Genomic DNA, 57,671 nt, shown 5'->3' with positions numbered 1-57,671 from the left:
GCCTATCGCCGCGCATCCGGCACCTATCAGAACGCCCGCGATTTATCCGCTCAGTGCCCTCCCCCGCCGACCTACGACGAAAGTTTCGCAGGCGGCAAATTGACACACCGCCCCGAAGCCTTTTAACCTAGCCGACAGCGGCTGTAAATTGGTATTACCAATTAACCAAGCTAACTAAACAACAACAATCAGGGGCCACCCCACATGCAAACCTGGCAACAGCTCTACAGCCCGCTCGGCAGCCTCGGTCTGTCCGCACTGGCCGCCGTCATCCCGATCGTATTCTTCTTCCTGGCCCTGGCCGTGTTTCGCCTCAAAGGCCACGTTGCCGGGAGCATCACCCTTGCGCTTTCGATTCTGGTCGCGATCTTCGCCTTCCAGATGCCGGTAGACATGGCGCTGGCCGCTGCGGGTTATGGCTTTGCCTATGGCCTGTGGCCCATCGCCTGGATCATCGTCGCGGCAGTCTTCCTCTACAAGCTGACGGTCAAAAGCGGCCAGTTCGAGATCATCCGCAGCTCGGTCCTGTCGATTACCGACGACCAGCGCCTGCAAGTCCTGCTGATCGGCTTTTGCTTCGGCGCCTTCCTGGAAGGTGCGGCCGGTTTCGGCGCCCCCGTGGCGATTACCGCCGCGCTGCTGGTAGGCCTGGGTTTCAACCCGCTGTACGCCGCCGGCCTGTGCCTGATTGCCAACACCGCACCCGTAGCCTTCGGCGCACTGGGCATCCCGATCATCGTTGCCGGCCAGGTAACCGGCATTGACGCGTTCAAGATCGGCGCCATGACCGGCCGTCAGTTGCCCCTGCTGTCGCTGTTCGTGCCGTTCTGGCTGGTGTTCATGATGGACGGCCTGCGCGGCGTGCGCGAAACCTGGCCGGCCGCACTGGTCGCTGGCTTGAGCTTTGCCATCACCCAATACTTCACCTCAAACTTCATCGGCCCGGAACTGCCGGACATCACTTCCGCCCTGGCCAGCCTGATCGCCCTGACCCTGTTCCTCAAAGTCTGGCAACCCAAGCGCACCGCCGGCGCGCAGATTGCCGGCGCCACCTCCAGCGCTGCGGTCACTGCCAGTGTCGGCGGCTTTGGTCAGCCGCGCAGCACCGTAGCGTCGCCTTATAGCCTGGGGCAGATTTTCAAAGCCTGGTCGCCGTTTCTGATCCTCACCGTGCTGGTCACTATTTGGACCCTCAAACCGTTCAAGGCCATGTTTGCCGCCGGCGGTTCGATGTACAGCTGGGTGTTCAACTTCGCGATCCCGCACCTGGATCAACTGGTGATCAAGGTGGCACCGATCGTCACCAACCCCACCGCGATCCCCGCCGTGTTCAAGCTGGACCCGATTTCGGCGACCGGCACCGCGATTTTCTTCTCGGCGCTGGTTTCGATGCTGGTGCTGAAGATCAACGTCAAAACTGGTCTTACCACTTTAAAAGAGACCTTCTACGAACTGCGCTGGCCGATCCTGTCCATCGGCATGGTGCTGGCGTTCGCGTTTGTCACCAACTACTCCGGGATGTCATCGACCATGGCGCTGGTGCTGGCTGGCACCGGTGCTGCCTTCCCGTTCTTCTCGCCATTCCTCGGCTGGCTGGGGGTATTTCTGACCGGCTCCGATACTTCGTCCAACGCCCTGTTCAGCTCATTGCAAGCCACCACCGCCCACCAGATCGGCGTCAACGACACCTTGCTGGTCGCGGCGAACACCAGCGGCGGCGTAACTGGCAAGATGATCTCACCGCAATCGATCGCCGTAGCGTGCGCGGCCACTGGCCTGGTGGGCAAGGAGTCCGACCTGTTCCGCTTCACCCTCAAGCACAGCCTGTTCTTTGCCACGATCGTCGGGCTGATCACCCTGGCCCAAGCCTATTGGTTCACCGGTATGCTGGTGCACTGAGACCTGCATGCACGCCGGACAACCATGCCGGCGTCAGCTATTTCTGGAGGACCGATGAGCCTGCCTGCTGCTTTTCTAAGCAACGTCGCACAACTGATCCCGAAAGATCGTCGCTTCGACGATCCACTTTCCACCCTTGCCTTCGGCACCGACGCCAGCTTTTACCGACTGATCCCACAGCTGGTGGTCCGCGTGGAATCGGAGGACGAAGTGGTGACGCTGCTGCAACTGGCCCAGCGCGACCACGTGCCGGTGACCTTCCGCGCAGCCGGCACAAGCTTGTCCGGGCAAGCCATCAGCGATTCGGTGCTGATCGTGCTGGGCGACAACTGGAACGGCCGCGAGATTCGCGGGCAAGGCACGCAGATCCGCCTGCAACCGGGCGTGATCGGCGCACAAGCCAATGCGTGGCTGGCGCCGTTCGGGCGCAAGATCGGGCCGGACCCGGCGTCGATCAATGCCTGCAAGATCGGCGGCATCGTCGCCAACAACGCCAGCGGTATGTGCTGCGGCACAGCGCAGAACACCTACCACACTCTGGCCGGCATTCGCCTAGTGCTGGCCGACGGTAGCCGCTTGGACACCGAGGACGCTGCCAGCGTCGCGACGTTTCGTAACCAGCACGGCGCACTACTTGAGCGCCTGGCGACATTGGGCCGCGAGACGCGGGCAAATGCCGAACTGGCGGCAAAAATCCGCCACAAATACCGTCTGAAAAATACCACCGGCCTGTCACTCAATGCCCTGGTGGATTTTGATGAGCCGCTGGATATCCTCAGCCACCTGCTGGTGGGCTCCGAAGGCACTCTGGGCTTTATCAGCGCCGTGACCTACGACACCGTGGTCGACCACCCGAACAAAGCCTCGGCACTGATTGTGTTCCCGGATGTGGAAACCTGCTGCAACGCGGTGACCGTACTAAAAACCCAACCAGTCTCGGCCGTTGAGCTGCTGGACCGCCGTAGCATGCGCTCGGTGCAGGACAAACCCGGCATGCCCGCCTTCGTACAGCACTTGTCGGAAAATGCCTGCGCGCTACTGATCGAATCCCGCGCCGCGTCGCCATCATTACTGCATGAGCAACTGGCGCTGATCATGGCGTCCCTGGCCGCTTTCCCGGTGGAGAAACAAGTCGATTTCACCGAGGACCCGCTGGAAAACGCCCGCCTGTGGGCGATTCGCAAAGACACCTTCCCTGCCGTCGGCGCCGTACGCAAAACCGGCACCACGGTCATCATCGAAGACGTGACCTTCCCGGTCGAGCAACTGGCCATCGGCGTGAACCGTTTGATCGAGCTATTCGACAAACATCACTACGACGAAGCCATCCTTTTCGGACACGCCCTGGAAGGCAATCTGCACTTTGTGTTCACCCAAGGCTTCAACAGTGCGCAAGAAGTCGCACGCTACCAAGCGTTCATGGATGACGTTGCGCAACTGGTGGCCGTGGAATTTGGCGGCTCGCTGAAAGCCGAACACGGCACTGGCCGCAACATGGCGCCTTTTGTCGAGCTGGAATGGGGCAGCGATGCCTATCAGTTGATGTGGCAGCTCAAGCGCCTGCTGGACCCCAACGGTATTCTCAACCCCGACGTGGTGCTCAGTGACGACCCGCAAATCCACCTCAAGCACCTCAAACCGCTGCCTGCCGCCGACGAGCTTGTGGATAAGTGCATCGAGTGCGGGTTTTGCGAGCCAGTGTGCCCTTCAAAAGGTCTGACCCTGAGCCCGCGCCAACGCATCGTGATCTGGCGCGATATCCAGGCGAAAAAGCGTGCTGGCGTCGACACCACCGAACTGGAAGCCGCCTTCCACTATCAAGGTATCGAAACCTGCGCCGCCACTGGCCTGTGCGCTCAGCGCTGCCCTGTGGGAATCAATACCGGCGACCTGGTGAAAAAACTGCGCAGCCGCGACGCCGACCGTACGAAAACCGCTGAATGGCTCGCCAGCCATTTCGCCACCGCTCTGCAAGGTGCACGTTTCACCCTGCATGTCGCCAACGGTGCGCGCATGCTGTTAGGCGCGCCACGCCTGTCCAAGCTCTCGGCCGCGCTGACCAAATTGTCCAAAGGGCAAATTCCGCAGTGGACCAGCGCCATGCCGCAACCGGAAAAAGCCATTCGCTTCAGCCCGGCGGTGACCGACCAGCGACCCCGCGTGGTCTATCTGGCGGCCTGCGTCTCACGCGCCATGGGCCCGGCGGCGGGTGATAAAGAGCAGATGTCGCTGTACGACAAAACCCGGGGCCTGCTGGAAAAAGCCGGTTACCAAGTGGTGTTCCCCGACAACCAGGACAGCCTGTGCTGCGGCCAGCCGTTCGCCTCCAAAGGCTATGCCGAACAGGCTGAGCACAAGCGCCAGGAACTGATCGGGGCGCTGCTCCACGCCAGCCGTGGCGGGCTCGACCCGATCTACTGCGACACCAGCCCCTGCACCCTGCGCTTGGTGCAAGACTTGGGCGAAACACGTCTGGACCTCTACGACCCGGTGCGCTTCATCCGCACACACCTGATGGACCGCCTCGACTTCACGCCGCAGGAAGCGCCGATCGCGGTGCACGTCACCTGCAGCACCCAACACCTGGGGGAAAGCCAGGCATTGATCGACCTGGCTCGACGCTGCTCCAACACTGTGGTGATCCCGGAAGGCATCCACTGCTGTGGGTTCGCCGGCGACAAAGGCTTCACCACGCCGGAACTCAACGCCCACTCACTGCGATCGCTCAAGGACGCCGTGCAGTATTGCAGCGAAGGCATCTCCACCAGCCGCACCTGCGAGATCGGCCTGAGCCAGCATGGCGGCATTGATTATCACGGGCTGGTGTACCTCGTGGACCGCGTCACCCAGGCCCGCGTGCATTAAGCCTGCAAAAAAAACCGAACCCCCGCGCGCCGGCGTAGTCATCTGCATAGGCCTCGGCGAACGAGGCTCGCAGTGATGTCGCGGGCAGCCCTTGCGCTGCTCACTACGTCGAGCCCATTTTCGCGAGGAGATACCCTATGAAGCGTTCCGCTCTTGCTGGTTTGTTCATTACCGCTGCGATGCTGGCCTCCCCTATTTTTGCCGCTGGAGAGCCAGACCTGTGCAAAATCAACCTGGACAAAATCAACAACGGCAAAGCCCTGCTCGCCACCGACACCAGTGGCAAAAGCGGCGAGATAGACACCGCGGTTTCCCAGGCCAAGGCCGCTCACGCCGCCGGTGATGACAAGAAGTGCATCGAGATCACCTCCAAGGCCATCCAGGATCTGCAAAACAGCGAGAAAGGCGGCCAATAAGCGCCTCTCTCGGTCGCGGCCAACCTTCGGGTTGGCCTTCTCTGACCGTTTGGCGTACACTGCACAGGCTTGTCACTCACTAAGAAACAACGAGTTACAAGCACGGGGCCGTTTAGGATTCGACGCCGGTCGCGAAACTTTAGGTGCATGCCGAGTTGGTAACAGAACTCGTAAATCCACTGTTGCAACTTCTTATAGTTGCCAATGACGAAAACTACGGCCAGGAATTCGCTCTCGCTGCGTAAGCAGCCTTAGCCCTGAGCTTCTGGTACCTTCGGGTCCAGCAATCACCAGGGGATGTCTGTAAACCCAAAGTGATTGTCATATAGAACAGAATCGCCGTGCAGTACGTTGTGGACGAAGCGGCTAAAACTTACACAACTCGCCCAAAGCACCCTGCCCTTCGGGTCGCTGAGGGTTAACTTAATAGAAACGGCTACGCATGTAGTACCGACAGCGGAGTACTGGCGGACGGGGGTTCAAATCCCCCCGGCTCCACCACTTCATCATCTAAAGACGTCCACGGACGTCTTTTTTTGTGCCTTAAATCCAGTAAACACGCGGCTTCCAGCGCTTTTGCGGTCTTTTGAGATTTTTTGAGTTCCAGCCATTCGGGTATTCCAAACGGTATTCCAGGCCATCCGGTGCTAATCTTTGGAATACCAAATCAGAGCCTGAGGAAAATCTCATGCCTGCTCAAACCCTCCGCCTCTCCGATCGGCAGCTCAAGGGAGTCAAACCCGCGTCCAAGGATTATGTCCTCACCGACGGTGACGGTTTACAGCTCCGTGTACGCAGCAATGGCTCTCTGCTGTGGAATTTCAATTACCGTGAACCGGTGACCAAGAACCGTATCAACATGGGCTTGGGCACCTACCCCGAACTGTCACTGGCGAACGCCCGAAAGATGGCGGTCGAAGCACGCGAGCTGCTCGCCCAAGGCATCGATCCGAAGGTGCAGCGCGATACGCTGAGTGAGGCCAAGCGCGCAGAAACGGAACACACCTTCGAGAACGTGGCCACCGCCTGGTTCGAGCTTAAGAAAGACTCGGTCACGCCGGCCTACGCCGAGGACATTTGGCGGTCGCTCACGCTGCATTTATTTCCAGACCTGAAAACAACTCCGCTTTCAAAAATCAGCGCACCAATGGTCATCGAACTGCTTCGCCCAATCGAGGCCAAAGGCAGCCTCGAGACAGTGAAGCGATTGAGCCAACGACTCAACGAAATCATGACCTATGGGGTCAATTCAGGACTGATCTTTGCGAACCCCCTCAGTGGCATTCGCGCAGTATTCAAGAAACCCAAGAAACAGAACATGGCCGCGCTACGACCCGATGAGCTTTCCGAACTCATGATTGAAATCGCAAACGCCAGCATCAAGCGGATCACCCGCTGCCTGATCGAATGGCAACTGCACACCATGACTCGCCCTGCCGAAGCGGCTACCACTCGATGGGCAGACATCGACTTCGACAAACGCATCTGGACCATCCCGTCGGAGCGCATGAAAAAGCGTCGTCCGCACACCATCCCGCTGACCGAACAGGCACTCGCGTTACTGGAGACGCTAATGCCCCACAGCGGCCATAGGGAATACGTGTTCCCGGCAGATAGAAACCCTCGCACCCACGCCAACAGCCAGACCGCCAACATGGCGTTGAAACGCATGGGCTTCCAGGACCGCTTGGTCAGCCACGGCATGCGCTCCATGGCCAGCACCATCCTGAACGAGCATGGGTGGGATCCGGAGCTGATCGAAGTCGCGCTGGCGCATGTCGACAAGGACGAAGTCCGAAGTGCCTACAACCGAGCGGACTACATAGAACGCCGGCGTCCGATGATGGCTTGGTGGAGCGAGCACATCCAGAAAGCGGCCACTGGCAACCTGTCGGCATCTGCGATCAATCAAACTAGGGACCACAACGTCGTGCCGATACGGTGAGCGCTCACCGGACGCCGCCAGTAACCGAGAATGACTCCCCAGATGGAGTGATGGTTGATTTGGCGACACCGGCGACAACCCGCGCAATACCTGACCTGCAGCATGGCGACAAAAGTGGCGACTGTCGCCGTTGCAAGCCTCACTCTTGGGCTTCTCGGCCAAGCCCACGCGAGCGGGAAGGCTCCGCATTCCCACTCGCATGGGCTCTGCGTAATTGCATCTCACTTGACCACCTAATTGCATTGCCACTGACCAGTTATTTGGATTCGCGCTGACCAGCCGTTTGCAGTTGATGGGTGTCAGCGGGTGCCACTCAGTGCGAGTGCGTCAGCCAAGTACTGAAGGGCTCAATCGGCCAGAAGCAGACGTTCAGAAGGTGAAAACGATCCGACTTAAGCTCTCTAACCGAACTCAAAAACATACGGTTACTGGCTTGGGATTTTGGCTCCCGTTTTGAGTATCTACTACCGGCCTCTATACCTCTTTGTAATCATTCAGCCATCGAACTAATACGTCATAATCCGCCAAAGTCACATCCCATTTGCTTGACGTTTCATGTTCGACAAATTTTTTGGCTCCAGATGTAAATGTAGAAGTTGTAACTAAAATTGTTTTATTCGGTCCATCTTTTGTATTTTTCACTCCTTGCAGCGCTCTTACCAATGCTACGCCAATTTTATTATCCTCTGCATAGCGCTTGCACTCAATGAAGTATTTATTTCGAATGCCAAGTGAGTCCGTATGTATTGCAATTATATCTTTACCTCCATCGGCGGCTCTCTGAGTTAAATCGACCTCAAATCCCTTTGCTCTGAAAATTTCAGTTACGACCTCTTCGAACTCTCTCGCTGTGATTTCTCGCACCAGAACCGGACTCATTTGTAATGCGATTACTAGTTCTTGTATTGACTCGTAAAATAGTAGCAGATCCTCCGCGCTGTATATTTCCCTAAGATGCTCGATGCAAGGCTCACCAAGTGTTTCTACACCTTTTGAGTTATTGATGACGAAATTTAATAGACCTTCAGGATATTCTGAAACTTCAAAACTCAGGAAGATCGCATCTTCGCATTTTATGCAATCGAACTCATAAGAAACCTCATAAATATTTTCTTGACCCATGCCTCTTTCTGATCCGCCGACACATTCAATATCAAAGTCCTCAATTGATATCGAATCACTGTAACTACAGCAATCGCAGGTATATTGAATATTTCCAGAAAACTTCCACATTATCCCAATATTCCTTTTGTTTAAATATTCGCCCATAGTGAGCGGTCCGGATGAGCTACCGAAGGGCGTCGAATCCCTATTCTAATGCGGTGGCAATGGACCAAAATCAGACGATTGCAGATGTAGGCACTAGCGTACACCGGCTTCAAAAATAACGCATTCTTATAGAAGGGCTCTCGGACTGCTTGAAAACCTCACTCGGCCTGATATATATGAATATTTTGCAACATCTTAACAAGTGTAGAGGCTGATTCTTGAACTGGTGTTGGGTTGATATACCACGGACTATCATTTTCATCAGGATTACTAAAATTGAAAAGCAAATATCCGGTCAAAAATTCGTCAAAGCCACCCTCGCCTTCCTCTCCATAAGTTTCCTCGTGATAGTAGCCCTCATCTCGAAATAGTATGTCATTCAAATCGAGGGCAGCAAGATATGCTCTTCGCAAATACTGAAGAGCGAATATTCTCGCAGAGTATAAAGAAAGAGTGTTTAGCTGACTCAAACCTTCTTCGTAAGTTATAGGATCTTCGGACTCTAGCTTCTTAAGTGTGCCGTGATAGGTTTGCGCGATTTTATGGGCTTCTTCGTAAAGCTTGATAAAACCTGAAACTCCATTAAGCGTAAATAAGCTGACTCTTGATGAACGGCCAAGTTGGGAGATTTCATTATGGTTTAGCTGGCTGGTTAAGCTTTCACAACCTGAAATGGCTATGGAGCAGGAGAGGCTTTCGCTAGCTTGGTAAATATTTTCGACTGCGACTTTAAGTCGGTTTATATCTAGACCATGAAGGTAAGGGTATTTATTGGTGAGGCTTTGTAAAGCCCCCCACTTAAGTGAAAGCAGGGTGCTTTCTAGAAGGTAGTTTCTGATCTCGGTCCAGCCAATTATGTGAAACCAAGGAAGACGGACAGCCGGCTCGACCGGGAACCGTTTATCTTCGTTTGCCTTCTCTTCTGTTTCACTGTTTTTTTCATCTACCCAAACTTGAAGTGAGGATTTCACTCTGTCATTCGAAATAAGAAAAAAATAATGAGATACAACTCCTTGATATTTTTTGAGCTTAGTAAGTTCTTGTTCTAAGTCGCTGGGGTATAAGCTCTCAACAAGTTTGCATTGAGCTACGGCTAGGCTTGCCTTGCATTTGATGTCAAACCCATATTGTCTGTCTCCTTTCGTGCCTTTATAAGTTACATAGCTAGGGCTTATTTTGTTATGTATCTTTACGTTATGATCTTTCAGTATGAATTTGAAAAGATCTAGACAGATATCCTCAAACTCAGGGTCGCTCTCCGGTGGTTTTACACTGTGAATGCTACTTTGAATTGAGCGCCTTAATGGTTTCATAACTGAATATTCCATTTCAAAATCTTTTGAAAAGCTGTACACGGATTTGAGGTGAAGAGTCGAAACGGGCCAGGTATTCTCCAAACCAATATATCAGGATGATCTCATTGAGCCTTCGATTTTCGGATACCTCCGGGGAATCTGCTCATAGGGGCTACTGCAACCGCCAGCCAGCCAATAAGGCGAGGGGGCAATATAACCAATATTCCGGTCCAATTTCGACCCAAGCCGCTAACTGCGTAGCGTAGAGGTCGCACTGTATGGGTCGGAAACGGTCGTTCCTGAGCGTCCGCTATTGGCGAAGCTGCCGTTCGAGACCGGCTCCTTTTGGCCGTCAGAGTCCCTCAGCTCACCGCCCAGTGAGCCTCCAAGCTAGTCTCTCGCCGCGATGAAGCAATGCTCGCCCATGAACTTCAGCAAGAGCTCAGGGAGCGGTGCCAGTCCGGTTGGGCCACTGCACTGCCAGGCGCCAGCACCGTAGCTGACTCTCAACTCCTGAGAGCCTTGAAGCACAAGTGCGGGTTGGGTGTCGTCATAGGTCTCAGAGTAGTAGTAAGTCATTCCCGGCAATGCACCTTTCGAACGTTTCAGCGCAAGGAACAGAGCGTAACTACTTAGCTCCGCGTGGTACCCGGAAAGGCGCTTGCGTGACAACAAATAGATGTCACCTGATTCTTCACGGTGTATGAGACGTTCCCCGCAATAGTCAATAAGCTGCGGCTCCGCGACGACATACCTCCGCCAATCCGTGCAGACTGCAGTCTCGATGATTTGCTGCAGCGCAGCATTCGCATTGCCTTCGATGCGGTCGAGCAGATTCTGGAACTCGCGCCGACCGATCACCCTCAACCAATTCTCCGACCTGTCACGATAGGTACCAGCATCGGGTTGGCAGAAGGAGAACTTGGAGGATCCACGCCCAATCAGGTAGTCGTCCATGGACAACAAAGCACGCTCAAGAAGGTGGTCTGTGGAGGCGCGCACGCCCTCATCGAGGACGGCTCTAGCTCGCTCCGAGTAGCGGGTAAATGCGTCAAGGTCAAGTGGCCCGTCGGATGGAGTGCTGAAGTCAAGCAGAAACCCAATTTTTCCTTGCAAGTATGGATGTGCCTCCGCTTCAATAAACGAGGCTTCCCGTGTCGGATCTTCAACAATCAGTCCCACCTTGCGCACTTCTTCCTTTGCCTGCTCGCCACTGAAGCCGGCGGGAGGCTCGATCGCTTTGGATAGCGATTCGTACAGATTTCCGACGTGAGAAGCCAGGGCCTGCACCCCTTTGACAGCAAGGATGGCTATGTAGACATCGTCGACACGATGGTTAGCGAGAAGGTTTGAGGTGATGCGATCCCATCTAGACCGCTCTCTCTCCAGTTCAGGCGAGCCTGACTTCGCCGCGGGACTGTCCACCCAAGCAACCACGCAGAACAGCCTTATTAGATCGAGGTAATCGCTGTTAGGTGCCAGTGCTTTCTCCAGCGTTTTCAGATCTGACGCCGAGGCAGTGTCGCAGAAGTGGTCCAATACCACCGAGACGACTTGCGCACTCGAGGGATTGAATGCCCCTTGGGCCTCGAGTTCCCGCAGCGGGATGTAGCCGCGCGCATGGCGCAACTTCGTGATCCATTCTATTGTCGATCTTGATGCGCCATAAGCACGCTCGATTCGATTACAGGAGTCGAAGAATGCCATCACGTACATGAAGCGAAGGTAAAGCTCGTCAACCGCTTGCCCAATGGCTAAGCCCTTTTTCTGGGAGGCAAGGCGCCAGAAAAGGTCCATCCACTTCTGGTCCATTGCTAGATCGAATCTGCTGGCCCAAGGCTCTGACGCCACACTCCTGACAAGCCATGCCTTAAAATGCTCGAAGGGCGTGAGCGGTTTGCCCCGGGCATTCATTTTAATGTACAGATCGTCGGTCAGGCCGAAGCGCTCCAAGTCGAGAAAGTGGAAAGTAATCTTGGGCTGCTGCTCATCCACGAGTCGCGCATACATGCCTTTAGTGACACCAAACTTCTGGGCAATGGAGTTGAGTGTGGTCAGACAAGCCGCGACAGTAGGATCGCTGCGCCACGACAGGAAGAACCAATTGCTGTCGACCAAGTGTGCCGAGAGTTTGCCGTTCCAATGCTTCCCGTCCGCTGGGGGCGCAATGACGGCGTTTGCGAGCGCATCGAAGAACTCAGCAGAACTAGGCCGCGTGGCATAGGTGAACCTAGAGCGTCCGCCTTTTGTCCAGCGCCCCCTGAAATCTTCCAGTTGCCCCTCGCACATTGCGATGTACCAGTGCAGGAGAAACAGAGTTGTTAGGCGCTGCTGGCCGTCAAGTAGCGAGAGCACCCTGCCTGCGCCGTCCTCAAATGTTCCATAGATGAAGTCGAGATCAAGTCCGTACTCGTGCTCACTGTTCAATGCGTCCCACAACGATGTCAGAAAGCCATCCAAAACGTCGGTGGACTGCTTGCGGCCTTGGGCGTAGTCACGTTGGATGATAGGGATTTCAACGCCATCTACGCTTGAGAAGAGCGTCGCGAATGAATGCTGCCGTGCCTCGCTCATGCGCATGCTCCGTTATATGTGAAAAAGCGAACCAGCGAACTACTGAGTGCGTGCTGGTGCTCCTTCGCATCTACTCGACTCCAGACCAGCATTTCGTCGATCTTGGTGCTGTAGTACTTCAGGAAGGCATTTTTTGTACAAGGCGGAACGAAGCGCCCCGCCTTGTCCAGCGCGATGAGTTTGCGCCGCTTGTGAGGGAAGATAGCGTTCCCGTAGCTTCGGTTTGTACCTGCGTCAAGCAATGTCAAGTTACCAATGCTGTTGTCGACTTCAATATCTGAACCCGGATCGTAGCGATCTATGACGTCGTTGAACGCAACTTCAAATGCGGAAGCATCGAAGGGCTCCTTGTCACGCAGCGTCCGCAAGCGCTCAACCAGCTCCTGCTCGGATGTGGGGGGACACGGCCTACCGCTGCCAACTCGGGCTCGGAGAAGTATTCGACAGCCTGTCCGAGCCAGGCTTTTTGGGCGTCAATACGCTGAGGCATGTCAGACTTTACCGAGCGAATATGTTCCAAGTCCCACTGATCTTTCTTAAAGTGGTCGAAAGGGAACCACGGCCCGCTATCGCCGAGTTCCAGTAACGAAGCGATGTTGAACAGCAGGAGCAGACGGCGGATGGACTCACGATGCGACTCATAGTCCAGCTGCGCGACGTGGTCTTCAACGAACCGGGCCAAATCGCTTTCACCCGCGTTGCTTCGAGATTTACCAAAGACCAGCTTGAACACTTCTGCCTTGAGCGCAGCTCGAAAGGCTGTCTTGGAACCAGAGCTTCGCGCGAGGTCGCGTATCTGTCCCACTTTGACGTCTTGGCTTAGGAGAAAGCCAACAATGTGATACAAGAACCGGTCCCTGAACCACTCGTCGAGTTGCAGAAACATTCGTTTTACTGCGTCCCACTCGCTTGTAACCGCGTCCTGCTTTTCAGTTAGATGCGTGTTGAATGCAAGGAACAGGCTGTTAGTATCCCAGCGATTCGCAACCTGCTGTAATTCGTCGGCCCGTAACCCAAGGACTAGGTCAATCCGATTCGCTTCTTGTTGTCGATTGGCCAAGAAGTACCAAAAAGCCTCTTCCTGCAGACGTCGCTCGATCTCATCCCAGTCCTGGGCAATCCTCAACTGCTGCAATTGCTTGGCGCGTATTCCTTCACCGTCGAAATTGCCACCTCGCAAGAACAGGGCCTTCACAAGCTCCGCGTTCGTGAGCGGGATTTTGCCAACATTCAGGCGCGTGAATACGTCAATCGGCTCGACGGACTGGTCAACCTCGTACCAGATGACTCTGACCTCATTCAGAAAGGCGGCCTCGATGTAGTTCAGCCGGTTGCTCCTAGGCTTGAACCAATCGCGAACGGCTTGGTACGCCTGCCAGATATGGAAAAAATCGATGTTCTCCTCATGTAGCTCTTCGTCGAGGGTGCGCAGATAGCTCGCGCTGTTCTGACGAGTCTCGTAGTTGAGTGCGAACAGAGTCTTGCGCTCGTCAACTACCAAGCGGTTGTTGAAATAGGAGAGGATCAGGAAGATCGTGGTAAGCCGTTGCTGCCCATCAATGAGTTCCCAGTGGCCGTTGCGTTGTGTAACGACGATTGGCTGCAGGCAGTAAAACTCTCCCTGAACCTGCCTTTTCCTTTCTGTGAAAGCGGCCACATCGTCAAGCAACTCAGTAACTTGCCGAGAGGTCCAGCGATAGCCACGCTGGTAAGCGGGGATGAAGAACGACTCGGTCATTGCCTGGCTGACCGAGCGCAGCTGAAGATCACCTGTGCTCATAGGACCTCGTTGGGTAGTTCCCGCATAACGCAAACCGTGTGATTTGAGATGGCCGTCCGTTCCAGGCAGCTCTCCCTTAAATAGCTAAAGCTTGTTCGCTAGCAGACCGATTGAAACCGTGCTAACCCTGGGCCGCGAATTTCCCCAAGGCTGGGGGAAATCGGCAAAATGTTACCATCTGCCGGGCACCTTGAATCGCCCCTAGCATCGTCGACGGCGTGTTCTCTGAGCAGCTCAGGTGTAGAGCGTCCCGGAGTGACGAAGCTTGACGTATTGGGTCGTGACAAACCTGGAGATGGCGGCGACAAAATCCTGCACCAGCAGGTCGTTCAATAGGAAATCCCGCAAGGCGAAGCCGCTCTGGAGGACGTCGAAGCGCGGAAGCGGTGTATCGAGCGCCGCGCCCGACAGGTGCACTAGGTTGTTCCGGACCGCCTGCAGCACTTCGTCGAAATCCAGGGCGAGGTCTTCCGCCGTGACGCAGGCTAGCTGGTTCCGGGCGATCTCCAGCGCTACGCCGAGGCCGCCAACGGTTGGAACTCCGGCCGTTTCCACCGTCGCGGTTGTCCAGTGCTCGTGGAGTGGATTCGGCGCGACGATGTTGAGATCGACGCGCGTTCCGCTAATGTTCTTCAGCACGCGTTTCAGCTTTATCTCTACCGGTGCATCGGCAAACGAGTCGCTGAAATCGGTGACGCCTAATGGCATCGGGTCGTGGAACTTCACGATGTAGGTGCCCGTTGCGGCGTCCGCGGTGACCTGCGCGCGGCTGTAGGCGTAGACGTCCTTTGATACCGCACCGTGCGTGAAGGAATAGCCGTGGCTCGAAAGGACGTCGCGCAGCGTCGCCTCGGCCGCAATCGATAGCAGCGCCACGGCAGCGTCGTTGCGCTTCTGCCGTCGCGCCGTCGCGGCGCTTGAGAGGTAGTTAACGACGTAAGGCGGCACGACAGCGCCCCAGGGACGAGCGAGCCACTCGCAGCTCATGCGCGCCTCCGGTCCATTAGCAGGCAAGCTAACAGGCCACTCCACGATCCAACGCATGTCCGTAGAAAGCGAGATTGTCTCGTCGGGTTGTTCGGTCTCGATACGCAGCCGATCCAGCAGATCTTGCGGCCGGTAGCCCGGAACGCCGCCTTGCTCGTCGACGTCGCGGTAGACCTCCTCGAACAGTTGCAGCGCTATCGCTAGGCCCCGCAGCATCATCGGCGATTGGAAGATCCTCGCAATCTCGTTTCTCTTCCTGCCGAATTCGGCGGGACCGGTCGGCGCGACGACGTGCGAAGGCGTGCCAACTGTCAACCGGTCCATGGCGGCGAACAGCAGGTGTTGCGAGCTGCCCAAGAGTTCGAGCACAGTATCGAGCGTCCGCTCTAGCACCCTGCCGCTGACATGAACGGGGTACTTCATACCGTCTCTCCAAGGTCGAGATCACGCACCAGGACCGAGAGCGCCTGCTCTTTCTGCTGGAGCGACCTTTCGACAACGTCGCGCTCCTCCTTTGCGAGGGCGACTCGCCGGACAATCTCGGCCTGGATCATCTGAGGAGGCACGGGGATCAAAACCTGTTTTAAGGCCTCTAACCTCAGCATCGTCATTACGCTCCCGCCGGCGCCCGCAATCAAGGCCTCATGCACATAACGACTGTTGATCGCGATCGCGAGGTACTCTGGCAGCACGAGTGCGTTGTGCACGCGAATGCGGAAGATGTGCCGGTTGATGGGAAACCGGCCACTCTCGATGAGCGCAGCGGCACCTAAATAGGTGCTCAGCCCGTTCATTACGATGTCGCCTTCGTTGGCGACCGCCTTGGGGTATTGCTGCACCTCGACGTCGTCTGCTCGATCTAGCGGGTCCAGCTGTATCTCCAACGGACGTATCGCGCCTGGCCCAATGAACACGACATCGCCGGCGTCCTTCGAGCGTCGGATGGCGCCGCCTTTCGTCACGAGAGCAAGACTTTCCAGCGAATGATGCTTGAAGGAGGCAAGGGAAGCTGCCGTTGCGCTTGGCGCGCAAGATAAGGGCCGGCGCTCAGCACGCCTTGCGCAGGTGTCGCCGTCGCGGTCAGGCCGAGGTCGTCGTCCCCGACATCATTATTCTGCATCCACGACCTGAATCGCTCCAAGACATGGGGTAGCCCAGGTAATGACGTGCAGTCGAAGCTGTCCTGGTGCTGGCGACTCTGGGCTTTTGCGAAGAAAAGGACTTCCCTTGAGCCCGCGGATTTGTCGAGCACGACGATACTCGCTGCCACGGCCGAATCGGGCTGGAAGGTGCCGACGTCAATCACGGCCTGCAGCCCATTACGCCGCAGGAGTTCCTGCAGCTGAGACCTGTCAGGATTGCCCAGTGGACCGTTCGGTAGCAGCGCGACGATCCGGCCCGTTGGAGACAGGCGCTTTAGCGCAAGGTGAATATAAGCCTCCGCGCTCGACTGCACACCGCCTTGTCGGTCGCTGAGTCGCTCGTGCCGGACGGTCAGCCCAAAGGGCGGCGCTATGAGGATGCGGTCGGCTAGACCGTCCTGCCGGTGCGTAGGTCGCGTGGACTTGAGCGGATCGCCGATCGAGATCGATGGTTGGTCGGCACCGAACACCAACTGCTGCACGCAGGCCCACATGGCATCAGTCGCATGGCGAGCAAACAGGACCATGTGCGAGGGCGGTGTGGTTCCCGCTAAGCGCACAGCTGCTGATAGGTTGCCTAGGCCACAATGAAGATCGAGCACCCGGTCGCCGGGCTCGATGTCTGCGAGACGCACAAGCAAATCCGCTGTCCAGCGCGGCAATCGGGTGGCTCCCGATGACTTGGGATAGCGGCTCAGGATCTCGTCGAGCAGCGGCAGAGCGTCGGCGGGCGCGAGTTTGTCCAGCGCTGAGGCATTGAGCAGGTCGAGTGCTTCTTCGTAGGTACGCGGCGAGGTTAGGTCCTGTCTGGCGACGAAGGCAAGCGTCTCTTCGAAACCAGTGTCCAATGCATCCGGCCATTCCGACCGGGTCGCGGCGAGCGCCGCCTCGGAATCGGAACCACCGACCAGCAAATTGCAGAACATCTCGCGGCCGCGTCGCCGCTGCAGGTGCGCATAGAAGATGAGGGCTAAGGCTTCGGGCGACCACCGTTGCTGGCGCGAGAGCTCCAGTATGTTGCGCAAAGTGCGTCTGACTCCCGCTACCTGACTGGCGCGGGACTGACTGTCGGAGCCTCCATAGACCATGTCTCGATAGGTCTTCGGCGTCGCTAGCTGCAAGGGCCGGCCCGATTCGTCAGTCTCGAACCAGAGCATCTGCTGGCCATCGGACACCAGGAAGAAACGCGCCCCAACTTCGATTGCCGCGAACTGGATCTGGCGGATCAGGGCGTCGAATGGAAGTAGCCTGGAGTCCCGAGGCAGTTTGTCGAGGCGCTTGGCCTCACAGACGATCCGAATGCGACCGTCCAGCATCACGACCAAGTCCAAGCGCGCGTTACGACTGGTCTTGTATTCCCGTTGAATCAGTTCGGTGGGGTATCCGAGCTCATGAGTCAGGTAGGCATGGATACGCTGCACTGCCTGGTTTTCATTCATCTTCCTTGCCCTTCCGTTGTCCGTCCTGGCGAGTGATCTACAACGATCGTCCGAGGCCTGGAGGCGGACTTTATCATGTGATCAAACGATATAGCAGTACACATCGAGTGGAATAACTGGGTCAGGATGCTAAGGGTGTGTCGGCATTGCCGGCAACCGATGTCTTGTGCACTCTGCCGCGTTAGAAAGCTCACGGAGCACGTGCGACATCATCAAGCTATGGCCTAGAGATTTAATTGCATGTTGGCAGGAGCACAACTACGCGATATGCATTTTGGCATCCCGTGGCTGTTTCGAGAGTAGTCCACTGGGCAGTTCAACTTCGGCTTGACCCTCGACGCCCATCTGCGCCCACCTATTGTTGTGTAGCAAGGCGAGCATCCGGGGTGATCTACGCCTGGTCACACGGCATCCAACACCGGTAACACGAGTCCGAAGCAGGCCTTGGTGAGTGTCAGCTCCTGGCCGTTCTCCGCCGGTCGTCACTACGGCGTGTGCTGGTCAAATCGAATGCAAACGGTTGATCAGCACGAATGCAATTGACTGGTCAGTGACGATGCACATGGGTGGTCAAGTCCATGCAATGACGCAGGCTCACATTAAAAACCGACGAACGACCACCCGGCTATGGAAAGCCACCGGCCTCCAAGGTCTTCCAGCGCTACCGATTGGCGCAAGATTCGCCCCCAAAATCCGGTTGACCGCAAGCAGAACGAGCGCTAAACCAGAACCGTACCAGCGCTGTCCTCGACAGCACCCAGGTAGCCAGAACCTTTGAGGCTACGCCACATCGTGGTGGTTCTCCCCAAGTGCGATTAGCGTCCGGCGGCTCGCACGGTCACAGCGATGTGATGGATGCCACTTCCTCCAGAATGCCCACTGCGGCAACTCATGCCCCCTCCTGGCTGTTCTGCAGCAACTTATCCGCTTGGCCATTTCTTGCGCCAACCTGTTGCCCGTCTCTTTGCCCCCTAAAGAGACGGGCGAATCTCACACTGCTGCAGCCCTGCTCGCATGGGGCTTTGCGGCTTCCCCCCTCGTGACAATCGGCGTGACAAACGCCGAATGCTCACTCGCCACAGCGATGCCGATGATGGTGCCGCAGCCCATGAAATGGACTGCACCTGACTGACAGTCAGGCATGCCCCGGTCATCGCCTCACTGCCTTCACCTGACTCAGGATCTCGCGGCACCGGTCTCGTCAGCCAGTGCAGCCTCCACCCGCCCACCGCTATCGGTGTTCAGGAGGCCAGATCATGAGATGCCCAAGCTCTCGGTCGTAAAGAGCCGCCAGTCCCGCGTTAGTGGACAAACCTCACAGGTCGCAGGGGCCTTGATCCCTGATAACACTCAACAACCGTGGCGGGATGAGTGAGGACGAAGTCGATAATCTCAGGAGAATTTCGATGCAACTGTGCGAAGCGTTCGAACCCCCACAACCATTGCTGGAGTGCCAGCAGGCGCCACTGCCCTACCCGGTCGAAGCACTCGGGGATCTGTTGGGCCCTGCGGTCGAGCGACTGGCCGAGGTGATTGGCGTGCCCTGCGCCATGGCTGCACAGTCGGTGCTGGCTACCGCTGCCTTGGTGAGCCAGGGCCACGCCAATGCCCAACTCGACGGTCGAACCTATCCGCTGTCCCTCTACCTACTGACGGTGGCGTCCTCGGGGGATCGCAAAAGCGCGGTGGACCATCTGGCACTGAAGGCGGCGCGCGACTGGGAACGACAGCAGTGGACCCAGTATGCGGAAAAGCTCAAAGCCTATCGCGCCGCCAGCAACATCATGGCCAAGCCCAAAACCGCAAAGAAACACGCGGAGGCGGAAGGCGGTGAGCAGTCCGAACCGGTACCGCCAAGACTGATCATTGCCGAACCGACCATCGAGGCCCTGGTCAAAAGCCTGTGCCATGGCTTGCCCAGCATGGGTTTGTTCAATGATGAAGGTGGCCAATTCTTGGGTAGCAGCACCATGAGCAAAGAGAATCTGCTCAAGGCAATCACCACCTTGTCGATGCTGTGGGATGGCAGCCCGATCGACCGGGCGCGCTCCATGGCCGGAGAAAGCCTGCGGGCCTATGACCGCCGCCTCAGCCTGCATCTGATGCTGCAACCCTACCTGGCCAACCAACTTTTCAAAGACCCGGTGATCAATGGCCAAGGCATCCTGGGCCGTTGTCTGATCAGTTGGCCCGAGCGCCTGGCCGGCCAGCGGCTCTATAGGGCGATCGACTTGAGCCGGGATGCCAAAGTCCAGCGCTACCAGCAGCGGATCAGCGCCCTGCTGCAAAAGCCCTGGTTGCTTCACCAGGATGGCTCACTCAATCCCACCACGCTGGAGCTGACTCCCCGGGCCCGACGGGCCTGGATCGATATTCACGACACCATCGAGTGCCAGTCGGGCGAGTTCGGCGAGCTGGCCGGCGTCCAGCCTGTCGCGAGCAAGGCGGCGGCGAATGTGCTGCGCATCGCAGGTGTACTGGCCATGGTTGAAGAGGCCAGTGCCTTGGACGAAGCACACATCCAGCGCGCCTCCACGTTGATGGATTACTACCTGGCCGAGATTCAGCGCCTGACCGAACAGGAGCCGGTCAATAGCCGACGCGAGGAAGCAGATCGGCTGCTGCGCTGGCTGGTGCAGAAAGGCTGGACCCACTTCACCATCCGCGACGTCAATCGCAACGGCCCTCGTTTTGCCCGCAAGAGCGCTGACCATACCGCCTCTTTATTGGTCGTACTGATCACTCATCGCTGGCTGAGCAGCCGCGACGGAAAAACTTTCGAGGTCCGCCATGTTTCGCCTCAATGACGCGGTGCGCCGCTACCAGGCGCAACATCAACCGCAGCCAGAATCGCGGCGTGTCGCCGCAGCTGTCGCCACCCTGTCGCCACGCGCCAGGCCAGAAACGACGCGGGTTGTCGCCGGTGTCGCCGCTGTCGCCACACCACCATTTGAGCCTGCCAACCTCGCCCTGCTGATCGAGCAACTGCGTGAGGAAGGGGCACTGCTGCAACATCAGAAGAACGCCCTCCTGATCCGCCCGACACGCTGGCAGCAGGTGGACAGACTCAGCCCCCACTGGAAAGCCTTGCTGCTCTTTCTGCAAACAAACGAAAACGGTGATGACGATGGCTCTGGTCGGTCGGCGTGATGGTCGCAACTTTGGCTATGGCCGCCAGCTGAGCTACGCCGGCCCACAAGCGCTCAAGGATTTGTTTGCCGGCGGCCACTTCGCCACGGTCAAAGCGCATAGTGATCGCTGGCAGGCGTTTGTGCGTTGGTGTCGATCAGAGGACGGCCCCGGTTACAACGATGCGCGCCAGATCGATCGACAGACGCTGCAAGACTACGCCGCTTACCTGCGCCAGCAGATCCAGCAAGGTGAACTCTGCATCGCTACCGCGCAGAACCGCCTGAGCAGCGTCAACCGCACCCTCGCGGCGCTGCGCGGTGATCAGGACGTGAGGATCGCCAGCCCGAGTCAGGCGTTGGGACAGAAGCGCTCGAACGTACGCACCCGCGCACCGGATGGCCAAGACCGTCAACAGGTGCAACGAGTGCTTGAGGTGCTTGGCGAACAGCACCATGAGCGGGTGGCCGCGATTGTCCTGCTGGCCCGAGCAACTGGCATGCGCCTGCGCGAGGTGATCTTGGCTGACCTGCCACGATTGCAATGCGAAGCCGAACACTTAGGGCGCATCAACATCCAGGACGGCACCAAAGGCGGCCGCTCAGGGGCTTCAGCGCCGCGATGGATCGCGGCTAATGAAGAGGTGAAGGCGGCTCTGCAGTTGGCTCGTCATGCGTCGCCGACCGGCAGCCGCAACTTGCTGGCCCGAGACGAAAGCTACGCCGCGTTCCTGCAACAGACCGTGCTCCCCGCCCGAGAAACGCTGCATGAACAAGGGCTGAAGGGTTTTCATGAACTGCGAGCGGCCTACGCCTGCGAGCGTTACGAGCAGCTCACGGGCCACGCCGCCCCGATCAATGGTGGCCACTGCTATCGCATTGACCGCGACCTTGATCAGCAGGCGCGCCAACAGATCAGCCTTGAACTCGGGCATAACCGGATCGATGTAGTTTCGGCCTACATTGGAGGTCGGGCATGACCAAGCCCTTCGATACGGCGCTGTTCCTGAGCGGCGTACTGACCGGCTCGAAAAACACGCAGCAACGCCACCTGCGGCAAGCCCGAATCATGCAAGCGGCCATTCAACAACGATGGCAGCGAGACAATCCCTGGAGCTGGCAGCTCAAGCATGTGCGCTGGTTTTTCACTCAACACCTGAAAGACCATTCCGACGCTACCCGGTATTACTATCAACTCACCGCTCTATTGATCTGGAAGCGATTAGGGAATGATAGAAAATACTGATCTATCGCTCGAATTTAGGTGATTTTTTATCAAATTATTCTTGGCAATAAACGATGGGATGTATACCCGCTTCTTTAGCGGCATGCACGAACGACGATAAGATCCAGTAGAGCTGGGTTATGTTACCTGCCACACTCTTTCCTTTCTGGATTTTCTTGAACTCCTTCTCAATAATTTTCTTCGATATGAACGAACAGCAGATGATACACCTTCGATTGAATCGATAGTCCTGCCTGATCTTGTAAAGATAGTCCTCAAACTTGCCAGGAATACTTTTTCTCGTGCGATTCAAAAGACCACCGCTATATTTCTTTTGAAGCTTTTCCTTGTGCTTTTTTAGAAACAGCTTCGGATCAACGTCCATATTACCGATGTTTTTGATGGCCTGGCCCACGACATCATGGAGATTACTGGCCGACTTGCTAGGCTTCCCATGTTTGGAGTGTATGAAAGACACGGAAAAATCAGTTTGATTAAAAGTGATGTGATCCGCCCACTCGTTACCTAGATCATCGCAGAAAACGTAGTCGTCAGCACCATGAGCTATCTCAACGATATCAAATACCGAGGAGGAGTCAAACTTAGTTATCTTCTTTGTGATTTCACCTTTCTCAGAGGTCGCTAAGGCTAGCGTAGGTAGGACTTTTAATGTCCGAAGCATTGAAGGGATTTCGTTGATCCCCGCACCATCCTCAAAGCACTGACCCATAAAGTACATGTACCTTGGATCGGAGAATGTGATAGTTGCCAAACTCTGCTTCTTGATGTACGCCTGGAGTGTGATCCGTTTGCCGTTCTGCTCAAAATGAATATTTCGGAGTGCCCGGCTATTGACGGCAATCGAGTGAAGATTCTTTTTGAGTGTGGCCGCCCTAAAGCTACCTAGGAGTTCGTAATCGGGTGCCGGACCAATTTCGTAAACCTGTTCCATTTCCGCAATCAAGGACTTGATCTGCTTAGATGTCATCTCAATAACACGACCATGTTTGGTTGTGTAAAAAACAGGGATACCTTGATCTATTACGTTTTCAACAAAAAACGAATATTCCAGCAGAATTGCGTTTGGCGCACTCGATTTCCAGACTAAATCAAGCTCGATAAATTTTGCGAAATTATCGAGAAAGTCTTTTTCAGTAGAAGGATTATGAATATCGTGCAGTTGTGCCTTAGCCCATTCCACGGCGTGATGTACCGATTTCCGTTCCGATGCCTCGACCACGCGACCGCTTTGCGCGGAAATAGTTTTAGTACGCCCCTTCAATTTAAGCTTAAAGAAGTAGGGTATTGATCTCCCCGCAGCGTGTACAGACATAAGCCCTTTCAGATCTGAAGCTTCAAAGGCACGGCCACGCATTGCTCGATCGGACACAGTCATGTTGCGGGTCGCCATCTTTTGATACTGCGCATCGACGTCGCTAAAAGCAGAGGTCAGCTCACTACTCCGAATTAGCATCGCATGCTTGTCCATGCTTTCCGTTATGCTGGCACAAGACTTTTTGAATATAGCGATACAACCATCTATGGCAATGATCAAAATGAAAGCATAGATCGTATCTTTGAGTGGCTGCTGCCAAAAATGTACATCACGGTCGGTCCTGAAGACGCGGAGGCTATAGGAGAACTTACTGCCGTCTGGAAGCGCATCATCCTGGTCCAAAATGTCCGCGATAAGCGCGCTGCCAATAGTCATATTGGAGCTGGCAGCTTCGAGGATTACCGTGAGCGTAGCCTTAGTAAAAGGGGCCGTAGGGCGGTAGAATTGGGCATTCTGTGTAAGCAGGAGATCTTGCGACATCAAGCACCCTTCCGTGGAAATTCTGATAATGGGTAGCATAATGCCACTTATGACTTGGGGTCTACGGCATACAACTCTCGGCTTCACGTCGAAAGGTTGAGTCCGCCGCCAAAAACCACCACTAAAATTTTTAGAATCGACCATCCCTCTGGATACCTGTCGCGTCTGGCAGGAAAATACAGAGCCCCAAATTTTCAGGCTTCTTTGCCGATTGCCTAACGGCGTTGCTTCCTAGCCACCTTCACCCTGCCCTAGGGCACGATCCAAGATAAAAGCACTGCGGGGACGACGTGAAACACTAGTCCTGCTATCGCCTCGGCTTATCTTGCCTACAACTCCATCACCAAAATCCGATCTTCCCCCCGTGCCACTATCAAACAAGGTACATTTACGCCCATCGAGCACGATCAGCAGTGCCGGAATGGAGCGACCAGGCCGGCTTGAAAGGGAATTGGGGTTATGGACAAAAAGTCGCTTTCCGAGCGGGACATCTGCAGCAAGTACATCGCCCCAGCCGTTCAGCAAGCTGGATGGGACATGCACAAGCAGGTGCGCGAGGAAGTTAGCTTTACCAAAGGCCGCATTATCGTCCGGGGTAAACTTCACAGCCGTGGCGAAGCACGCCGTGCAGATTTCATCCTCTACCACCAAGCCAACCTGCCTATCGCTGTAATCGAAGCGAAGGACAACAAGCACTCCGTTGGCTCCGGCATGCAGCAAGCCCTGGGCTATGCAGAGGCGCTGGACGTACCGTTCGTGTTCTCCAGCAATGGCGATGGCTTCCTGTTTCACGACCGCAGCGGCACAGGCAGCCAGGTAGAAACCGAACTCAACCTTTACCAATTCCCCAGCCCTTCCGAACTTTGGCACCGCTACTGCCAGTGGAAGGGGCTGGATACAACAGCCCAACACAAGATCGAAGCGCCCTACTACGACGACGGCTCCGGACGCATGCCTCGCTATTACCAGATGAATGCCATCAACCGCACCGTCGAGGCTGTGGCGCGCGGCCAAGACCGTATTCTGCTGGTGATGGCTACGGGCACTGGCAAGACCTACACCGCTTTCCAAATCATCTGGCGTCTGTGGAAATCGAAACAGAAGAAACGCATCCTGTTTCTGGCCGACCGCAACATCCTGGTTGACCAGACAAAGAACAACGACTTCAAGCCCTTCGGCCAAGCGATGACCAAAATCGCCAAACGCCAGATCGACACCTCCTACGAAATCTATCTGTCGCTCTATCAGGCCGTCACCGGCACTGATGAAGAGATGAACATCTACAAGCAGTTCTCCCGCGACTTCTTCGACCTGATCGTGATCGACGAATGCCACCGTGGCAGCGCCTCCGAGGATTCCGCCTGGCGTGAAATCCTCGACTACTTTTCCAGCGCTACCCATGTCGGCCTCACCGCCACACCGAAGGAAACCAAAGAGGTTTCCAGCATCACCTACTTCGGTGAGCCGATTTACAGCTACACCTTGAAGCAAGGCATCGAAGACGGCTTTCTCGCCCCCTACAAAGTGGTGCGCATCGACTTCGACAAAGACCTGCAAGGCTGGCGGCCACCTAAAGGCATGCTCGATAAGAACGGCGAGCTGATCGAAGACCGCATCTACAACCTCAAGGATATGGACCGCACCCTGGTGATCGAGGCGCGCACCCAACTGGTGGCGCAGAAGGTTACCGAACTCCTCAAGGCCACAGATCCGTTTCAGAAAACCATCGTCTTCTGCGACGACATCAACCACGCCGAGCGCATGCGCCAGGCACTGGTCAACCTCAACCCCGAGCGTGTGGCCGAGAATCGCAAGTACGTCATGCGGATCACCGGCGATGACCAGGAAGGTAAGGCCGAACTGGATAACTTCATCAACCCGGAAGAGCGCTACCCGGTGATTGCCACTACCAGCAAACTGATGACCACCGGGGTGGACGCTCAGACCTGCAAGCTGATCGTGCTCGACCAGCACATCAAATCGATGACCGAGTTCAAGCAAATCATCGGTCGCGGCACTCGCATCAACGAGGACTACGGCAAATACTGGTTCACCATCATGGATTTCAAAAAGGCCACCGAGCTGTTTGCCGACCCGGCCTTCGATGGAGACCCAGTGGTGATCTACGCGCCAGAAGGCGATGACTCCCCCGTACCGCCGGATGACCCGCTTGCCGATGAAGATGGCATAAGCGCAGGCAACGATAACGAGGGTGATGACCTGGATTTTACCGGCGAAGATGAGGGCAAAAAACGCATCAAGTACGTCATCGACAACGTCCCGATTTATGTCATCGCCGAGCGTGTGCAGTATTACGGTCCGGATGGCCGACTGATCACCGAATCGCTGCACGACTACACCCGCACCTGCGTACAAAAGCAGTTCGCTTCCCTGGATGACTTCCTTCGGCGCTGGAGTGATTCCGAGCAAAAGAAAGTCATCATCGAGGAGATGGCCGTCCAGGGTGTAATGTGGGAAGCCTTGGCGGAAGAGGTGGAAAAGAAACAGGGCAAGCCGCTCGATCCGTTCGATCTGATCTGCCACGTCGCCTTTGATCAGCCCGCCCTATCACGCCACGAGCGAGCCGAGCAGGTGAGAAAACGCAACTATTTCGCCAAGTATTCTGGCGCAGCCCGCCAGGTTCTAGAGGCCTTAGTGGATAAGTACGCCGATACTGGCGTCGAACATATCGAGGACATCAAAATCCTGCAGCTCGACCCATTCAGCCAGTTCGGCGCGCCCATGGAGTTGGTCAAAGCCTTTGGCGGCAAGGCTGGCTACAACAAAGCTATCCACGAACTGGAAGACGAGCTTTACGCAAGCTAAGGGCTACGCACCGACGACATGCCAAAGCAGCAGTCCACACTATCCGGTAGAATTTCGCCCCCCCTTGCGGCACGCGTTGAGAGAACTTCATGTCCATTAGCTCCACCATCAAGTCCATCCAGGACATCATGCGCAAAGACGTTGGCGTAGACGGCGACGCCCAGCGTATCGGCCAGTTGGTTTGGCTGCTGTTCCTGAAAATCTTCGATGACCGCGAGCAGGAGTGGGAGCTGATGGACGACAACTACCGCTCGCCCATTCCCGACAGTTGCCGCTGGCGTAACTGGGCCGCCGATCCGGAAGGCATGACCGGCGATGCGCTGAAGGACTTTATCGACAACAACCTGTTCCCCCAGTTACAGAACCTGCACGAGTACAGCAATACGCCATCGGCCTTCGTGGTGCGCAGCGTGTTTGAAGATGCCTACAACTACATGAAATCCGGGCAACTGCTGCGCCAGGTGATCAACAAAATTCAGGAAGGCGTGGACTTCAACAAGGCCCAGGAGCGCCACGAGTTCGGCAATCTCTACGAGCAACTGCTGCGCGACCTGCAGAACGCCGGTAACGCCGGCGAGTTTTACACCCCTCGTCCGGTCACCGAATTTATGGTGCGCATGGTCGATCCGAAGTTGGACGAAAAGGTCATGGACCCGGCCTGCGGCACCGGCGGCTTCCTCACCTGTGCCATCGAACACAAACGCAGCCGCTATGTAAAAACCGCCGAAGACGAACGGACCCTGCAGGCCAGCATCTTCGGTGTGGAGAAAAAGCCGCTACCGCACCTGCTTGCCACTACGAACATGATCCTGCACGGCATCGAAGTGCCGAATCAGATTCGCCACGACAATACCCTGCGTAAACCACTGATCAGCTGGGGACCAAGTGAGCGCGTGCACTGCATCGTCGCCAATCCACCGTTCGGTGGCATGGAAGAAGACGGCATCGAAACCAACTTCCCAGCGGCCTTCCGCACTCGTGAGACGGCAGACCTGTTTTTAGTGTTGATCATGCAGTTGCTGAAAGACGGTGGCCGCGCCGCCGTGGTGCTACCCGATGGCTTTCTGTTTGGCGAAGGCATCAAAAGCCGCATCAAGGAAAAACTGCTGACCGAGTGCAACCTGCACACAATCGTTCGCCTGCCCAACGGCGTGTTCAACCCCTACACCAGCATCAAGACCAACCTGCTGTTCTTCACCAAGGGCACACCGACTAAACAGGTGTGGTTCTACGAACACCAGTACCCGACCGGCGTAAAGAACTACTCCAAGACTCGCCCCATGCGTATCGAAGAATTTGCCGTGGAACAAGACTGGTGGGGCAATGAGGTCGATGGTTTCGCCGCGCGGGTTGAGAACGAATTTGCCTGGAGGGTCGGCATTGAGGAACTGCGGGCGCGCAACTGGAACATAGACTGCAAGAATCCGCATATCGGCGAGCAGATAATCCATAACCCAGACAAGCTGCTGCGTAACTACGCAAGCTTGCAAGGCGAAATTAGCGACCTCCGCGAGCAGCTTAAATCCGTGCTGGCTGAAGCCTTGGAGCGCCAGGTATGACGGCGTTGCTGACCGATAACTTGCTACTGTTGGCCGGTGCACCGAATGGCATCAAAAAGCTGCGTGAGCTGATTCTAGAGCTGGCGGTGCGCGGGAAACTGCTTGCGCAGAACTCAGATGATGAACCTGCCTGTCAGTTGCTTAAGCGTATTGCCAAGGAAAAGGCGCAGCTTGAAGTTTCGGGGAAAATTAGAAAGCAAAAACCACTGTCACAGATTTCTGAAGAAGATCGGCCATTCGAGTTACCGGCAGGATGGGCTTGGATTCGCCTTGCTGACATCGCATTCTCGCAGGCTGGGTTCGCTTTCAAATCTAATGGTTTCAACCAAGCTGGCCTTGGACTGCCTCTGATTAGAATTAGGGATGTAGGACAAGTTTTTTCTGGAACCTATTACGAGGGTGATTACCGGTCAGAGTTTCTGGTTGAACGCGGTGATTACCTAATAAGTATGGATGGAGAATTTCGCGTTGCTGCTTGGGAAGGTGAAGCTTCACTTCTGAATCAACGAGTCAGTCGCTTGGTTTTCTTTGGTAAAGAAATTGCCTGTCGATTCATCGCAGAGTCTTTACAGGCCCGACTGCTAGAACTTCAGGGCGTCAAGGCTTATACGACTGTTGACCACCTTTCAGGCGGACAAATTTCAGAGTCGGTTATTGCGCTGCCGCCGCTCGCCGAACAACACCGCATCGTCGCCAAAGTCGATGAACTGATGGCCCTATGCGACCACCTGGAAGCCCAGCAGACCGACGCAGAAAGCGCCCATGCCCAACTGGTACAGGCACTGCTCGACAGCCTGACTCAAGCCAGCGACGCGACCGACTTCTCCACCAGTTGGCAACGCCTTGCCGAACACTTCCACACCCTGTTCACCACTGAACCCAGCATCGACGCCCTCAAGCAAACCATGCTGCAACTGGCTGTTATGGGAAAATTGGTACCCCAAGCCCCCAACGATGAACCGGCCAACGAGTTGCTTAAGCGGATTGCTGAAGAGAAAGCGCGGCTAGTGGCGAAGGGCAAGATCAAAAAACAAAAACCTATCGCCATGCTATCTGAGAAGGAACAAGCATTTGGCATTCCAGCAAGATGGTCTTGGGCACGACTTGGCGATTTAAGCGTCTTGATAACGAGCGGCTCACGCGGTTGGAATGAGTACTACTCGGACTCAGGCTCTACTTTTATCCGTTCGCAAGACATTAAGACTGACAAACTGAAGTTCGATAATCGCGCTTTCGTTCGTCTCCCTAAGTCGGCCGAAGGTATTAGGACAAGAGTTGAGCTGGGCGATCTTTTAATTACCATCACTGGCGCCAACGTAGCTAAGGCAGCAATAGTTGAGGATTCTCTTGATGATGCATATGTGAGCCAGCATGTGGCTTTGATAAGGCTTGCTAATCGATCATTTGGAGTATTCATACATAAATGGCTTACTAATTCGCATGGTGGTAGAGCTTTGCTACTCGAAAATAGCTACGGAGCCAAACCGGGTCTTAATTTGAATAATATTCGAGATCTGCCGGTGCCGGTGCCCCCTATAAGCGAACAACACCGCATCGTCGCAAAAGTCGACCAGCTAATGGCCATATGCGACCAACTCAAAACTCGCCTAACCCAGGCCCGTCAGTTGAACGAGCAGTTGGCAAACACCCTAGTCGAACGAGCCCTTGCCGACGATGCCCAGCAGGCTCCCGTTGCCACGGAACAAAAAGCTGCTCGCACCCTGCTCGCTGCCGAAGTCACTCACAGGCTTCACGCCCAGCGCACCTTTGGCCAGCGCAAACTGCAGAAGGTGGTTTACCTAGCCGAGCATGCAGCTAGGCTCGCTACGATTCAAGGCAGTTACTTACGCAACGTGGCTGGCCCCCATGATCGCCAACTGATGAACCAGATCGAGGGTGAGCTGCAAAACCATCAATGGTACGAACGCATCGAGCGAGAGACCGTCGGCCATGCCTACCGCCCGCTTTCGCAGGCGGGACAACATCGCCAGGCGTACACCAGCGCTTGGTCAGCCACTGAGCGAGCCGCCATTGAGCAAATCATTGAGCTGATGCGGGACTGGGATACGGATCGCTGCGAGATGACAGTGACCCTCTACGCCGTCTGGAACGACTTTATTCTCGAAGGCCGCCCGGTTTCCGATGAAGCCATCGTGGACGAAGTCATGCATCGCTGGAACGACACCAAGCTGCGCTTTGGCAATTCCGAATGGTTGGCCGTACTCGCAAAGATGAAGAAGCAAAAAATCTTAATTCCCACCGGTTTTGGCAAACGCACCACAGGTGGCATGCTCAGCTTGCCCGGTTTCGAGTAAAGAAAAGACTTTTAGCCGTGCTCTGAAAGATTCGGGTACAAAGCATGCGGCTTATTCCATCTCCTCGTGGTATTCCAGTTGGTATTCCAAAAAAACTTACGAACTCACATTAGTCAATTAAATCAAATATCTAAGAAACCAATTCAGATTACCCCGGCCCACCAATTCGAAGCATCGACAAAACCCGCCTAGTGCGGGTTTTGTTGTTTCTGGGGCCTGAAAAAGCCCAGCCTGCCGCCCTTCGGAATTTTCCTTCAAGATGTCGGGCTTCTGGTGAACTGGCACAACCCACCGCATAACGCTAACGTCCCCCAGTCGCTGCTCATCAGCGACCGGCTTTGACAGGCTGAAAAGTGTAACCTTTCACACCCTTTGATTTAGCGGCATGCTTCGCGTGTTCCGCTTTGTTTATGGCGGCTGTGCGTGGGGCATCTTCGGGTGCGCCGGGTTCCTACACTTCCGGTCTGTCAACCCGCGTACAGCTTCCACCCAATCCTGTTTGACAGCAGGGGGGCGGCGGCTCCTTTAAACAGTGTGGGAGCTTCATCATGAAAAAAATCACCCCCAATCCAATTCCCCAACAACCCTCTTCACCCTCGCCCAAGACATACCCGCCGAAACCCTTCTGGTCCAAGCCAGCGAAACCCTCGCCTCACTCAACGCCATGACCACCGACCTGGCCTTTGAGCTCGAAGGCTCACACCGCCATAAGCTGCTGGCCAGTCAGCAACTGATCGTGTTGGGTGAGCTGTTGATCGATCGCGTGCTGGACACGCTGGCGCCGCAAACAAGCCGGTAACAAAAAAGGCCGAGGCGCATTCAAGCGGCTCGGCCTTTGGCGTGCACGCGCCTCAGAAATTCCAACGGGTCGACAGCATTACATTGCGTGGGTCGCCGTAGTACGAAGACCGGTAGAAACCGATATTGGTGAAGTACTTTTTATCCAGCACGTTGTTCACATTCACCGAAGCGGACAGGTTTTTGCTGATCTGGTAGCGCGCCATCAGGTCGACCAGCCAGTACGGGTCTTGGGAAAACTCCTGGTTGGCGGCCTTGCGGTAGTTGTACACCTCTTGCCAGCGGGCGCCGCCGCCGAGGGTCAGTTTGTCGAGGCTGCCGGTGAGTTTGTAGCGGGTGTAGACGTTGAGTTGGTCTTCGGGCTCCCAGGTGAAGACTTTTTTGCCGCTGTCGTCGCGGCTCACCTTGTGGGTGTAACCCGCTTGCAGTTGCCAGCCCTGGGCGAGTTTGCCGGAGATTCCCGCTTCATAGCCCTGGGTCCAGGCTTCAGCGCCTGACGGAACGGGCCGCATAAACGGCTGGCGACTGTCGTGAGATAAGCACGCGGCTCGCGAAAAATCGGCACAGGGCCACTGCTTAGAATGCGCACGAACGTGTCCTGCGCCAGGTCCATGGCCTGCTCCTGGCCACTCAGCTTGCGCCTCAGCAACTGCACGACCCAACTGTGGTGCTCGCCCACCACCTGGTGGGTTGTCGAGGATGAAGCCATGGGTGCGATATCCGACGAAGGACTTGAATAAGTCGCACATGGCGATACTTCTCATTAGAGACGGGTTAGGCGTTTCTGTTCTTCGCGTCGACAGTGCAGAATACGCCCGCTTAATGGACGTATCGCCCCAGGCGCTAAGCTTCGACTACAAGGACGCATGTTGCAGTGAACCGAAACTCCTATGCCTTCGTAATACCGGCCGCGATTGGCCTGCTGCTGTTCACGGCGCTCATCCTGGCGTGGGTATTTATTCTCTGGCCGTCTGTGCACTTCAAGCCGGTGGCTGAAAAGACCTGCCTGATCGCATCGCCGTTACTGGCGATCGTCTGGATGCTGCACCAGTGGCGAAGCAAGAACGCCGAGTTCCTGCGCAAGAAGCCACTGGACCGACTGAAGGTGTTTCTCGGTGCACTCATCGCGAGTGCCATGGTCATGGCCGCCCTGCTGGCAACGATCATTCTTCTTACCTGCACCACGTTCAGTAGCTACGTCACCGCCTACGAATACGTTGCGGGAGGCAGCCGCAGTTGTTCAGGCATCGAGGTATTCGATGCAGAAGTGAACAAAAAGATAAAAATCTGCCATGCCGGCAGCCGTGGTGATCACGGCTGGGTGCAGGTGCAAAAGCGCAGCGGGCCATTGGGCATTGTGGTGGTAAACACGCTGCGTCAGTGACTTGCGCAGCGCCGGGGCTGAGCCCTTCAACATTCCCCCATCCGTTCACGAAACGTTCAGAAACGCCGATAGATACTAGCCGAATGCCATGGCCGTTCGCCCTGAACGGTCCCCTGCCTCGGTAGCCAGAACCCATGACGCGTCCCGCTCCTTTGCTGCTCCTGCTTGCTGGTCTGTTGTTCTTTTTTGCACTCGGTAACCATGCACTGCAAGGGTCCACCGAAGCCCGTGTAGCCGGGATCGCCATGGCCATGCACCTGGACAATGACTGGGTGGTCCCGCAGTTGTTTCGCGAACCCTTCCTAGAGAAACCGCCCCTGAGCCTCTGGCTGGATGCCGGGGCGATTCGCGTGTTTGGCGCCACCACCTGGGCCGTGCGCCTGGCCTCGGCGTTTGCCGGGTTGTTCAGTGTGATGCTGTTTTACGCGATGTTGCGCACGTTCGGTCGCCCAAAGACCATGGCCTTCAGTGCGGCGCTGATCCTCGCGACCATGGCCAGTTATTGGAGCAATGTGCGCGGCGTGGGTGAGGACTCATTGCTCAGCCTGGGCGTGACCACCGCACTGCTGGCGTTCTACCAGGCCGTGCGCCCTGAGCGCGAAGGCTCCAGCGCCTGGGCCTGGGCGCTGTTTACCGTCGGCATGGTGATCGCCACCTTGAGCAAAGGCGTGCTTGGCCTGGCGATGCCGGGCATTGTGATCTTTGTGTACCTGGCCAGCACCAGCCTGATGGACAAGCGCTTGCGCATTGGCGACTGGCTCAAGCCGGCGCTGTTCACGTTAGTGGCGCTGGTACCGCTGCTGATCTGGCTGGGCTTCCTGTTCCAGCGCGGCGGTATGCAGGCGGTGGCCGAAGTGCTGTGGACCAACAGCGTCGGGCGCTTCAGCGGTTCGTTTGTCGAAGCCGGGCATTACGAGCCCTTTTACTATTACATCGCGAAACTGCCCGAGGCGTTCCTGCCGTGGAACATTCTGGTGTACCTGGGCCTGTGGCACTTTCGTAAAAGCCTGGTGCGCAACCGCTATCGCCTGTTTTTCAGTGTGTGGCTGGTGGCGCAATTTACCCTGCTGACCCTGGCCTCCAGCAAGCGCACCGTTTACCTGATGGCACTCACACCCGCTGCCGCCGTACTCGCAGCGGAATATGCCGGGGTGTTGCTGGATTGGCTCAAAGCACGCAAACCGGCGCTGTACCGTCACCACACAACCGTGATCGGCGGCGTGTTCGCCCTGGCGGTTGCCTGCTACCTGAGCGCAGCCTTCTGGTTCGCGCCAAAGGCCGATGTGCGCCAATCATTCGTACCGGTGATCAGTCAGATTCAGGCCCTGCAGGCCGAAGGCAAAGAGCTGGCGTTGTTTCAGCCGAATGAGCGCATCGCCGGGGCCAGCGTGTTCTACCTGCAAAGCTACCTGCCCATCCTGCAAACCGAGGCCGAACTGCAGGCTCACCTCGCCGCCAGGCCCGGCAACATTGCGCTGCTGGACCACACCAACGGCCTGACCACCCCCGTGAAGGTGATCAAGGAGATGACCATCAACCGCCAGCCTTACTACTTCGTCGAGCAGTAAGGCCGGCGTGGCACATCAGTGCTTGGTGACCTTGTCCAGGTAACCCATGGCAAACGCCGAGATCACGAAGGTCATGTGGATGATTACGTACCACATCAGATGCTGCGGATCGACGTTCTTGGCGTCCATGAAGATGCGCAGCAGGTGGATGGAAGAAATCGCCACGATGGAGGCCGCCACTTTCATCTTCAGCGACGAAGAATCCATGGTGCCCAGCCAGTTGAGCTTTTCTTTGCTTTCATCGATATCCAGCTGCGAGACGAAGTTCTCGTAGCCGGAAATCATCACCATCACCAGCAAGCCGCCGACCAGGGCCATGTCGATCAACGACAGCAGCACCAGGATCAGCTCGGACTCGGCCATCGAGAACACGCTCGGCAGCAAGTGAATCACTTCCTGGAAGAATTTCAGCGCCAGCGCCAGCAACCCCAGGGACAAGCCGAAATAGATCGGCGCCAGCAGCCAACGCGAGGCGTACATAGCATTTTCGATAAAGCGTTCCATTGGATCTCACACAGCTTGGCTAGAAATGGCCGCGAGTATACCAGCCGCTACCAAACACCTGTAACCGCGAGAAAACTGACCTGGGCGGCATCTGTAAGAGAATTTTTCTGCTAGTGTCGAGGCCATTCACTCGGCTCGATGCTGTCGGACAGGAAGATTCAGATGACGGATGTGCGATCCCCTTTGGCCATGCTTGGCCTGTGTGCGGCGTTACTGATGGCCAGCGGCTGCTCTCCCAAGGAAGAGCAGAAGCAGGCCACCCTCGAAGAGAAAACCGCGAAGTTCGAACAATCGCTGGACAGTATTCAAGACCCCAAGCTCAGAGACGCCATCGCCGACCTCGGCGGCTCGCTGCTGTTGCTGGAGCGGGCGCGCCTGAAGCTCGCCGAAAAGCCCATCGAAGCCGAATACGGCGAAGACACCCTTGCGGTGCTCAAGCACTACCCCACGCCCCAAGCGCTGGTGGACACCTATATCAATGGCCTGTTCGTGCTGCGCAAAGCCTCGCACTCCGACTACCTGACGGATTTGCAGCCGGTATTTCCGTTCAACTTCAACACCCCGGACCAGTTCCCCTTCCCCCACGCGCTCGAATGGCAGTCGGTGAGCTTGAGCAACAATAAAGTCATCCCCTTCCAGCCAGAGTGGTCGGAAACCGATCCGGGCATCCAGCTCAGCCCCAGCAGCTCCAACCTGACCAACCCCGATGACCTGACGGTGACCTACCCGTTCATCGAGGGGATAGAGACCGACAACAAGAGCCAGCCCCAGCCCGTGAGCCTCAAGGGCGCGGTGGAGGTGGTGTCGCCCGGCAAGGTGCTGACGTTCGATTTGACCAAAAAAGACGTAGGTCACCCACGCACCGACGGCAATATCACCCTCAAACTGCTGCAGCTTGAGAAAAACTTCGCCGAGATCGAGCTGACCAACAGCGCACCGCTGGCACCGGAAGTCGGCGACGAATCGCCGAACCCTTTGCTGGTGCAGGCACGCGACAGCACCGGGCAATTTCTCACCCGCTCAGGCTCGATCAACGAGAACGCCGCGCAAGTGGCCTTCTACGAGAAACAACTGGCCGAGATGCAAAAGCAGAAAGCCTGGTCGGATGCCTTTGAACAGCAACTGACGGACGAGCAGAAAGCCTTTGAACATAAGCAGAGCAGCCATTACGCCAAGGTGTATTTCAATGGCCTGATCGACAATTTGCAGGTCGATGTACTGGACTTTTCCAAGGCCACCCTCACCCACAAGGACCTCGACCTGCCGGTGCTGCGCTTCGACAAGAACAGCCTGCAGAAGACCGTGCAGCCGTTGCCGATGCCGGTCACCGTGTATGACGACGGCGCCGCCAGCTGGCTCAAAGATGCGTCGATGACTGAGGAGCAGCTGAAAAAAAGCGTGACCATCAGCCAATCGACCGAAGACGCCAGCGCCGCAAAAATCGTGTTTGACCACCCGTTCACGTTCAATGACGACCTGGTTGGCGCTGATCGCAACAACAGCGATGCGCCGATCACCTTCTTCACCGCGGATGAAAAAGGCCAACGCGGCGAGCCGATCGAGCTGCCGAGCGAAGCGTTCGAGTTGAACGCTGGCAGCGGCACACTCACGTACGACCTCAACCTGTTCCCGGAAACCCCGGCGTTTGTGGTGGGTTCGGTACCGCTGTTCCTAGCCACAATAGACAAGGCGATTATTGACGTGGCCCAGCTACCCAAAGGCCTGTCGCTCAAGGACAACGCGCTGGTGGTCGATCAAAAGGAATTCCCCGCCGACAGCTGGCGCTTCTACGCCAAGGACGCCAGCGGCAACTACCTCAAGGAAATCCTTGGCGTCAGCCACCGTGCCGAGGAGTACGGCACCGCGCTGTTTGATGTGCATTACTTCTACGGGCAGCCGACGAGCCTGGAAAGCTACCAGCGCACCGACCTGGACACCGTGCAATACGGTTTCGAGGTAAAGCTGGATAAACCCGAGAGCAAATGACCGGCGGCTAAAGCGCCAGGCGCTCATGCCCGCCATTGAGCTGGCGCAGATGTGCCTGCATATGCAGGCACCATATCTGCGGGTCGCCCGCCAGCTCATAGCCGTGCAGGGTCAGGCTATCGACGATTGATTCCAGAATGTTTTCTGCCACGAAAGGTCCATGAAACGGGCCTTGGGACTTGATGGTGGAAGGCTGCTCGCCGGTCATTCCGGCGGCAAACAGCAGCGTCCACATCCCGTTATCCCCCGCAAGAGGGCGAATGGAGCATTCGATACGGGTGACCAGGCCAAAGCACTGGCGGGTGAGGCAAAGGTTGCGCGGCATGGCGGCGACCCTCGGTAGATCGGTGTTCAACCTGGCCCATGGCGAGGCTGTTTCTATCCAGCGACTCCTGTGGATATCCCTAAAGCAGAGGATAGAAGAAAAACACGACAAACCAAGGTTGTAGGGACCAACGGCGCTGGCCCATAACGACCCGTCAAAAATATGGCGAATCAGCTTTTGTGGCGAGCGGGCTTGCCCGCGTTGGGCTGCGCAGCAGCCCCAATGGGAACGCTGCGGTAAGCCCGTCAGAATGCAACGGTTGGTTTTGGGGCTGCTTTGCAGCCCAACGCGGGCAAGCCCGCTCGCCACACAGGTTTGCCTTGGCTTCGGCCAGCGCCTACTACAACAAACCAACGTTGTAGGGACCAACGGGCGTTAGTCCCTTAAACACCAGTCAAAATATGGCGAATCAGCTTTTGTGGCGAGCGGGCTTGCCCGCGTTGGGCTGCGCAGCAGCCCCAATGAGGCCGCTGCGGTAAGCCCGTCAGAATGCGGCGGTTGGTATTGGGGCTGCTTTGCAGCCCAACGCGGGCAAGCCCGCTCGCCACACAGGCTTTGCGCCGTCAGGTGGGCTTGGCTTCGGCCAGCGCCTGTTGCGCCAGCTCCTTCTCCGCTTCCTTCAAGTCTTCCTCACTGATCATCTCGGCAATCGCACGCAAACGCTCAACCACCCGCGCATTCACCGAGCCTTCCGGGAATTGCCCTTCCGCGTCCGGCGCACCGGCATCCTCGCCCACCAACAGGCTCAGCGCTTCGTCCGCCTGACGCACCGCATAGATATGGAACTGCCCGTCACGCACGGCCTGCAGCACCTTCTCGTCGAGCATCAGCGTGGCGACGTTGGCTTGCGGGATGATCGCACCCTGCTCGCCGGTCAGCCCGCGTGCTTCGCAGAGGCGGAAGAAGCCTTCGATCTTCTCGTTGACCCCGCCCACCGCCTGCACTTCACCAAACTGGTTGATCGAGCCGGTGATCGCAAAGCATTGCTTGAGCGGGGTTTTCGACAAGGCCGAAATCAGCGTGCACGCCTCGCCCAGGGATGCACTGTCGCCGTCCACGTAACCGTAGGACTGCTCCAGCGCGATACTCGCCGAGATCGCCAGCGGGAATTCCTGCGCATACCGGCTGCCCAGGTAACCGGTGAGGATCATCACGCCCTTGGAGTGGATCGGCTGGCCGAGGTTAACCTCGCGCTCAATGTCGACAATGCCGCTGCCGCCCGGGTACACCGTGGCAGAAATCCGCGCCGGCACACCGAAGGCCGAATCGCCGACTTCCAGCACCGTCAGCCCGTTGCACTTGCCGACCGCCGCGCCGGCCGTGTCGATCAGGATCACCCCGGCGAGCATGTCGTCGAGAATCCGCGCCGACACCCGCCCGGTGCGCGTGGCCTTGGCCTTGAGGGCACGCTCGATATGGCCGGCGTCGGTCATCTCGTCGCCCGCCAGGTGGCGAATAAAGTCCGCCTCGCTCACCAACTGGAACAAGTCACCAATGCGCGCCGACAACCGCCCTTGGTGCTCCGCCAAGCGTGCACTGTAGGTCGCCAGACGCGCCACGGCGTCCGAGGTCAGCGGCGCCATGCCTTCTTCCGACGTGCGGGTTTTCAGCAATTGGGCAAACTGTTCCAGGCTTTCGTCGACCATCGGGATGTCTTCGTCGAAATCCACCAGCACGCGAAACATCTCTTGGAAGTCCGGATCGGCATCCTGCAGCGCGTAGTACAACTGGCGCGAACCGATGATGATCACCTTGACCTGCAACGGGATCATTTGCGGGTTGAGGGTCACGGTAGCCAGGCGGCCCAGCTCGCCCAGCGGCGATTCCATCTTCAGCTTGCGCGACTGCAAGGAACGCTTGAGGGCGTCCCATACAAACGGCTCGCCGAGCATTTTTTCCGCTTCCAGGATCAGGAAACCGCCGTTGGCGCGGTGCAAGGCGCCCGGACGCAACTGGCGATAGGTGGTGTAGAGCGCGCCCTGGTCGGTGCTGTACTCGATGCGGCCAAACAGGTTGTCGTAGGTCGGGTGCGGTTCAAACACCACCGGTGCGCCGCCATTGACCGGATGGCCCACCACCAGGCTCGGGCAGTATTGCTCCTCGAGCAACTTGCGCGCCTGGGCGTCGGTCTTGGCGTCGTCCACCAATTGCTCGACGACGGTCTTGAGCAGGTACACCTGCATGGCTTGCAGGTAACCGCAAACGGCGGCATTTTCTGCGTATTTTTCCGACAGCGGTGAGAGCAAAGGCTGCAGGGCCAGGGTGATGGTTTCTTCGTTGAATTGGCGCAGTTGGTTGTTCGACTCACGCTTCCACTGCGGCAGGCTGGCCAGCTCTTCGTTGAGGCGCTCTTCCAGCTCGGAAATATCCGTGTGGAAACGCTCGCGATCGGCTTCCGGCAACTGCGAAAACTCCGCCTCATCCAGCGCCTTGCCGTCGAGCATCGGGGTGAAGGCGATGTTGGAACTGTCGCGGTACAGCGCCACGTCTTTTTCCAGGGCCAGGCGCTCGATCACGTCCAGGGCCTTGTCGTAACGCTGGTTGAAGGCGCGGTCGATCGCACTTTTGCGCTGTTGGTACGTGGGGTGCTCGAAGACCGCCGGGAAGGTGGCCACCAGGTTGTCGACCAAACCATTGATATCGGCAATGAACGCCGCCGCGGCGCCGCCCGGCAATTCCAGGGCACGGGGCTCGCGAGGCTCATCGAAATTGTTGACGTAGACCCAATCGGCCGGGGTCTGCAGGCGTTTGCCTTCGGCTTTCAGGTAGCGTTTAACGAACGAAAAGCGGCCGGTACCGGGCTCGCCCATCACAAATACGTTGTAACCGGGGCGTGGCATGGCCACACCGAACTGCAAGGCTTCAACCGCACGTTCCTGGCCAAGCACACCGCGAAAGGGCTCCAAATCATTGGTGGTCGAGAAGCTGAACTGTTCAGCGGAGAAAGGGCGAGTCAGCGCTTCGGGCGCTAGACGCAAGCTGGCAGCAACAGGATCAGGCATCGGGCTTCCTTACATCAGGCGGGGCAGATGACGGCATTCTGGCTCCCGGTTACGCGCTCTGGCAAGGCGCGCCTTTGGGAAAGCATCGACACGGGATGCGTCCTACAAAAAAAACGCGACAACTCTGATTGTTTTATAAAAAATCACGGAACCCCTGGAACGTGCCTAAACTCCAAACTGCGCGGGTTGGACTAATAACCGATCCCTAGGGCGCTATGAAGTGCCTGAACCCTTGTCCATTGGTTTGCACACAAAGAGAACAAAGCTATGAAACGGATCCTTCTCGGTACTCTCTTCACCGTCGTCTCCCTCAATGCAATGGCTGAAGCACCAGGTGGCCCGAACTGCGGTTGGGGCAACATGCTGTTCGAAGGCCAGCGCGGTACTCCAGCGCACTTCCTGGCTTCCACCACCAACGGTACTTCGGGTAACGCCACCTTCGGCATGACCTCAGGCACCAACGGTTGCAGCACCAACAGCGCCCTGACCTATGGCGGCAAGTCCTGGATTGCCATGAATGGCATGATGAACGAGCTGTCCGAAGACATGGCCAAAGGCAACGGCGAAGCACTGACCACCTACGCGGTGGTTCTGGGCGTTGCACCGGAAGATCGCGAGCACTTCGCTGCCGTGACCCACGAGCACTTCCAGCAGATCTTCAGCAAAGCTGACGTGACAGCTGACGACGTGCACAACAACACCCTGTCTGTACTGAAAAGTGATGCCCGTCTGGCGAAATACGCTACCCAGGCTTAAGCTCGACCCGCCCGCGCCTTTCGAGGCGCGGGTTTTACTTTTGGACCCCCTCCCCTTTGGGTCTCACTTTTTCCGACTTAAGTTGCCCCTATGCTCAAACGCTTTGCCTGGCTGGCACTCTTCGCTTGCGCCCCGCTGTATGCGGCACCGCATCTTGATGATCAACGTTTGCAGCAATTGGCCAACGACCCGTTCTGGTTGTCCCTGGGCCACTACGAAGCCGGCAAGATCAGCGGCTGGCGCAGCTATGTCAGCGACAAGAAGTTCTTTCTCGCAGCCGATGGCGCCCACCACCCGGACGCCGAACTCAAGGCCACCGTTGATGCGCTGTACGCACCGGCCAGCCTGGGTGAAAAACACGTCCAATGCGTTTACCCCGCACGTACCCGCTGGCTCAAGGATCAGTTGCACCTCACTGACTTGCCCGCCGTGGACTGCAAAGAATTCAAGCAATGGTTCAAGGACGTCGCCCCCCATAGCGCGGTGATGATCTTCCCGGCGGCCTACCTCAACAGCCCGTCGTCGATGTTCGGCCACACCCTGCTGCGCATCGACCAGGCCGACGTACAGAGCAACAACACCGCTCTGCTCAGCTATGCGATCAACTTCGGCGCCTATATCGAAGGCTCGGACAACAGCATTCTCTACGCCTGGAAAGGCCTGATGGGCGGCTATCCCGGCCTGTTCGCCCTGGTGCCGTATCAGGAAAAACTCTCGGAATACCGTAGCCTCGAGAACCGCGACCTGTGGGAATACCGCCTGAACCTGACCCAGGTCGAGACCGAACGCATGGTCGAGCACGTGTGGGAACTCAAGCAGATCCAATTCGACTACTTCTTCTTCGACGAAAACTGCTCGTATCGCCTGCTGGAACTGCTGCAAGTGGCGCGCCCCGGCCTGCGCCTGACCGAACAGTTTCCGCTCACCGCCATCCCCACCGACACCGTCAAGGCGGTGAAAGATGCGGGGCTGGTCGAGAAGATTGATTATCGCCCCTCCCGTGAACGCGAACTGCTGGAGCGCGCCAAGCCGCTGGACAGCGACGAGCAGCAATGGGTGTTGAAGGTCAGCGATGACCAGAAGCAACTGCAGGAGCCCGCGTTCAAAGCCTTGCCTCGCGAGCGCCAGGCCCTGATCATTGATGCCGCCTATCGCCTGGGCCGCTACCGCGCCAATGGCCTGGAACGCGACACCGAACGCTCCCAGCGCAGCTTCGAACTGCTGCGCGCAATCAACCAGAACCCGGCGCCCGACCTTAAAATCACCCCGCCTGGCCTGCCGGAAAACGGCCATGAGTCACGCACCTGGCAAGCCGGCATCGGCACCCGGGGCGACAAGGCGTTCGGCGAATACGGCCTGCGCATGGCCTACCACGACCTCAACGACAACGCCGAAGGCTTCCCCCTCGGCGCGCAGATCGAAATCCTGCAAATGAAGCTGCGCCAGTACGAAGGCAACCATTGGCAACTGCAGCAACTGGACCTGGCCACCATCCGCTCACTGACCCCGCGCAATGCCCTGTTGCAGCCGTGGTCCTGGCAAGTCACCGGCGGCCTGGAGCGCGTACCCGGCAAACACGACGACGAAACCCTCGTGGCCCACGTCAACGGCGGCGCCGGCGGCACCTGGCAACTGAGCGACGACATGCTCGGCTTCGCCCTCGGCACCGTGCGGGTGGAACACAACAACGACTTCAACGAAGCCATCTCGCCGGCAGCCGGTTTCAATACCGGCGTGCTGTGGAAAAACCCGTTGGGCAACCTGAGCCTGGAAGCCAAGGGCGATTTCTTCACCAATGGCGAAGTACGGCGCAGCATCAGCCTGAACCAGCAGTGGGAGTTGTCACGCAACCTGGGCCTGCGCTTGAGTGCCCAGCGCGAGTACAGCCACCTTTCCACACCGGTGAATGAAGTGATGCTTGAGGTGAAGTGGTACCACTACTAACTAATAGCCTTACAAAGATCCCACACTGATTTGCGCCAGACCTCAATTCTGCGCCTGCCGCAGTTCAAATGTGGGAGCTGGGCTTGCCCGCGATAGCGGTATTCCAGGTAATGATGTATTGACTGACCCACCGCTTTCGCGAGCAAGCCCGCTCCCACACTTGGCCGCGTATGGTCAGACATAACATAAACCTGTGGCGAGGGAGCTTGCTCCCGTTGGGCTGCGCAGCAGCCCTAATAACGAACAACCCGGTGAGGCCGATACTCCTCAGCGCAAGGTCTGGGGCTGCTACGCAGCCCAACGCGGGCAAGCCCGCTCGCCACAGGTACAGCTACTGGGTTGGCTGCTCAAAATCCAAGACGCCCAACACCTTTCTCACCTTGCTTTCACACCGCCCCGACAATTCCCTGACTAGACTTCCCTCATAAGCCGTGAAACGGCCAGGAGTACGCCATGTGGCGGTATGCGGTAGTGCTGTGTGCGGTAGCTTGGCTGGCGGGTTGCCAATCAACCCATCAGGATTTACTCGCCAAAGGTTATCCACCGGCCTTTGCCGATGGGTTTGACGACGGTTGCAGCAGTGGTCGCCAGGCTGCCGGGGTGATCAGCGGGGAGTTTCGCAAGAACGTGCCGCGCTATTTGAAGGACCGCGAATACGCCGCAGGCTGGGAAGATGGCTTTCGCCAGTGCAAGGCCATGCGCGAGAACGAAGAGCTGCGCGACTACAAGGACAATCATTGGGATGACCGTGAGCGCGCCTGGCAGCAGGAGAAAGACCGCGATGCCGCCAGGGCTTATCGCTCGCAATAGGTCGCTTTCAGACATCCATCGAAACTAAAGCGCGGCGACCATGGCCCAAACTCCATAGAGGGAGAATGTCATGAGCCGAGCTTTTGTTAACGAAGACAACGCCGCCGCCCAAGCCGACCAGCCGGTAGAGCGTCAGGTCAGCGAGCAGCCTAACCGCCTTACCGCGCAAGGGCTGGTGCAGTTGCAGGCCAAGGTTGCACAGCTACAGACCGAGTACAGCGCCGAATCCGCCAAGGGCGAAAAGGCCGATAAGCAGCGCCAGGCCGATCTCGAACGGGATTTGCGCTACTTCAACCAACGGGTGCAGAGCGCCCACGTGGTGGCGCCGGCCACCTCCACCGACAAGGTGCAGATCGGCAGCTGGGTGACCTTCGCCAATGAGCAGGACGAGCAGCAGCGCGTTCAACTGGTCGGTGAAGACCAGGCCGATGCCCATGCCCAGTTGATCAACTGGGGCTCGCCACTGGGGCGCGCCTTGCTGGGCGCTCAGGTGGGCGACGAGGTGCTGTGGCAGCGCCCCGTCGGCGATCAGTTGATCGAAGTGCTGCGTGTCGAGCCCGAGGCTTAGACGATGCCTTGGGCCAGCATCGCGTCGGCGACTTTCACGAAGCCCGCGATGTTAGCGCCCTTCACGTAGTTGACCCGGCCGTTTTCTTCACCGTAGTGCACGCAGGCGTGGTGGATCGACTGCATGATGTTGTGCAGCTTGCTGTCGACTTCGCCGGCAGACCACAGCAGGCGCATGGCATTCTGCGACATTTCCAGGCCACTCACGGCCACGCCGCCGGCGTTGGAGGCTTTGCCCGGCGCGAACAGAATGCCCGCCTCGATAAAGATATCCACAGCCTCCAGGGTAGTCGGCATGTTGGCGCCTTCAGCCACGCAGATGCAGCCGTTGCGCAGCAGGGTGCGGGCGGCTTCGGCGTCGAGTTCGTTCTGGGTGGCGCAGGGCAAGGCGATATCGCAGGCCAATTCCCATGGGGTTTTGCTGGCGCGAAATTCCAGGCCGTAACGGGACGCGAGTTCGCTGATGCGCCCGCGCTGCACGTTTTTCAGCTCCAGCAGGGCCGACCATTGTTCCTCGGTCAAACCGCTTTCGGCGTATAGCGTGCCTTCGGAATCGGACAGGGAAATCACTTTGCCGCCCAGGTCCATGACCTTGCGCGCCGCGTATTGCGCAACGTTGCCGGAGCCGGAGACGGCTACGCGCTTGCCTTCAACCCGCTGGCCGTCACGCTTGAGCATTTCTTCGGCGAAGTACACGCAGCCGAAACCGGTGGCTTCGGGGCGGATCAGGCTGCCGCCGTAGGTCATGCCTTTGCCGGTCAGCACTGAGGTGAATTGGTTGCTGAGGCGTTTGTACTGGCCAAACAGGAAGCCGATCTCGCGGGCGCCCACACCGATATCACCGGCCGGCACGTCCACGTCTGCGCCGATATGCCGGTACAGCTCACTCATGAACGCCTGGCAAAAACGCATCACCTCGGCGTCGCTCTTGCCCTTGGGGTCGAAGTCCGCGCCGCCTTTGCCGCCGCCCATGGGCAGCGAGGTCAGGGAGTTCTTGAAGGTCTGCTCGAAGGCGAGGAATTTGAGCACGCCCAGGTTCACCGACGGGTGGAAACGCAGGCCGCCTTTGTAGGGGCCGATGGCGCTGTTCATCTGGATGCGGAACCCGCGATTGACCTGGACCTTGCCATGATCATCCACCCACGACACCCGGAAGGTAATCGCGCGCTCCGGCTCGCAGATGCGCTCCAGGATGCCCGAGGTCAGGTAGTGAGGATTGGCTTCCAGAAACGGCCACAGGCTGCGCAGGACTTCTTCTACGGCCTGGTGGAATTCCGGCTGGTCCGGGTCGCGTTTTTTGAGGCGGGCAAGGAAGGATTCGACGGATTCGATCATGAACAGACTCGGCAAATTGATTGTTTTTAAATGAGATTGAGCCGGACCTTAGCAATTCAGATTGCACCTGAAAAGTGCAAAATGTCGCCTTTGTGAATTTAAATGGTGCATTTGATATAAATAGCTGGGCTTTTTTGCACCATGAAAGGGTTTTCAACCCAGAGCCCGCACCAGTAGTTAAACCGCCTTCGCAGGCAAGCCAGCTCCCACATTCGACATGTGCTCACAACTCAAAATGTGGGAGCTGGCTTGCCTGCGATGCAGCCGCCTCGGTCCACCGCAATACCAGACGCAAAAAAAACGGAGCCCGCAGGCTCCGCTTTTTTTAACCCAACCTAAATCAGGCCAGTTTTTTGTGCCGCACACGGTGCGGCTGGGCAGCCGCTTCGCCAAGGCGCTTTTTACGGTCCGCTTCGTACTCGGTGTAGTTACCTTCGAAGAACACCGCTTGGGAGTCGTCTTCGTACGCCAGGATGTGGGTCGCGACGCGGTCAAGGAACCACCGATCGTGAGAGATCACAATGGCGGCGCCCGGGAAGTCCAGCAGGGCTTCTTCCAGGGAACGCAGGGTTTCAACGTCGAGGTCGTTGGACGGTTCGTCGAGCAGCAATACGTTGCCGCCTTCTTTCAAGGTCAGGGCCAGGTGCAAGCGACCACGCTCACCACCGGACAGGTCCTTGACGAACTTCTGCTGGTCGCCGCCCTTGAAGTTGAAACGGCCCACATAGGTGCGTGACGGGATTTCATAGTTGCCGATACGGATCTGGTCGGAGCCATCGGAAATCTGCTGGAACACAGTCTTGCTGCCATCCAGGTCTTCGCGGCTCTGGTCCACACAGGCCAGCTGCACGGTTTCGCCGACTTCGATGCTGCCCGAATCCGGGGTTTCCTTGCCCATCAGCATGCGGAACAGTGTGGATTTACCCGCACCGTTACCCCCGATAACGCCGACGATCGCGCCTTTTGGCATCGAGAACGACAAGTTGTCGATCAGTACGCGATCGCCATAGCCTTTGGTGACGTTCTTGAACTCGATGACTTTGTCACCCAGCCGCGGACCGGCCGGGATGTAGATCTCGTTGGTTTCGCTGCGCTTCTGGAATTCCTGCGATTGCATTTCTTCAAAGCGTTGCAGACGAGCCTTGGATTTGGACTGGCGGGCCTTGGCGCCTTTGCGCACCCACTCCAGTTCTTCCTTCATGGCTTTTTCGTGGGCCGATTGCTGCTTGGATTCGGCGGCCAGACGGTCGGACTTGGCTTCCAGCCAACCGGAGTAGTTGCCCTCGTAAGGGATACCAGCGCCACGGTCGAGCTCAAGGATCCAGCCGGCAACGTTGTCCAGGAAGTACCGGTCGTGCGTGATCGCAACCACGGTGCCCGGAAAATCGTGCAGGAAATGCTCCAGCCAGGCGACGGAGTCGGCGTCCAAGTGGTTGGTCGGTTCGTCGAGCAGCAGCATGTCGGGGGCCGACAGCAACAGGCGGCACAGGGCCACACGACGTTTCTCACCACCCGACAGGAATTCGACCTTGGCGTCCCACGCCGGCAGGCGCAGCGCGTCGGCGGCGACTTCCAGCTGGCGCTCCAGGTTGTGACCGTCGCCGGCCTGCAGGATGGCTTCGAGCTTGGCTTGCTCAGCGGCCAGCTTGTCGAAGTCGGCATCCGGCTCGGCGTAGGCGGCGTACACCTCGTCCAGGCGGGCCTGGGCGTCCTTGATCACGCTGACGGCCTCTTCGACCACTTCACGCACGGTCTTGGTCGGATCCAGGATCGGCTCTTGCGGCAGGTAGCCGATGTTCAGTTCGGGCATCGGGCGGGCTTCGCCTTCGAACTCGGTGTCGACGCCGGCCATGATTTTCAGCAGCGTGGACTTACCCGAACCGTTGAGGCCGAGCACGCCGATCTTGGCGCCCGGGAAGAAGGACAGCGAAATGTTTTTCAGGATTTCCCGCTTCGGCGGAACAACTTTTCCCAGCCGATGCATGGTGAAGACGTATTGAGCCATGGTGAACCTAGCGTCAGTGACTGATGAATTAAGCGGGCGAAGCCCGTGCCAGGCCATGCGCGGCGCGGGCCGTTGACGGTGATCAATGCCTGCGTGCGGAAAAAGCCTGAATGTCTGGGGCTGGAACGCCCCCGCGTAACCGGCAAAGCTACCTGAATGCGCTTGGTCAGTCCAGCCAGGCGGGGCTGGCACTTTGCCACAAGTCAAGGCATGCTAGCCGCCCTCCGGGCGTCCGGCTTATAGTGCACGTCGCGCGCCAGTCCAGCCAAACCGCAGGATCACAGCTTGTCCAAAGTCACGCCGCCAACTCCCCTGCGCGCCGCTCATATAGCGCCGGGAGCGCCCCTGCACGGCACCTTCAAAGGCGCATTGGCGACGCTTGTCCTCATGTTGCTCGCGTTATTGTTCTGGCAACTGCTGGACCAGCTGCAGCAAAACCAGAAAAACCAGCAGCAATACACCATCGATTACAGCGCCGACCTGGCCGAGCAAATCAGCCTGAACATGGCCCTGAGCGCAAAAATCGCCCTCAACTTGCTACCGATGGTCGAGCCACCACGCGACAACGAACAACAACAGGCCCTGATGCGCACCCTGCAGCGCTCCCTGCCGGAGCTGCGCAGCATTGCCCTGCTGGCGCCCAGCGGGGCGATGATCAGCGACAGTGCCAGTGACAGCCAGGACAGCGCCTGGCTCGAAGAGCTGGTGCAGCGCAGCCATGCCCAGTCCTACTACCTGAGCAACAACAACGACGGCACGATCATCTATCTATTGCTGCACCAACCCAGCGGCGGTTCGCGGATGTACTGGGTACTGCGCCTGGCGCCCAACTACCTGACCAACCTCACCCGCCAGGACAGCCAGGGCCAACGCCCGATGTGGGCCATCGAGAACCGCCTCAACCATCGCGTGATCAGCCGTGACAGCGGCATGCCGGCCCAGTGGGCCAGCGCCCTCACCCCCGACGAATTGAACAAAAGCGTACTGGTCACGCCCCTGAGCAAAAGCGACTGGCAGTTGCGCGGGCTGTTCGACCGCAGCGCCGTGCTGGAACAACTGCTGCCGGCATTTATCGGCAAATGCCTGCTGGGCCTGGCGTTTTCGCTGATCCCGGTGATCGTGTTGCTGAATATGCGCCGCCGCCAGCGCCAAGTGCATGAAGGCCGGCGCCGCTACCAGGATATTTTCGAAGGCACCGGCGTGGCCCTGTGCGTGCTGGACCTGTCGGGCCTGAATGGGTTTTTCGATAAGGCGCACTTGCAGACGCGCGAGCAGCTGAAAGCCTGGCTGCAAGACAACCCCATCGAACGCCAGCAACTGCTCAAGGAACTGCGCATCACCGAGGTCAACCAGGTGGCGGTGCGCCTGTTGAACGTGGAGTCCTGCGAACAGGCCTGGGAGCGCCTGATCGATGACTGCCCACGCAACGCCACGTCCATCGGCTACCAGATACTCGAAGCAGTCCTCACCCAGCAGAACCAGCTGGAGCTGGAAATCCAGCTCAGGGACGTGAGCGGCAACGAGCAATACCTGTGGCTGGTGATGCGCCTGCCGGAGCAACAGGACGATTTCAAGGCGGTGATCCTCAGCATCAGCGATATCACCAGCCGCAAGCTGATCGAACTGTCTTTGGTTGAGCGCGAGAGTTTCTGGTCGGACGTGGTGCGCACCGTGCCCGATCACCTGTATGTGCAGGATGTGATCAGCCAGCGCATGATTTTCAGTAACCACCACCTGGGCCACACCCTCGGCTATAACAAGGCCGAATTGCAGCAAATGGGCGAGTACTTCTGGGAAATCCTGCTGCACCCCGAAGACGCCGAGCATTACCACGACTTGCGCCAGCAACAGCGCGCAATCGGCTACACCACTCAACTGCAATGCCAGTTGCGCTTTCGCCATCGCAATAACCAATGGCGGCGCTTTGATATCCGCGAGCAAGCCCTGGCCAGGGACAAGACGGCGCTGGTCACGCGGATCATCGGCGTGGCCAAGGACATTACCGACCAGATCGAAGCCAGCGAATCCTTGCGCGACAGCGAACAGCGCTACCGCATGCTGGCCGAAAGCATCAGCGACGTGATCTGCTCCACCGACAGCCAGTTGGCCCTCAACTACATCAGCCCGTCGGTCAATGCCGTGCTGGGCTACGACGTGGACTGGGTGTTCAAGAACGGCTGGCAATCGATCATCGCCAACCCGCAGCAATTGACCGGCATCTACAGCCTGGTGGAACGGGTCAGCCGTGCGCTGGGCAACCCCGAGGCGCTGAACACGCTGCGCGATGAGATCCATACTCAGCTGTTCCTGTTCGACTGCCTGCGCGCCGACGGTCGCAAAGTGCCGATCGAGCTGCGCCTGGTGCTGGTGTGGGACGAACACGGCGCCTTCGAGGGCATCCTCGGCGTAGGCCGCGATATCAGCCAGCAACGCCGCGCCGAGAAAGACCTGCGCATGGCGGCCACGGTATTCGAGCACTCCACCTCGGCGATCCTGATCACCGACCCCGCCGGCTATATCGTGCAGGCCAACGAGGCGTTCAGCCGGGTCAGCGGGTACGCGGTGGCAGATGTACTCGACCAGTTGCCGAACATGCTCACCGTCGACGAGCAACAGGAAGCCCACCTGCGCTACGTGCTCAAGCAGCTGCACCAGCACAGCACCTGGGAGGGCGAAGTGTGGCTCAAGCGCCGTAATGGCGAGCATTATCCGGCCTGGGTCGGCATTACGGCGGTGTTCGACGATGAAGGCGACCTAGCCAGCTACGTGTGTTTCTTCAGCGACATCAGCGAGCGCAAGGCCAGCGAACAGCGCATCCACCGCCTGGCCTACTACGATGCCCTGACCCACCTGCCCAACCGCACGCTGTTCCAGGACCGCCTGCACACGGCGTTGCAGTCCGCCGAGCGGCAAAAGTCGTGGGTGGTGCTGATGTTCCTCGACCTCGACCGCTTCAAGCCGATCAACGACTCCCTGGGCCACGCCGCCGGCGACCGCATGCTCAAGGAAATGGCCACGCGCCTGCTGGGTTGCGTGGCCGAAGACGACACCGTGGCACGCATGGGGGGCGACGAGTTCACCTTGCTCCTGCAACCGCGGGTCAGCCGTGAAATGGCGCTGAACCGTGCGATCCACGTGGCCGAGCAGATCCTCGCCAGCCTGGTGAAGCCGTTTGTACTGGAAGGCCGCGAGTTCTTCGTGACGGCCAGTATCGGTATCGCCTTGAGCCCGCAGGACGGCAACGAGCTGAGCCAATTGATGAAAAACGCCGACACGGCGATGTATCACGCCAAGGAACGCGGTAAAAACAACTTCCAGTTCTACCAGGCCGACATGAACGCCAGTGCCCTGGAGCGCCTGGAGCTGGAAAGCGACCTGCGCCACGCCTTGGACCAGAACGAATTCGTGCTCTATTACCAGCCGCAATTCAGCGGCGACGGCAAACGCCTGACCGGCGCCGAAGCCCTGCTGCGCTGGCGCCACCCCCGTCGCGGGCTGGTACCGCCGGGGGATTTCATCCCGGTGCTGGAAGAGTTGGGCCTGGTGGTGGATGTGGGCGACTGGGTGATCAGCGAAGCCTGTCGCCAGCTCAAGACCTGGCACCAGAACAAGGTGCGCGTGCCGAAAGTCTCGGTGAACATCTCGGCGCGGCAGTTCTCCGACGGCCAGTTGGGCACGCGCATCGCCACCATCCTCAAGGACACCGGCCTGCCACCGGCGTGCCTGGAGCTGGAGCTGACGGAGAGTATCCTGATGCGCGAAGTCAACGAGGCCCTGCATATCCTCGACAGCCTGAAAAACCTGGGCCTGAGCATTGCGGTAGACGACTTCGGCACGGGTTATTCGTCGCTCAACTACCTCAAGCAATTCCCCATCGACGTGCTGAAAATCGACCGCACCTTCGTCGATGGCCTGCCCTCCGGCGAACAGGATGCCCAGATCGCCCGCGCCATTATCGCCATGGCCCACAGCCTGAACCTGGCGGTGATCGCCGAGGGTGTGGAAACCCATGAACAGCTGGACTTCCTGCGCGAACATGGCTGCGATGAGGTGCAGGGTTACCTGTTCGGGCGGCCGATGCCAGCCAATCGGTTTGAGGCGCAGTTCAGTAACGACGCCCTCTTCATGTTTGACTGAGTGCCCTCCGTGGCGAGCGGGCTTGCCCGCGTTGGGCTGCGAAGCGGCCCCACTGAAAGCACCCGGTTTTCCAGGTAGAACTGAGTGTAAGGGTTTGGGGCTGCTGCGCAGCCCAACGCGGGCAAGCCCGCTCGCCACAACCCGCTCGCCACAAAAACATCCGCTGAGTCCCAGATGAGCCCCGCTTGTCCGCGACATGATGTCCTTTCATATGCCATCTAAAACCCATTGGGTTAGAATGCCCTCCTTTTCTGCCCCCGATCCTTGAGGACCGCCATGTTCAGCCGTGATTTGACTATTGCCAAGTACGACGCCGATCTCTTTGCCGCCATGGAGCAAGAAGCCGTGCGCCAGGAAGAGCACATTGAGCTGATCGCTTCGGAAAACTACACCAGCCCTGCGGTCATGGAGGCTCAAGGTTCGGTTCTGACCAACAAGTACGCCGAAGGCTACCCAGGCAAGCGCTACTACGGTGGTTGCGAGTACGTCGACGTGGTTGAGCAGCTTGCTATTGATCGCGCTAAAGAACTGTTCGGCGCCGATTACGCCAACGTCCAGCCGCACGCCGGCTCCCAAGCCAACAGCGCCGTGTACCTGGCCCTGCTGCAAGGCGGCGACACTATCCTGGGCATGAGCCTGGCCCACGGCGGTCACCTGACCCACGGCGCCAGCGTTTCGTCCTCCGGCAAGCTGTACAACGCCGTTCAATACGGTATCGATGCCAACGGCCTGATCGACTACGACGAAGTCGAGCGTCTGGCGGTTGAACACAAGCCAAAAATGATCGTGGCCGGTTTCTCTGCCTACTCGCAGATCCTGGACTTCCCACGCTTTCGCGCCATCGCCGACAAGGTTGGCGCTTACCTGTTCGTGGACATGGCTCACGTAGCCGGTCTGGTCGCCGCTGGCGTCTACCCAAACCCGGTGCCTTTCGCTGACGTGGTTACCACCACCACCCACAAGACCCTGCGCGGTCCACGTGGCGGCCTGATCCTGGCTCGCGCCAACGCCGAGATCGAGAAGAAGCTGAACTCCGCGGTATTCCCAGGCGCCCAGGGTGGCCCGTTGGAGCACGTGATCGCCGCTAAAGCGATCTGCTTCAAGGAAGCCCTGCAGCCTGAGTTCAAGACTTACCAGCAACAAGTGGTAAAAAACGCCCAGACCATGGCCAGCGTGTTCATCGAGCGCGGCTTTGACGTAGTGTCCGGCGGTACTGAAAACCACCTGTTCCTGCTGTCGCTGATCAAGCAGGACATTTCCGGTAAGGATGCTGACGCCGCCCTGGGCAAAGCCTTCATCACCGTGAACAAAAACTCCGTACCGAACGACCCACGTTCGCCGTTCGTCACCTCCGGCCTGCGCTTCGGCACCCCGGCTGTGACCACTCGTGGCTTCAAAGAAGCAGAGTGCAAGGAACTGGCCGGCTGGATCTGCGACATCCTGGCTGACCTGAACAACGAAGCCGTGATCGACGCGGTCCGTGAGAAGGTCAAGGCCATCTGCAAAAAGCTGCCGGTGTACGGCGCTTGATTGCAGTTGCTTGAATAAGAAGCCCGGCTCAAGAGCCGGGCTTTTTTATGCCTGTCATTTTGAGATGAGGTCAAAAATGTAGGAGCTGGCGTGCCTGCTCCCACACTGGACTGCATTTCACGTCAGGGTTGGTAGACCTTTGCAAAGCCCTCGCGGATCTTCTGCTCCGGCAACTCATCGGCAATAAACACGATCACACTCTCCCGCGCCTCACCCTCGGCCCACTCGGTGTCCCAGTCGAAACCATAGAGCTTCAGCACGCCCTGGAACACCATGCGCCGGTCTTCCCCGGCAATATTCAATACGCCCTTATAGCGCAGCAGTTGCTTGCCGTGGTCTTCCAGCAGCTCGTTCATGAACGTGCTGAGCCGGTCGATATCCAGCGGCTGGTCGGTGCGCAGCACCAGGCTGGAAATGCGGTCGACAGACGGCGCGGCGCTGACCGGGCGCAAGCTCATGCCGGCGTTGAGGTTGAAGCCGCGCACGTCGAGCAGCTCCCCCAGGTCGATAGCACCGTGGTCGACCACACGGATCGGCGCACGCCGGTTGATGCGGGTCAGGCGCTGGCTGAGGGCATCGAAGGTCGCCTCATCCACCAAATCACGCTTGCTCACCAGCAGGCGGTCGGCAAAACCGATCTGCGCCTGGGCGATGGTCTGGGTCAGGTGGTGCTCGGCGTGGGCCGCGTCCACCAGCGTGATGATGCCGTCGAGGATGTAGCGCTCGCGCAGTTCCTCGTCGATGAAAAAGGTCTGGGCCACCGGCGCCGGGTCGGCCAGGCCGGTGCACTCGATCACCAGGCGGTCGAAGGCGATCTCGCCACTGTCCAGGCGTTCGAGCAGCAGGTACAGGGCTTTGGTCAGGTCGGTGTGGATGGTGCAGCACACGCAGCCGTTGGACAGGGTCATGACTTGCACCGGCTCGGCGCCCAACAGTTGGGTATCGATACCGGCGTCACTGAATTCGTTTTCGATCACGGCGATTTTCAGGCCGTGCTCGGCTTTGAGCAGGTGGCGCAGCAAGGTAGTTTTGCCGGCACCGAGAAAGCCGCTGAGGATAGTGACGGGGATGGGAGAGGACAAAATATTCTCCTTTTTGATGAAATACATTGAAGGAACATAAAGCAAATGTGGGAGCTGGCTTGCCTGCGATGCAGACAACTCGGTTTGTCAGTCAGACCGAGGTGATGCTATCGCAGGCAAGCCAGCTCCCACATAAAGCCCTGCTCCCACAGGGGAATGCGCTAACCCGACAGGCGGGTCAGCAGCACTTGGGCCCACCCTTGCCACCGTAACGGGCTTCCTGGCGTTCCCGGAAGAACGCCTTGTAGTCCATCACCGGTTTGTCCGGGTGTTTGGTTTGCATATGCTCGACGTAGGTGTCGTAGTCGGGCATGCCGACCATCAGGCGCGCGGCCTGACCGAGGTATTTACCGAGGCGACTGATGTCATTGAACATGCTTGCAACCCTCAATCACGCGTCTGGAACAGCCTGGAACGGGGCTTCTTTATCCGTACGCTCTTTGTTGCCCCAGGCAGCGACGCCGACCTTGAGCGCATAGAACAGGATGCTGAATACCACGAACAGGAACAGCGCCGTCAGCGTTGCGTTGGTGTAGGCGTTCCAGATCACGTGCTGCATCTGGTCGATGCTCTTGGCCGGGGCCAGGATCTGGCCGTTGGCCAAGGCATCGCTGTACTTCTTGGCCAGCGACAGGAAGCCGATCGCCGGGTTCGCGTCGAACAGCTTGATGAAGCCCGCCGTGGTGGTGCAGATCAGCAGCCATACCGCCGGCAGCATGGTCACCCAGATGTAGCGCTGGCGTTTCATTTTGATCAGCACAACGGTCGCGAGCATCAGCGCGATACCGGCCAGCATCTGGTTGGAGATACCGAACAGCGGCCACAAGGTGTTGATACCGCCCAGTGGGTCGATCACACCTTGGTACAGCAGGTAACCCCACATGGCCACGCAACCCGCCGTGGCAATCAGGTTGGCGGTCCACGACTCGGTGCGTTTGAGCGCAGGCACGAAGGAGCCCAACAGGTCCTGCAGCATGAAGCGACCAGCACGGGTACCGGCGTCGACGGCCGTCAGGATGAACAGCGCTTCGAACAGGATCGCAAAGTGGTACCAGAACGCCATGGTGTTTTCACCCGGCAGTACGCTGTGCAGGATCTGCGCAATACCCACCGCCAGGGTCGGTGCACCGCCGGCCCGCGCCAGGATGGTGGTTTCACCGATGTCATGGGCTACGGCCGACAGCGCCTCAGGCGTAATCGCAAAGCCCCAGCTGCTGACGGTCTGTGCCACGGTGACCACGTCGGTGCCGACAATCGCGGCCGGGCTGTTCATGGCGAAGTACACACCCGGCTCGATCACCGAAGCGGCAACCATCGCCATGATGGCCACGAACGACTCCATCAACATGCCGCCGTAACCGATGTAACGGGCGTGGCTTTCATTGGCCAGCAACTTCGGCGTGGTGCCCGAAGAGATCAGCGCATGGAAACCCGAGACCGCGCCACAGGCAATGGTGATGAACAGGAACGGGAACAGACCGCCCTTCCACACCGGGCCGGTGCCGTCGATGAACTGGGTCAGTGCCGGCATTTTCAGGTCAGGCATGGTCACCAGAATGCCGATGGCCAGCGCAATGATGGTGCCGATTTTGAGGAAGGTAGAGAGGTAGTCGCGTGGCGCGAGGATCAGCCACACCGGCAGTACCGCCGCGACGAAACCGTAGCCGATCAGCATCCAGGTAATTTGGATGCCGGTGAAGGTGAAGGCTTTGGCCCAGACCGGGTCAGCCGCAATCTGCCCGCCCAGCCAGATCGAACCCAGCAGCAACAGCACGCCGATGATCGAGATTTCACCGATGCGGCCCGGGCGGATGTAGCGCATGTAAATGCCCATGAACATCGCGATCGGGATGGTCGCCATTACGGTGAAGATGCCCCACGGGCTCTCGGCCAGGGCCTTGACCACGATCAACGCCAGCACCGCGAGGATGATGATCATGATCAGGAAGCAGCCGAACAACGCGATGGTCCCGGGGATGCGGCCCATCTCTTCACGAACCATGTCCCCCAGGGAACGGCCGTTACGACGGGTGGACAGGAACAGGATCATGAAGTCCTGCACCGCACCGGCCAGCACCACGCCGGCAATCAGCCAGAGGGTACCCGGCAGATAGCCCATTTGCGCCGCGAGTACGGGGCCGACCAGAGGGCCTGCACCGGCAATCGCTGCAAAGTGGTGACCGAAAAGGATGTGTTTGTTGGTCGGCACATAGTCCAGACCGTCGTTGTTGAGCACTGCGGGGGTGGCCCGCCGTGGATCGAGTTGCATCACGTTGTTAGCGATGAACAGACTGTAGTAACGGTACGCAACCAGATAGATGGCCACGGCAGCGACCACAATCCACAAGGCGTTTATCGCCTCGCCGCGGCGCAAGGCCACTACGCCCAGGGCGCACGCTCCTACGATTGCCAGCACCAGCCAGGGTAGGTGGCGTAGCAGGCTATTATTATTTTTCATTTTTATATTCCAGCCAGGGTGGACAGAAAGGACAGCCAGTCCGAGTTTAGCGCTGTTGGCCTCAAAGACCACCCCCTACGTTGGTCTAGAGCCTTGCAAGCGTAAAAAAAGCAGAAATAACAGCCCAATGATGGCGCACGGCTACAATCCTCTTTATCCCAAGAGGGTTTGACCATGAGTGAACACCCGTCAGATCGCCGCCGTTTCCGGCGGATCGCCTTCGATGCAAGGACCACCATTGCCCAGGACAGCTGGAATTGGCCGGTGCAATTGGTGGATTTATCGCTCAAGGGTTTGCTGGTGCATCGCCCCGACGACTGGCAGGGCAATCGCGCCCACCCGTTTGAGGTGGATATCCGCCTGGACCCACACGCGCATATAAAGATGCAGGTCAGGCTGGCACATGATGATCATGGGCAGTTGGGGTTTGTGTGCGAACACCTTGATTTGGAGTCGATCAGCCATTTACGCAGGCTGATCGAGCTGAACCTGGGAGACGAGGAAGAACTGCACCGCGAGCTGGCGGCGCTGCTGGAGACCTGACAACCAGCTCCCACATTGGTTTTGCAGTGCTGCTGATTACTCGAACAACGCATCCAGCGCCTGTTCCAGACGGGTTACGCCAATTACCTTCAACCCAGCGGGCATTTCCTTCGGCGCGTTGCCCTTGGGCACGATGGCCCGCTTGAAGCCGTGCTTGGCCGCTTCCTTGAGACGCTCCTGACCGCTCGGCACCGGCCGCACTTCACCCGATAAGCCAACCTCACCAAACACCAGCAAATCATGGGGCAACGGCTTATTGCGCAGGCTGGACATCACCGCCGCCATCAAGGCCAGGTCGGAGGCTGTCTCCAGTACCTTGACTCCGCCCACCACGTTAAGGAACACGTCCTGGTCGTGGGTCGGGATGCCGCCGTGACGGTGCAGCACCGCGAGCAGCATCGCCAGGCGGTTCTGGTCCAGACCGAGGGTCACGCGGCGCGGGTTGGCCAGGTGGCTG

The 57,671-nt window shown here is 57.9% G+C and carries 40 protein-coding genes, 1 other RNA gene and 2 pseudogenes (1 of these 43 running past the window's edge); 23 read left to right on the top strand and 20 right to left on the bottom strand.

The window, feature by feature from the left end; translation table 11 throughout:
• Window positions 1–204: 204 nt before the first annotated feature.
• The 5 genes from LRS56_30610 to LRS56_30590 all read left to right on the top strand — a co-directional run bounded on the left by LRS56_30610 (window position 205) and on the right by LRS56_30590 (window position 7,125).
• Entirely contained in the window at window positions 205–1,899 is a 1,695-nt protein-coding gene (locus tag LRS56_30610; protein ID WDU62973.1) for a lactate permease LctP family transporter, read from the top strand.
• A 54-nt stretch (window positions 1,900–1,953) separates the two neighbouring features.
• Window positions 1,954–4,764, top strand: coding sequence for an FAD-binding and (Fe-S)-binding domain-containing protein (locus tag LRS56_30605; GenBank protein WDU62972.1), 2,811 nt, complete (start codon window positions 1,954–1,956; stop codon window positions 4,762–4,764).
• 137 nt (window positions 4,765–4,901) lie between these two features.
• The gene (locus LRS56_30600; GenBank protein ID WDU62971.1) at window positions 4,902–5,180 is read left to right on the top strand and encodes a hypothetical protein; all 279 of its coding nucleotides are present in this window, start codon (window positions 4,902–4,904) and stop codon (window positions 5,178–5,180) included.
• Window positions 5,181–5,284: 104 nt separating this feature from the next.
• Window positions 5,285–5,681, top strand: a transfer-messenger RNA (tmRNA) gene (gene ssrA / locus LRS56_30595).
• 187 nt (window positions 5,682–5,868) lie between these two features.
• Window positions 5,869–7,125: an integrase domain-containing protein gene (locus LRS56_30590; GenBank protein ID WDU62970.1), complete on the top strand. Its 1,257-nt coding sequence runs from the start codon at window positions 5,869–5,871 to the stop codon at window positions 7,123–7,125.
• Between the two features lie 474 nt (window positions 7,126–7,599).
• Here LRS56_30590 and LRS56_30585 read toward each other — a convergent pair whose 3' ends face one another.
• From LRS56_30585 to LRS56_30550, 8 genes are all read right to left on the bottom strand, one after another.
• Complete coding sequence (locus tag LRS56_30585; protein WDU62969.1) at window positions 7,600–8,358, bottom strand: restriction endonuclease; 759 nt, start codon at window positions 8,356–8,358, stop codon at window positions 7,600–7,602.
• Between the two features lie 194 nt (window positions 8,359–8,552).
• Window positions 8,553–9,722, bottom strand: coding sequence for a hypothetical protein (locus LRS56_30580; protein WDU62968.1), 1,170 nt, complete (start codon window positions 9,720–9,722; stop codon window positions 8,553–8,555).
• A gap of 357 nt (window positions 9,723–10,079) precedes the next feature.
• A complete protein-coding gene (locus LRS56_30575) occupies window positions 10,080–12,263 on the bottom strand; it encodes a DUF262 domain-containing protein (GenBank protein WDU62967.1) in 2,184 nt (727 codons plus the stop codon).
• Window positions 12,260–12,631: a DUF1524 domain-containing protein gene (locus LRS56_30570; protein WDU62966.1), complete on the bottom strand. Its 372-nt coding sequence runs from the start codon at window positions 12,629–12,631 to the stop codon at window positions 12,260–12,262. Before LRS56_30570 ends, LRS56_30575 begins: the two co-directional genes overlap by 4 nt.
• A complete protein-coding gene (locus tag LRS56_30565) occupies window positions 12,562–14,043 on the bottom strand; it encodes a DUF262 domain-containing protein (protein WDU62965.1) in 1,482 nt (493 codons plus the stop codon). The genes LRS56_30570 and LRS56_30565 overlap by 70 nt, the downstream gene beginning before the upstream one ends.
• A gap of 234 nt (window positions 14,044–14,277) precedes the next feature.
• Window positions 14,278–15,453: a hypothetical protein gene (locus tag LRS56_30560; protein WDU62964.1), complete on the bottom strand. Its 1,176-nt coding sequence runs from the start codon at window positions 15,451–15,453 to the stop codon at window positions 14,278–14,280.
• Window positions 15,450–15,992, bottom strand: coding sequence for a restriction endonuclease subunit S (locus LRS56_30555; protein WDU62963.1), 543 nt, complete (start codon window positions 15,990–15,992; stop codon window positions 15,450–15,452). The genes LRS56_30560 and LRS56_30555 overlap by 4 nt, the downstream gene beginning before the upstream one ends.
• Window positions 15,989–17,611: a type I restriction enzyme HsdR N-terminal domain-containing protein gene (locus LRS56_30550; GenBank protein ID WDU62962.1), complete on the bottom strand. Its 1,623-nt coding sequence runs from the start codon at window positions 17,609–17,611 to the stop codon at window positions 15,989–15,991. Before LRS56_30550 ends, LRS56_30555 begins: the two co-directional genes overlap by 4 nt.
• Window positions 17,612–19,017: 1,406 nt before the next feature.
• Between LRS56_30550 and LRS56_30545 the strand changes: the two genes are divergently transcribed.
• The 4 genes from LRS56_30545 to LRS56_30530 are packed head-to-tail and all read left to right on the top strand — an operon-like array spanning window position 19,018 to window position 21,985.
• Complete coding sequence (locus LRS56_30545; GenBank protein WDU62961.1) at window positions 19,018–20,418, top strand: YfjI family protein; 1,401 nt, start codon at window positions 19,018–19,020, stop codon at window positions 20,416–20,418.
• Window positions 20,402–20,761, top strand: a complete 360-nt coding sequence (locus tag LRS56_30540) for a hypothetical protein (GenBank protein ID WDU62960.1) — start codon at window positions 20,402–20,404, stop codon at window positions 20,759–20,761. Before LRS56_30545 ends, LRS56_30540 begins: the two co-directional genes overlap by 17 nt.
• The gene (locus tag LRS56_30535) at window positions 20,739–21,719 is read left to right on the top strand and encodes an integrase domain-containing protein (GenBank protein WDU65840.1); all 981 of its coding nucleotides are present in this window, start codon (window positions 20,739–20,741) and stop codon (window positions 21,717–21,719) included. Before LRS56_30540 ends, LRS56_30535 begins: the two co-directional genes overlap by 23 nt.
• Window positions 21,716–21,985 carry a hypothetical protein gene (locus tag LRS56_30530; protein ID WDU62959.1) on the top strand — a complete coding sequence of 90 codons (270 nt, stop codon included), beginning with the start codon at window positions 21,716–21,718 and terminating at the stop codon, window positions 21,983–21,985. Before LRS56_30535 ends, LRS56_30530 begins: the two co-directional genes overlap by 4 nt.
• Before the next feature lie 34 nt (window positions 21,986–22,019).
• On the opposite strand, the gene LRS56_30525 is transcribed toward LRS56_30530, so the two are convergent.
• Window positions 22,020–23,780 carry a hypothetical protein gene (locus tag LRS56_30525; GenBank protein WDU62958.1) on the bottom strand — a complete coding sequence of 587 codons (1,761 nt, stop codon included), beginning with the start codon at window positions 23,778–23,780 and terminating at the stop codon, window positions 22,020–22,022.
• A 459-nt stretch (window positions 23,781–24,239) separates the two neighbouring features.
• Here LRS56_30525 and LRS56_30520 point away from each other — a divergent pair, with 459 nt between their 5' ends.
• From LRS56_30520 to LRS56_30505, 4 genes and pseudogenes are all read left to right on the top strand, one after another.
• Window positions 24,240–26,606 carry a DEAD/DEAH box helicase family protein gene (locus tag LRS56_30520; protein ID WDU62957.1) on the top strand — a complete coding sequence of 789 codons (2,367 nt, stop codon included), beginning with the start codon at window positions 24,240–24,242 and terminating at the stop codon, window positions 26,604–26,606.
• 89 nt (window positions 26,607–26,695) lie between these two features.
• Window positions 26,696–28,165 (top strand): class I SAM-dependent DNA methyltransferase, encoded by a 1,470-nt coding sequence (locus LRS56_30515; GenBank protein ID WDU62956.1) that lies wholly within the window; start codon window positions 26,696–26,698, stop codon window positions 28,163–28,165.
• The gene (locus LRS56_30510; protein ID WDU62955.1) at window positions 28,162–30,480 is read left to right on the top strand and encodes a restriction endonuclease subunit S; all 2,319 of its coding nucleotides are present in this window, start codon (window positions 28,162–28,164) and stop codon (window positions 30,478–30,480) included. Before LRS56_30515 ends, LRS56_30510 begins: the two co-directional genes overlap by 4 nt.
• A 548-nt stretch (window positions 30,481–31,028) precedes the next feature.
• Window positions 31,029–31,279 (top strand): annotated as a pseudogene (locus LRS56_30505) (DUF6124 family protein).
• 52 nt (window positions 31,280–31,331) lie between these two features.
• Here the strand turns inward: LRS56_30505 and LRS56_30500 are convergent.
• Both LRS56_30500 and LRS56_30495 read right to left on the bottom strand, forming a co-directional pair.
• Window positions 31,332–31,766: pseudogene (locus LRS56_30500) on the bottom strand (TonB-dependent receptor).
• Window positions 31,679–31,987: a hypothetical protein gene (locus tag LRS56_30495; protein WDU62954.1), complete on the bottom strand. Its 309-nt coding sequence runs from the start codon at window positions 31,985–31,987 to the stop codon at window positions 31,679–31,681. The pseudogene LRS56_30500 and the gene LRS56_30495 overlap by 88 nt, the downstream one beginning before the upstream one ends.
• 165 nt (window positions 31,988–32,152) lie before the next feature.
• On the opposite strand from LRS56_30495, the gene LRS56_30490 reads away from it, so the two are divergent.
• Window positions 32,153–32,662, top strand: a complete 510-nt coding sequence (locus tag LRS56_30490) for a hypothetical protein (protein WDU62953.1) — start codon at window positions 32,153–32,155, stop codon at window positions 32,660–32,662.
• Window positions 32,663–32,796: 134 nt separating this feature from the next.
• Window positions 32,797–34,230: a glycosyltransferase family 39 protein gene (locus tag LRS56_30485; GenBank protein ID WDU62952.1), complete on the top strand. Its 1,434-nt coding sequence runs from the start codon at window positions 32,797–32,799 to the stop codon at window positions 34,228–34,230.
• A gap of 15 nt (window positions 34,231–34,245) precedes the next feature.
• Here the strand turns inward: LRS56_30485 and LRS56_30480 are convergent, their stop codons facing one another.
• The gene (locus LRS56_30480; GenBank protein ID WDU62951.1) at window positions 34,246–34,734 is read right to left on the bottom strand and encodes a TIGR00645 family protein; all 489 of its coding nucleotides are present in this window, start codon (window positions 34,732–34,734) and stop codon (window positions 34,246–34,248) included.
• A gap of 162 nt (window positions 34,735–34,896) precedes the next feature.
• Here LRS56_30480 and LRS56_30475 point away from each other — a divergent pair, with 162 nt between their 5' ends.
• Window positions 34,897–36,720 (top strand): hypothetical protein, encoded by a 1,824-nt coding sequence (locus LRS56_30475; GenBank protein ID WDU62950.1) that lies wholly within the window; start codon window positions 34,897–34,899, stop codon window positions 36,718–36,720.
• A 7-nt stretch (window positions 36,721–36,727) separates the two neighbouring features.
• On the opposite strand, the gene LRS56_30470 is transcribed toward LRS56_30475, so the two are convergent.
• Together LRS56_30470 and LRS56_30465 are read right to left on the bottom strand one after the other, a co-directional pair.
• On the bottom strand, window positions 36,728–37,045 hold the full coding sequence (locus LRS56_30470) for a hypothetical protein (protein ID WDU62949.1): 318 nt from the start codon (window positions 37,043–37,045) through the stop codon (window positions 36,728–36,730).
• A 563-nt stretch (window positions 37,046–37,608) separates the two neighbouring features.
• Window positions 37,609–40,047: an AAA family ATPase gene (locus LRS56_30465; GenBank protein ID WDU62948.1), complete on the bottom strand. Its 2,439-nt coding sequence runs from the start codon at window positions 40,045–40,047 to the stop codon at window positions 37,609–37,611.
• Window positions 40,048–40,314: 267 nt separating this feature from the next.
• Between LRS56_30465 and LRS56_30460 the strand changes: the two genes are divergently transcribed.
• The 4 genes from LRS56_30460 (at window position 40,315) to LRS56_30445 (ending at window position 44,125) form a co-directional block, all read left to right on the top strand.
• On the top strand, window positions 40,315–40,803 hold the full coding sequence (locus LRS56_30460) for a DUF3015 domain-containing protein (protein ID WDU62947.1): 489 nt from the start codon (window positions 40,315–40,317) through the stop codon (window positions 40,801–40,803).
• 90 nt (window positions 40,804–40,893) lie between these two features.
• The gene (locus LRS56_30455; GenBank protein WDU62946.1) at window positions 40,894–42,747 is read left to right on the top strand and encodes a DUF4105 domain-containing protein; all 1,854 of its coding nucleotides are present in this window, start codon (window positions 40,894–40,896) and stop codon (window positions 42,745–42,747) included.
• A gap of 453 nt (window positions 42,748–43,200) precedes the next feature.
• A complete protein-coding gene (locus LRS56_30450) occupies window positions 43,201–43,557 on the top strand; it encodes a hypothetical protein (GenBank protein WDU62945.1) in 357 nt (118 codons plus the stop codon).
• Window positions 43,558–43,627: 70 nt separating this feature from the next.
• Window positions 43,628–44,125 (top strand): GreA/GreB family elongation factor, encoded by a 498-nt coding sequence (locus LRS56_30445; GenBank protein ID WDU62944.1) that lies wholly within the window; start codon window positions 43,628–43,630, stop codon window positions 44,123–44,125.
• Here the strand turns inward: LRS56_30445 and gdhA are convergent.
• Window positions 44,122–45,459 carry an NADP-specific glutamate dehydrogenase gene (gdhA, locus tag LRS56_30440; GenBank protein WDU62943.1) on the bottom strand — a complete coding sequence of 446 codons (1,338 nt, stop codon included), beginning with the start codon at window positions 45,457–45,459 and terminating at the stop codon, window positions 44,122–44,124. The two genes, LRS56_30445 and gdhA, sit on opposite strands and share 4 nt — an antisense overlap.
• Before the next feature lie 340 nt (window positions 45,460–45,799).
• On the bottom strand, window positions 45,800–47,464 hold the full coding sequence (gene ettA, locus LRS56_30435) for an energy-dependent translational throttle protein EttA (protein WDU62942.1): 1,665 nt from the start codon (window positions 47,462–47,464) through the stop codon (window positions 45,800–45,802).
• Between the two features lie 387 nt (window positions 47,465–47,851).
• Here ettA and LRS56_30430 point away from each other — a divergent pair, with 387 nt between their 5' ends.
• Both LRS56_30430 and LRS56_30425 read left to right on the top strand, forming a co-directional pair.
• On the top strand, window positions 47,852–51,601 hold the full coding sequence (locus LRS56_30430; GenBank protein WDU62941.1) for an EAL domain-containing protein: 3,750 nt from the start codon (window positions 47,852–47,854) through the stop codon (window positions 51,599–51,601).
• A 276-nt stretch (window positions 51,602–51,877) separates the two neighbouring features.
• The gene (locus LRS56_30425; protein WDU62940.1) at window positions 51,878–53,131 is read left to right on the top strand and encodes a serine hydroxymethyltransferase; all 1,254 of its coding nucleotides are present in this window, start codon (window positions 51,878–51,880) and stop codon (window positions 53,129–53,131) included.
• A 122-nt stretch (window positions 53,132–53,253) separates the two neighbouring features.
• Here the strand turns inward: LRS56_30425 and yjiA are convergent, their stop codons facing one another.
• The 3 genes from yjiA to LRS56_30410 form a co-directional block, all read right to left on the bottom strand.
• Window positions 53,254–54,213, bottom strand: a complete 960-nt coding sequence (gene yjiA, locus LRS56_30420; GenBank protein WDU62939.1) for a GTPase — start codon at window positions 54,211–54,213, stop codon at window positions 53,254–53,256.
• Between the two features lie 178 nt (window positions 54,214–54,391).
• Entirely contained in the window at window positions 54,392–54,589 is a 198-nt protein-coding gene (locus LRS56_30415) for a YbdD/YjiX family protein (GenBank protein ID WDU62938.1), read from the bottom strand.
• 15 nt (window positions 54,590–54,604) lie between these two features.
• Entirely contained in the window at window positions 54,605–56,671 is a 2,067-nt protein-coding gene (locus tag LRS56_30410; protein ID WDU62937.1) for a carbon starvation protein A, read from the bottom strand.
• A 174-nt stretch (window positions 56,672–56,845) separates the two neighbouring features.
• Here LRS56_30410 and LRS56_30405 point away from each other — a divergent pair, with 174 nt between their 5' ends.
• Window positions 56,846–57,214 carry a PilZ domain-containing protein gene (locus LRS56_30405; protein WDU62936.1) on the top strand — a complete coding sequence of 123 codons (369 nt, stop codon included), beginning with the start codon at window positions 56,846–56,848 and terminating at the stop codon, window positions 57,212–57,214.
• A gap of 36 nt (window positions 57,215–57,250) precedes the next feature.
• Here LRS56_30405 and radA read toward each other — a convergent pair whose 3' ends face one another.
• Window positions 57,251–57,671, bottom strand: partial view of a DNA repair protein RadA gene (gene radA, locus LRS56_30400; GenBank protein WDU62935.1) — the 3' portion only. The gene runs 947 nt beyond the window's last position; only the last 421 of its 1,368 coding nucleotides appear in the window; its start codon lies off the right edge, out of view; it ends in the stop codon at window positions 57,251–57,253.

The organism is Pseudomonas poae (assembly GCA_028869255.1).
Classification (GTDB): domain Bacteria; phylum Pseudomonadota; class Gammaproteobacteria; order Pseudomonadales; family Pseudomonadaceae; genus Aquipseudomonas; species Aquipseudomonas poae_C.
This window is presented reverse-complemented; position numbering and strand designations above follow the sequence as displayed.

Bases quoted from the DNA above. Each gene is read 5' to 3' on its own strand.
- LRS56_30425 (WDU62940.1), top strand. From the start codon at position 51,878: ATGTTCAGCCGTGATTTGACTATTGCCAAGTACGACGCCGATCTCTTT.
- LRS56_30405 (WDU62936.1), top strand. From the start codon at position 56,846: ATGAGTGAACACCCGTCAGATCGCCGCCGTTTCCGGCGGATCGCCTTC.
- LRS56_30510 (WDU62955.1), top strand. From the start codon at position 28,162: ATGACGGCGTTGCTGACCGATAACTTGCTACTGTTGGCCGGTGCACCG.
- LRS56_30455 (WDU62946.1), top strand. From the start codon at position 40,894: ATGCTCAAACGCTTTGCCTGGCTGGCACTCTTCGCTTGCGCCCCGCTG.
- LRS56_30415 (WDU62938.1), bottom strand. From the start codon at position 54,589: ATGTTCAATGACATCAGTCGCCTCGGTAAATACCTCGGTCAGGCCGCG.
- LRS56_30430 (WDU62941.1), top strand. From the start codon at position 47,852: ATGTTGCTCGCGTTATTGTTCTGGCAACTGCTGGACCAGCTGCAGCAA.
- LRS56_30605 (WDU62972.1), top strand. From the start codon at position 1,954: ATGAGCCTGCCTGCTGCTTTTCTAAGCAACGTCGCACAACTGATCCCG.
- LRS56_30465 (WDU62948.1), bottom strand. From the start codon at position 40,047: ATGCCTGATCCTGTTGCTGCCAGCTTGCGTCTAGCGCCCGAAGCGCTG.
- LRS56_30520 (WDU62957.1), top strand. From the start codon at position 24,240: ATGGACAAAAAGTCGCTTTCCGAGCGGGACATCTGCAGCAAGTACATC.
- LRS56_30545 (WDU62961.1), top strand. From the start codon at position 19,018: ATGCAACTGTGCGAAGCGTTCGAACCCCCACAACCATTGCTGGAGTGC.
- gdhA (WDU62943.1), bottom strand. From the start codon at position 45,459: ATGATCGAATCCGTCGAATCCTTCCTTGCCCGCCTCAAAAAACGCGAC.
- LRS56_30445 (WDU62944.1), top strand. From the start codon at position 43,628: ATGAGCCGAGCTTTTGTTAACGAAGACAACGCCGCCGCCCAAGCCGAC.
- LRS56_30475 (WDU62950.1), top strand. From the start codon at position 34,897: ATGACGGATGTGCGATCCCCTTTGGCCATGCTTGGCCTGTGTGCGGCG.
- LRS56_30585 (WDU62969.1), bottom strand. From the start codon at position 8,358: ATGTGGAAGTTTTCTGGAAATATTCAATATACCTGCGATTGCTGTAGT.
- LRS56_30460 (WDU62947.1), top strand. From the start codon at position 40,315: ATGAAACGGATCCTTCTCGGTACTCTCTTCACCGTCGTCTCCCTCAAT.
- LRS56_30495 (WDU62954.1), bottom strand. From the start codon at position 31,987: ATGGCTTCATCCTCGACAACCCACCAGGTGGTGGGCGAGCACCACAGT.
- LRS56_30485 (WDU62952.1), top strand. From the start codon at position 32,797: ATGACGCGTCCCGCTCCTTTGCTGCTCCTGCTTGCTGGTCTGTTGTTC.
- LRS56_30450 (WDU62945.1), top strand. From the start codon at position 43,201: ATGTGGCGGTATGCGGTAGTGCTGTGTGCGGTAGCTTGGCTGGCGGGT.
- LRS56_30600 (WDU62971.1), top strand. From the start codon at position 4,902: ATGAAGCGTTCCGCTCTTGCTGGTTTGTTCATTACCGCTGCGATGCTG.
- ettA (WDU62942.1), bottom strand. From the start codon at position 47,464: ATGGCTCAATACGTCTTCACCATGCATCGGCTGGGAAAAGTTGTTCCG.
- LRS56_30610 (WDU62973.1), top strand. From the start codon at position 205: ATGCAAACCTGGCAACAGCTCTACAGCCCGCTCGGCAGCCTCGGTCTG.
- LRS56_30470 (WDU62949.1), bottom strand. From the start codon at position 37,045: ATGCCGCGCAACCTTTGCCTCACCCGCCAGTGCTTTGGCCTGGTCACC.
- LRS56_30410 (WDU62937.1), bottom strand. From the start codon at position 56,671: ATGAAAAATAATAATAGCCTGCTACGCCACCTACCCTGGCTGGTGCTG.
- LRS56_30530 (WDU62959.1), top strand. From the start codon at position 21,716: ATGACCAAGCCCTTCGATACGGCGCTGTTCCTGAGCGGCGTACTGACC.
- LRS56_30590 (WDU62970.1), top strand. From the start codon at position 5,869: ATGCCTGCTCAAACCCTCCGCCTCTCCGATCGGCAGCTCAAGGGAGTC.
- LRS56_30515 (WDU62956.1), top strand. From the start codon at position 26,696: ATGTCCATTAGCTCCACCATCAAGTCCATCCAGGACATCATGCGCAAA.
- LRS56_30550 (WDU62962.1), bottom strand. From the start codon at position 17,611: ATGAATGAAAACCAGGCAGTGCAGCGTATCCATGCCTACCTGACTCAT.
- LRS56_30535 (WDU65840.1), top strand. From the start codon at position 20,739: ATGGCTCTGGTCGGTCGGCGTGATGGTCGCAACTTTGGCTATGGCCGC.
- LRS56_30480 (WDU62951.1), bottom strand. From the start codon at position 34,734: ATGGAACGCTTTATCGAAAATGCTATGTACGCCTCGCGTTGGCTGCTG.
- LRS56_30565 (WDU62965.1), bottom strand. From the start codon at position 14,043: ATGAGCACAGGTGATCTTCAGCTGCGCTCGGTCAGCCAGGCAATGACC.
- LRS56_30560 (WDU62964.1), bottom strand. From the start codon at position 15,453: ATGAAGTACCCCGTTCATGTCAGCGGCAGGGTGCTAGAGCGGACGCTC.
- LRS56_30575 (WDU62967.1), bottom strand. From the start codon at position 12,263: ATGAGCGAGGCACGGCAGCATTCATTCGCGACGCTCTTCTCAAGCGTA.
- LRS56_30525 (WDU62958.1), bottom strand. From the start codon at position 23,780: ATGTCGCAAGATCTCCTGCTTACACAGAATGCCCAATTCTACCGCCCT.
- LRS56_30580 (WDU62968.1), bottom strand. From the start codon at position 9,722: ATGGAATATTCAGTTATGAAACCATTAAGGCGCTCAATTCAAAGTAGC.
- LRS56_30540 (WDU62960.1), top strand. From the start codon at position 20,402: ATGTTTCGCCTCAATGACGCGGTGCGCCGCTACCAGGCGCAACATCAA.